51 protein-coding genes and 1 tRNA gene (2 of these 52 cut by a window edge) are annotated in these 56899 nt (G+C 69.5%); 16 read left to right on the plus strand and 36 right to left on the minus strand.

Annotated elements, in window-relative coordinates:
* Window positions 1-247, minus strand: partial view of a hypothetical protein gene (locus tag Pph01_RS13485; protein WP_204073391.1) — the start only. Its footprint begins 374 nt before the window's first position; 247 of the gene's 621 nt are visible here — the first part of the coding sequence; its start codon is at window positions 245-247; its stop codon lies off the left edge, out of view.
* Between the two features lie 146 nt (window positions 248-393).
* On the opposite strand from Pph01_RS13485, the gene Pph01_RS13490 reads away from it, so the two are divergent.
* Window positions 394-588, plus strand: coding sequence for a hypothetical protein (locus Pph01_RS13490; protein WP_204073392.1), 195 nt, complete (start codon window positions 394-396; stop codon window positions 586-588).
* 187 nt (window positions 589-775) lie between these two features.
* Here Pph01_RS13490 and Pph01_RS13495 read toward each other — a convergent pair whose 3' ends face one another.
* The 5 genes from Pph01_RS13495 to Pph01_RS13515 all read right to left on the minus strand — a co-directional run bounded on the left by Pph01_RS13495 (window position 776) and on the right by Pph01_RS13515 (window position 5582).
* A complete protein-coding gene (locus tag Pph01_RS13495) occupies window positions 776-1732 on the minus strand; it encodes a hypothetical protein (RefSeq protein WP_204073393.1) in 957 nt (318 codons plus the stop codon).
* A gap of 408 nt (window positions 1733-2140) precedes the next feature.
* Window positions 2141-2986 carry an ABC transporter permease gene (locus tag Pph01_RS13500; protein ID WP_204073394.1) on the minus strand — a complete coding sequence of 282 codons (846 nt, stop codon included), beginning with the start codon at window positions 2984-2986 and terminating at the stop codon, window positions 2141-2143.
* Window positions 2983-4011: an ATP-binding cassette domain-containing protein gene (locus Pph01_RS13505; RefSeq protein ID WP_204073395.1), complete on the minus strand. Its 1029-nt coding sequence runs from the start codon at window positions 4009-4011 to the stop codon at window positions 2983-2985. Before Pph01_RS13505 ends, Pph01_RS13500 begins: the two co-directional genes overlap by 4 nt.
* A 16-nt stretch (window positions 4012-4027) precedes the next feature.
* A complete protein-coding gene (locus Pph01_RS13510; RefSeq protein WP_204073396.1) occupies window positions 4028-4612 on the minus strand; it encodes an NADPH-dependent FMN reductase in 585 nt (194 codons plus the stop codon).
* Window positions 4613-4718: 106 nt separating this feature from the next.
* On the minus strand, window positions 4719-5582 hold the full coding sequence (locus tag Pph01_RS13515; RefSeq protein ID WP_204073397.1) for an SDR family oxidoreductase: 864 nt from the start codon (window positions 5580-5582) through the stop codon (window positions 4719-4721).
* 115 nt (window positions 5583-5697) lie between these two features.
* Between Pph01_RS13515 and Pph01_RS13520 the strand changes: the two genes are divergently transcribed.
* Entirely contained in the window at window positions 5698-6117 is a 420-nt protein-coding gene (locus tag Pph01_RS13520; protein WP_204073398.1) for a winged helix-turn-helix transcriptional regulator, read from the plus strand.
* A 187-nt stretch (window positions 6118-6304) separates the two neighbouring features.
* A complete protein-coding gene (locus tag Pph01_RS13525) occupies window positions 6305-7264 on the plus strand; it encodes a hypothetical protein (protein ID WP_204073399.1) in 960 nt (319 codons plus the stop codon).
* 21 nt (window positions 7265-7285) lie between these two features.
* On the opposite strand, the gene Pph01_RS13530 is transcribed toward Pph01_RS13525, so the two are convergent.
* The 3 genes from Pph01_RS13530 to Pph01_RS13540 form a co-directional block, all read right to left on the minus strand.
* Window positions 7286-7741, minus strand: a complete 456-nt coding sequence (locus tag Pph01_RS13530; RefSeq protein WP_204073400.1) for a MarR family winged helix-turn-helix transcriptional regulator — start codon at window positions 7739-7741, stop codon at window positions 7286-7288.
* Window positions 7738-8643, minus strand: coding sequence for an N-acyl homoserine lactonase family protein (locus Pph01_RS13535; protein WP_204073401.1), 906 nt, complete (start codon window positions 8641-8643; stop codon window positions 7738-7740). Before Pph01_RS13535 ends, Pph01_RS13530 begins: the two co-directional genes overlap by 4 nt.
* A gap of 148 nt (window positions 8644-8791) precedes the next feature.
* Window positions 8792-8868, minus strand: a tRNA-Lys gene (locus Pph01_RS13540).
* An 85-nt stretch (window positions 8869-8953) separates the two neighbouring features.
* Here Pph01_RS13540 and Pph01_RS13545 point away from each other — a divergent pair.
* Entirely contained in the window at window positions 8954-9802 is an 849-nt protein-coding gene (locus Pph01_RS13545; RefSeq protein ID WP_204073402.1) for an AAA family ATPase, read from the plus strand.
* Window positions 9803-9834: 32 nt separating this feature from the next.
* A complete protein-coding gene (locus Pph01_RS13550) occupies window positions 9835-11214 on the plus strand; it encodes a VWA domain-containing protein (RefSeq protein ID WP_204073403.1) in 1380 nt (459 codons plus the stop codon).
* Between the two features lie 94 nt (window positions 11215-11308).
* On the opposite strand, the gene Pph01_RS13555 is transcribed toward Pph01_RS13550, so the two are convergent.
* On the minus strand, window positions 11309-12079 hold the full coding sequence (locus Pph01_RS13555; protein WP_204073404.1) for a nuclease-related domain-containing protein: 771 nt from the start codon (window positions 12077-12079) through the stop codon (window positions 11309-11311).
* A 180-nt stretch (window positions 12080-12259) separates the two neighbouring features.
* Here Pph01_RS13555 and Pph01_RS13560 point away from each other — a divergent pair, with 180 nt between their 5' ends.
* Window positions 12260-12859, plus strand: a complete 600-nt coding sequence (locus Pph01_RS13560; protein WP_204073405.1) for a TetR/AcrR family transcriptional regulator — start codon at window positions 12260-12262, stop codon at window positions 12857-12859.
* 5 nt (window positions 12860-12864) lie between these two features.
* On the opposite strand, the gene Pph01_RS13565 is transcribed toward Pph01_RS13560, so the two are convergent.
* Genes Pph01_RS13565 through Pph01_RS13585 form a run of 5 tightly spaced genes read right to left on the minus strand, consistent with a single transcriptional unit; the run spans window position 12865 to window position 18007 of the window.
* Window positions 12865-14010 carry an acyl-CoA dehydrogenase family protein gene (locus Pph01_RS13565; RefSeq protein ID WP_239116666.1) on the minus strand — a complete coding sequence of 382 codons (1146 nt, stop codon included), beginning with the start codon at window positions 14008-14010 and terminating at the stop codon, window positions 12865-12867.
* Complete coding sequence (locus Pph01_RS13570; RefSeq protein ID WP_239116667.1) at window positions 14007-15179, minus strand: acyl-CoA dehydrogenase family protein; 1173 nt, start codon at window positions 15177-15179, stop codon at window positions 14007-14009. Before Pph01_RS13570 ends, Pph01_RS13565 begins: the two co-directional genes overlap by 4 nt.
* Window positions 15180-15196: 17 nt before the next feature.
* Entirely contained in the window at window positions 15197-16402 is a 1206-nt protein-coding gene (locus Pph01_RS13575; protein ID WP_204073406.1) for an acyl-CoA dehydrogenase family protein, read from the minus strand.
* Complete coding sequence (locus Pph01_RS13580; RefSeq protein WP_239116668.1) at window positions 16403-17398, minus strand: phosphotransferase family protein; 996 nt, start codon at window positions 17396-17398, stop codon at window positions 16403-16405.
* A 45-nt stretch (window positions 17399-17443) separates the two neighbouring features.
* The gene (locus Pph01_RS13585; protein WP_204073407.1) at window positions 17444-18007 is read right to left on the minus strand and encodes a TetR/AcrR family transcriptional regulator; all 564 of its coding nucleotides are present in this window, start codon (window positions 18005-18007) and stop codon (window positions 17444-17446) included.
* A 77-nt stretch (window positions 18008-18084) separates the two neighbouring features.
* Between Pph01_RS13585 and Pph01_RS13590 the strand changes: the two genes are divergently transcribed.
* Complete coding sequence (locus Pph01_RS13590) at window positions 18085-19209, plus strand: FAD-dependent monooxygenase (RefSeq protein ID WP_204073408.1); 1125 nt, start codon at window positions 18085-18087, stop codon at window positions 19207-19209.
* Window positions 19210-19263: 54 nt separating this feature from the next.
* Here the strand turns inward: Pph01_RS13590 and Pph01_RS13595 are convergent, their stop codons facing one another.
* Entirely contained in the window at window positions 19264-20568 is a 1305-nt protein-coding gene (locus tag Pph01_RS13595; protein ID WP_204073409.1) for a hypothetical protein, read from the minus strand.
* A 523-nt stretch (window positions 20569-21091) separates the two neighbouring features.
* On the opposite strand from Pph01_RS13595, the gene Pph01_RS13600 reads away from it, so the two are divergent.
* Window positions 21092-22300 carry an acyltransferase family protein gene (locus Pph01_RS13600; protein WP_239116669.1) on the plus strand — a complete coding sequence of 403 codons (1209 nt, stop codon included), beginning with the start codon at window positions 21092-21094 and terminating at the stop codon, window positions 22298-22300.
* Here Pph01_RS13600 and Pph01_RS13605 read toward each other — a convergent pair.
* The 6 genes from Pph01_RS13605 to pstC form a co-directional block, all read right to left on the minus strand.
* Window positions 22278-23159 carry a class I SAM-dependent methyltransferase gene (locus Pph01_RS13605; protein ID WP_204073411.1) on the minus strand — a complete coding sequence of 294 codons (882 nt, stop codon included), beginning with the start codon at window positions 23157-23159 and terminating at the stop codon, window positions 22278-22280. The two genes, Pph01_RS13600 and Pph01_RS13605, sit on opposite strands and share 23 nt — an antisense overlap.
* 46 nt (window positions 23160-23205) lie before the next feature.
* On the minus strand, window positions 23206-25581 hold the full coding sequence (locus Pph01_RS13610; RefSeq protein WP_204073412.1) for a polysaccharide deacetylase family protein: 2376 nt from the start codon (window positions 25579-25581) through the stop codon (window positions 23206-23208).
* A gap of 64 nt (window positions 25582-25645) precedes the next feature.
* Entirely contained in the window at window positions 25646-27430 is a 1785-nt protein-coding gene (locus tag Pph01_RS13615; protein WP_204073413.1) for a substrate-binding domain-containing protein, read from the minus strand.
* 15 nt (window positions 27431-27445) lie between these two features.
* On the minus strand, window positions 27446-28267 hold the full coding sequence (locus Pph01_RS13620) for a phosphate ABC transporter ATP-binding protein (protein WP_204073414.1): 822 nt from the start codon (window positions 28265-28267) through the stop codon (window positions 27446-27448).
* Window positions 28264-29460, minus strand: coding sequence for a phosphate ABC transporter permease PstA (gene pstA, locus Pph01_RS13625; RefSeq protein ID WP_204073415.1), 1197 nt, complete (start codon window positions 29458-29460; stop codon window positions 28264-28266). Before pstA ends, Pph01_RS13620 begins: the two co-directional genes overlap by 4 nt.
* Window positions 29457-30479 (minus strand): phosphate ABC transporter permease subunit PstC, encoded by a 1023-nt coding sequence (gene pstC / locus Pph01_RS13630; protein WP_204073416.1) that lies wholly within the window; start codon window positions 30477-30479, stop codon window positions 29457-29459. The genes pstA and pstC overlap by 4 nt, the downstream gene beginning before the upstream one ends.
* Window positions 30480-31040: 561 nt before the next feature.
* On the opposite strand from pstC, the gene Pph01_RS42740 reads away from it, so the two are divergent.
* From Pph01_RS42740 to Pph01_RS13650, 4 genes are read left to right on the plus strand one after another with little or no spacing between them, the layout of a single operon-like run.
* Window positions 31041-33257 (plus strand): hypothetical protein, encoded by a 2217-nt coding sequence (locus Pph01_RS42740; protein ID WP_239116678.1) that lies wholly within the window; start codon window positions 31041-31043, stop codon window positions 33255-33257.
* Window positions 33254-34810, plus strand: coding sequence for a sortase (locus Pph01_RS13640; protein ID WP_204073417.1), 1557 nt, complete (start codon window positions 33254-33256; stop codon window positions 34808-34810). Before Pph01_RS42740 ends, Pph01_RS13640 begins: the two co-directional genes overlap by 4 nt.
* Window positions 34811-34814: 4 nt before the next feature.
* Window positions 34815-36146, plus strand: coding sequence for an MATE family efflux transporter (locus Pph01_RS13645; RefSeq protein ID WP_204073418.1), 1332 nt, complete (start codon window positions 34815-34817; stop codon window positions 36144-36146).
* On the plus strand, window positions 36080-37135 hold the full coding sequence (locus Pph01_RS13650) for a hypothetical protein (RefSeq protein ID WP_204073419.1): 1056 nt from the start codon (window positions 36080-36082) through the stop codon (window positions 37133-37135). Before Pph01_RS13645 ends, Pph01_RS13650 begins: the two co-directional genes overlap by 67 nt.
* A 16-nt stretch (window positions 37136-37151) precedes the next feature.
* On the opposite strand, the gene Pph01_RS13655 is transcribed toward Pph01_RS13650, so the two are convergent.
* On the minus strand, window positions 37152-38030 hold the full coding sequence (locus Pph01_RS13655) for a sulfotransferase family protein (RefSeq protein WP_204073420.1): 879 nt from the start codon (window positions 38028-38030) through the stop codon (window positions 37152-37154).
* Between the two features lie 133 nt (window positions 38031-38163).
* Complete coding sequence (locus tag Pph01_RS13660) at window positions 38164-39348, minus strand: substrate-binding domain-containing protein (protein WP_204073421.1); 1185 nt, start codon at window positions 39346-39348, stop codon at window positions 38164-38166.
* Between the two features lie 297 nt (window positions 39349-39645).
* On the opposite strand from Pph01_RS13660, the gene Pph01_RS13665 reads away from it, so the two are divergent.
* Window positions 39646-40080, plus strand: coding sequence for a cupredoxin domain-containing protein (locus tag Pph01_RS13665; RefSeq protein WP_204073422.1), 435 nt, complete (start codon window positions 39646-39648; stop codon window positions 40078-40080).
* Window positions 40081-40092: 12 nt separating this feature from the next.
* On the opposite strand, the gene Pph01_RS13670 is transcribed toward Pph01_RS13665, so the two are convergent.
* Genes Pph01_RS13670 through Pph01_RS13685 form a run of 4 tightly spaced genes read right to left on the minus strand, consistent with a single transcriptional unit; the run spans window position 40093 to window position 44904 of the window.
* Window positions 40093-40779 carry an SAM-dependent methyltransferase gene (locus Pph01_RS13670; protein ID WP_204073423.1) on the minus strand — a complete coding sequence of 229 codons (687 nt, stop codon included), beginning with the start codon at window positions 40777-40779 and terminating at the stop codon, window positions 40093-40095.
* 17 nt (window positions 40780-40796) lie between these two features.
* Window positions 40797-42041: a glycosyltransferase gene (locus Pph01_RS13675; protein ID WP_204073424.1), complete on the minus strand. Its 1245-nt coding sequence runs from the start codon at window positions 42039-42041 to the stop codon at window positions 40797-40799.
* Window positions 42038-43465 carry an O-antigen ligase family protein gene (locus Pph01_RS13680; RefSeq protein ID WP_204073425.1) on the minus strand — a complete coding sequence of 476 codons (1428 nt, stop codon included), beginning with the start codon at window positions 43463-43465 and terminating at the stop codon, window positions 42038-42040. Before Pph01_RS13680 ends, Pph01_RS13675 begins: the two co-directional genes overlap by 4 nt.
* Window positions 43462-44904 (minus strand): hypothetical protein, encoded by a 1443-nt coding sequence (locus tag Pph01_RS13685; RefSeq protein ID WP_204073426.1) that lies wholly within the window; start codon window positions 44902-44904, stop codon window positions 43462-43464. Before Pph01_RS13685 ends, Pph01_RS13680 begins: the two co-directional genes overlap by 4 nt.
* Before the next feature lie 497 nt (window positions 44905-45401).
* On the opposite strand from Pph01_RS13685, the gene Pph01_RS13690 reads away from it, so the two are divergent.
* Complete coding sequence (locus Pph01_RS13690) at window positions 45402-46598, plus strand: glycosyltransferase family 4 protein (protein ID WP_204073427.1); 1197 nt, start codon at window positions 45402-45404, stop codon at window positions 46596-46598.
* Window positions 46599-46657: 59 nt separating this feature from the next.
* Here Pph01_RS13690 and Pph01_RS13695 read toward each other — a convergent pair whose 3' ends face one another.
* The 5 genes from Pph01_RS13695 to Pph01_RS13715 all read right to left on the minus strand — a co-directional run bounded on the left by Pph01_RS13695 (window position 46658) and on the right by Pph01_RS13715 (window position 50414).
* The gene (locus Pph01_RS13695; protein ID WP_204073485.1) at window positions 46658-46819 is read right to left on the minus strand and encodes a hypothetical protein; all 162 of its coding nucleotides are present in this window, start codon (window positions 46817-46819) and stop codon (window positions 46658-46660) included.
* The gene (locus Pph01_RS13700; protein ID WP_204073428.1) at window positions 46816-47508 is read right to left on the minus strand and encodes a class E sortase; all 693 of its coding nucleotides are present in this window, start codon (window positions 47506-47508) and stop codon (window positions 46816-46818) included. The genes Pph01_RS13695 and Pph01_RS13700 overlap by 4 nt, the downstream gene beginning before the upstream one ends.
* Window positions 47509-47510: 2 nt before the next feature.
* Window positions 47511-48782 (minus strand): HtaA domain-containing protein, encoded by a 1272-nt coding sequence (locus tag Pph01_RS43685; RefSeq protein WP_204073429.1) that lies wholly within the window; start codon window positions 48780-48782, stop codon window positions 47511-47513.
* A 261-nt stretch (window positions 48783-49043) separates the two neighbouring features.
* Window positions 49044-49949, minus strand: a complete 906-nt coding sequence (locus Pph01_RS13710) for a DMT family transporter (protein ID WP_239116671.1) — start codon at window positions 49947-49949, stop codon at window positions 49044-49046.
* Window positions 49950-50054: 105 nt separating this feature from the next.
* Window positions 50055-50414 carry a VOC family protein gene (locus Pph01_RS13715; RefSeq protein ID WP_204073431.1) on the minus strand — a complete coding sequence of 120 codons (360 nt, stop codon included), beginning with the start codon at window positions 50412-50414 and terminating at the stop codon, window positions 50055-50057.
* 137 nt (window positions 50415-50551) lie between these two features.
* Here Pph01_RS13715 and Pph01_RS13720 point away from each other — a divergent pair, with 137 nt between their 5' ends.
* Window positions 50552-52903, plus strand: coding sequence for a preprotein translocase subunit SecA (locus Pph01_RS13720; protein WP_204073432.1), 2352 nt, complete (start codon window positions 50552-50554; stop codon window positions 52901-52903).
* A gap of 70 nt (window positions 52904-52973) precedes the next feature.
* Here the strand turns inward: Pph01_RS13720 and Pph01_RS43690 are convergent, their stop codons facing one another.
* Window positions 52974-53603, minus strand: coding sequence for a hypothetical protein (locus tag Pph01_RS43690; protein ID WP_373315654.1), 630 nt, complete (start codon window positions 53601-53603; stop codon window positions 52974-52976).
* 716 nt (window positions 53604-54319) lie between these two features.
* Here Pph01_RS43690 and Pph01_RS13730 point away from each other — a divergent pair.
* Complete coding sequence (locus Pph01_RS13730) at window positions 54320-55204, plus strand: lytic polysaccharide monooxygenase auxiliary activity family 9 protein (RefSeq protein WP_204073433.1); 885 nt, start codon at window positions 54320-54322, stop codon at window positions 55202-55204.
* A gap of 57 nt (window positions 55205-55261) precedes the next feature.
* On the opposite strand, the gene Pph01_RS13735 is transcribed toward Pph01_RS13730, so the two are convergent.
* Both Pph01_RS13735 and Pph01_RS13740 read right to left on the minus strand, forming a co-directional pair.
* Complete coding sequence (locus Pph01_RS13735) at window positions 55262-56587, minus strand: lanthionine synthetase LanC family protein (protein ID WP_204073434.1); 1326 nt, start codon at window positions 56585-56587, stop codon at window positions 55262-55264.
* Between the two features lie 172 nt (window positions 56588-56759).
* Window positions 56760-56899: the 3' end of a VOC family protein gene (locus Pph01_RS13740; RefSeq protein ID WP_204073435.1), read on the minus strand. The gene runs 256 nt beyond the window's last position; the window shows 140 of its 396 coding nt (coding positions 257-396); the start codon falls outside the window, past its right edge; the stop codon is at window positions 56760-56762.

Genomic DNA, 56899 nt, shown 5'->3' on the forward strand with positions numbered 1-56899 from the left:
GCCCGGCGACGTAGGCCACGGCCGCGGCGGCGGCCTCGAGGCTCGGCTGCCAATTCAGGTCGGTCGGAATCAGACGGATGTACATATCACTCACGGCGCCCAGGATGCCTGATGGCAGGCCTTTGACGGTGACGTAGTCCTCGACCCACCGCTCCATGACCGACGGCACCCGCGCCACCAGCTCGACGCCGTCCAGGGTTATCCGAGGCCCGGACCGCATATCGCTGGCGACACTCGCGAGCCGCATGTCCGCGTCGAAGTACAGCTGTACCGGTAAGCAACGGACCATCTGATGCCTCCCGCCTACTTAACCGGTCGCTAACTTGCGGTGATGCAGACTCCAGCCATCCTCACGGGCTCCAGGCCACGTGACAGTACTGTCTGGGAGCCGTCGTGCTGGTGTCGGACCTGCTAAAACTCGTGGGCAAGCTCCTGCTCGTTTTCATCGGTTTCGTACTGGTCTTTGTGGCCCTTGCCGGCGAGATGGGTTCCGTCGAGCTCGGCATTTGGACGCTACTGCTAGTCGCGGCGCTTGTTTTGACCGTCCTGCAAGACAGCCGGTCCAGGGCAACCCGTAACAGCAGATGAGTCGGCCTGTAGGCCGGATTCTGATTGCAGCATTTCTCTGACCTGCGGTTGGTCTCCGAAACTAGCCCTGAGCTGGGATTTCATGTTCCAGCAGTTGCCAACGTTTCGGAGATCTCTCGCGCTCTGCCGGAACAGAGATGGAACAGGAGGGCCGGTCGCTCGGGATGATTGGAGCTTATTTGCTCGTTCACAGCAGGGGCCGTGCGCGCTTCAAGGAATCTCTGGTGATTTCCTCGATTTCCGCTACTTGAGACTTATAGACATTCAGGGCTGCCGTAAAGTACCGGTCTTGGATATCATGCATCTTCATTGTGTAACCAGTCTTGGCTTGACACTCGGCATCGGCGACCGCCATGGGAATTTCTTTCGCCATAACGACAATATCGGACGTCTTTCCGTCATGTGCATCGGATGCCCGTCCCTGAGCGTCGTAAGGGTCCTTCAACCCGGAATACCCGCTATCTTGCATGCATTTAGACCATGCTTGATTGAGGATTCGGATTCCGGGATCGGCCAAGGCACGCTGTTGCGAATTTTGTGTAATCATGCCAGCCATGGCTGTGCGTTCTCCGAATTTCTCAATGGACCCAAAGATCTTTTTTCGGGACTCCGCTAGACATCCTTTATCCCCGAAGGACACCGTCGATCCGTCAGGCAATAAGACACTAACTTGAGAGTCGGAGGATCCGAAGAACGCTACATCGAATCCTTTTACTTGCTCGGGAGACAATCCGTTCGTCGAGTTATATTTCGCATTTTCACGAGTCTCTTTGTCGACCTGCTCGACTCGCTCTTTGATGCCGTATCCACGCTTCCGAGCCACTTCCACAGACAAGCTAAACCCATCCCCATTGAGGCCAGGGTTTACATCCTGATTCCCAGTCGGCAGCTTGATATAGCGGAAGCCTGAACGGGCCATGCATCGACGAATCGATTCCTCGCCGGCGGCGGCAAGATTTGCTTCTCCGTTGTAAAGGTCATTGATAGCCTGTCGGGCTCCAGGATCTGGATGGATTGGAATCGCCCACTCGTCGCCTTGACCTGAACTCGGGTCATCAGCGGCGGGAGACCCGGAACAACCCGAGAGCACGAGCACGGTTCCGATCAATGAAACGGCTAGCTTACCTGGCACGAAACCTCGCACTGATTGACCTTTTTGTCCGCAGCATTTAATGACGAAAGCTACGACATCTCGACTCGGCCTCCTCAGAACAGCTCAAGAAAGTGGGCCGGATCGGACTGGGCGGACCATGATCGTTTAGGATGGTCCGGTAAGTGCCGCCTGTCAACATAGCTAACTTTGCGGAATTGACGGATCTCGCAGACCCGCACAGTTCGCCCGCGCGGCACAGCAGTTCCCGCGTACCTTCGTCCCACCCGCAGGGGGTAGCGGGCGATCATGGGTGCGATCGATAACCGGGTCGAGTGACCGTGAGTCCCCCGGACGCCGCAGACCGGGCGCGGAAGGCCATGGATGCCTTCTTCGCGCCCGGCCCGGCCGAAAGGTCAAGCGACCCCGGCCGCACTCTCCATAGATGGAGACCGCCTGTGCTCACTTGCGGTTGTACAGGCGCATCGTGAGCGTGCCGAAGACCACGACCAGCACCGCGCTGGAGATCAGCACCAGGGTGACCTCTCCGGTGTCGGTGGCGCCGCCCATCAGCGAGCGCACCGCGCTGACCAGATGCGTGATCGGGTTGACCTCGACGAACACCTGCAGCCAGCCCGGCATGGTCTCCGGGTCGACGAAGACGTTGCTGAGGAAGGTCAGCGGGAACAGCACCAGCATGCTGACGCCCATCACCGACTTCTCGCTGCGCAGCAGCAGGCCGAACATCGTCCAGACCCACGAGAACGCGAACGAGAAGACGATCAGCAGGCCCACTCCCGCCAGCACTCCGGCGGCTCCGCCGTCCGGCCGGAAGCCCAGGACCAGGCCCACCACGAGGATGACCAGGGACGCCACCGTGTACCGGAACATGTCACCGAGGATGTAGCCGACCATCGGCGCGGGCCGCCAGATCGACAGCGACCGGAACCGGTCGAACACGCCCTTCTCGATGTCGGTGTTGACCGCCACTCCGGTGTACATCGTGATCATCACGATGCTCGTCACCATGATTCCAGGCAACAGGTACTGCAGATATTCGGTCGTCGAGCCGGCGAGCGCGCCGCCGAACAGGTACGTGAACATCAGCGTCATGATGATCGGGAACGCTGTCACGTCGAACAGCTGCTCGGGCACATGCTTGATCTTCAACATCGCGCGCCAGCCGAACGTGATCGAGGCCGACAGGGCGCTGGGTCGCCGCGGGCGCGTCCCCGGTGCCATGACGGCGCTGAGCGTCTCGGCGGCGGGGACGTATGTCGTGCTGGTCTCGGTGGTCGTGGCGCTCATGCCGCTGTCTCCTCTGACGTGGCCGGGTTGTCGATGGGGGCGAGGCCGTCGTTCCGGGTGGGCGCGCCCGTCAGCGCGAGGAAGACCTCGTCCAGGCTGGGCTGGCCGAGAGAGAAGTCGTCGACCGTGATGCCGGCCGCTGCCAGCTCCGACAGCGCCCTGGCGGCCCGCTCCGCCGCGGCGTGCTCGATGCCCTCGCCCGCGACGCGCGCGGTCAGGGCCACCGGATCGGCTTCCAGCTGGACGGGCGCGTCCAGCGCCTTGGACAGGACGCGCTCGGCCCCCGGCCGCTGCGACGCGTCGCGCAGCCGTACGTGCACCGAACCCGCGCCGACAGAGGCCTTCAACTGCCCGGGAGTCCCCTCCGCGATGACCTTGCCGTGGTCGATGACCGCGATGCGGCCAGCCAGCCGGTCGGCCTCGTCGAGGTACTGCGTGGTCAGCAGCACCGTCGTGCCCTGGGCGACCACGATGCGGATGATGTCCCAGACCTGGTTGCGGCTGCGCGGGTCGAGTCCCGTGGTGGGCTCGTCCAGGAAGAGCAGTTCGGGCGTGCTGAGGATGCTGGCCGCGATGTCCAGCCGCCGGCGCATACCGCCGGAGTAGTTCTTCACCTGGCGGTCGGCCGCGTCCGTGAGCCCGAACGCCTCAAGGAGTTGTCCCGTCCTGTCCCTGGCGGCCGGCTTCCGGTAGCCCAGGAGCCTGGCGATGAGGATGAGGTTCTCCATCCCCGTCATGTCCTCGTCCACCGAGGCGAACTGCCCGGTCAGGCTCACCCTGCCGCGCACCGCGTCCGGATCGCGCAGGACGTCGTGGCCGAACACCCGCGCCTCACCGCCGTCGGGGCGCAGCAACGTGGCGAGGATGCGCACCGCCGTGGTCTTCCCCGCCCCGTTGGGGCCGAGCACGCCGTACACCGTCCCGGCGGGAACCGTGAGGTCCAAGCCGTCGAGCGCTCGGTTCTTCCCGAAAATCTTGATCAGGCCCGACGTCTCGATCGCCGGGCCGGTTGCACGCTCACTCATGATCTGTCCTCTCCGGTTACGTGACGTACGGCCTGGCGGCGCGCGCGGCCCGCAGCGCGAGGCCCCACCAGACGAGCTGGTCGAGCATGGCCCTGCTCGCCTGGATCTGTTCGTCGGTGCCGCACGGCCTGCCGCTTTCGTCGACACCGCCCCCGAGCAGGTTGAAACCGACGCTGTCCCGCATTGACACGGCGTGCAGCTCGGTGAAGACCGTCCGCAACTGCTCGACCGCGTAGACGCCCTCCGACCTGAAGCCGTAGGACACGAAGCCGACCGGCTTGGCCTGCCACTCGTCGTAGGCGTAGTCGATGGCCTGCTTGAGGGACGCGGGGAAACTGCGGTTGTACTCGGGGGTGACGACCACGAAGGCATCGGCCCTGCCTATCTCCGCGGTGAACCTGCGCATCTGGGGCGTGGCCTCGTGCGGATATCTGGCGGGGAAGGCGAACTCGGCGAGGTCGACGACCTGCGCGCGGAGGTCCGTCCGCTCCCGGATCCGCTCCACGAACCAGCGGCCGATCACGTCGCAGACGCGGCCCTCCCTGGTGCTTCCGATGATCGCCGCCAGGCGCAGCGGGGGCGCGGCCTCCGTGGTCCACATCGGCGTCCCTCCTCGGCCGTCCGTCGTCACCCCACAGGCGCGAGAAACGGCGAGGCGCCCGCTAGATCGGATCTAGCGGGCGCCGTTCGGCGTGGTCGTGCCGATGTCAGGACGCCAACGCGGCCGCGATCGTGTCGGCGATCGGAGTCGTCGGGCGTCCGATGAGCCGCGACAGATCCCCCGGAGTGGCCGCGAGCAGGCCCCGGCTGATGGCGTCGTCCACGTCCACGAGAATGTCGGCGAAGCCCTCGGGGACGCCCACGCCGGTGAGGATCGCCTTGTGCTCGGCGGCGGCCAACGTCGTGTGGACGACCTTCTTGCCCGTCTGCCGTGTCAGCTCCTCGGCGAACTCCTCGAACGTCCACGCGGTGTCGCCGCCCAGCTCGTACGCCTGGTTCAGGTGACCGTCGGCGTGCAAAACGGCCGCCGCGGCCGCGGCGAAGTCGCTGCGCGGGGCGGTGGCGATGCGGCTGCCGGGTGCGACGTTGTTGGCGATGGCGCCCCGCTCCACGATGCCGGCCAGGTCGCCGGTGTACATCTCGGAATACCAGTTGTTGCGCAGGAAGGTGTACGGCAGGCCGGAGTCGAGGATCAGCTGCTCGGTCTCGCGGTGGTCGTCCGCGAGCAGGAAGTCAGCCTTGGGCCCGCCGAACACGCCGACGTATGCCAGTTGTGCCACGCGCGCCGCCTTCGCGGCGTCGATCACCACGGCGTGCTGTGCCGTACGCCTGCCGGCATCGGTGGCCGAGATCAGCAAGACGCGGTCCTCAGCCCGGAACGCCCCCGTGAACGTCTCGGGCCTGTCGTAGTCGGCGAGGTGCAGCCCGACGCCCCTCGCCACCAGGTCGGCGGCCTTCTCCTCGCTGCGGGCGACGGCCGTGATCCCGTTCGCCGGCACTCCGGCGGCGAGCAGGTCCGCGATGACCAGACGGCCGAGCTGACCGGTCGCGCCGGTGACGAAGATGCTCATTCGAATGCTTCTCCCCGATAGGTTCGTGCCATAAGTGCAGGTCCTGCACCCGGGGCTCACCATACGACCGGTACTATCCACGTCATAAGTACCCACCTTCAAGTAAGGTACTGACATGGGCGTAAGAGACGAGCTGAGAACGCACGACACCGCGGCCGTCAGCACGGCCGAGGCGTCGCCGAACGTCAACCGTGCGGAGTGCCCTTCACGGGGAGTCCTCGAGCACGTCACCAGTCGCTGGGGCGTGCTCGTCCTGGCCGCGCTGCTCGAGCGGTCGTACCGCTTCAGCGAACTGCGCCGCGAGATCGGGGGCGTGAGCGAGAAGATGCTCGCGCAGACCCTGCAGACCCTGGAACGCGACGGCTTCCTGCACCGTGACGCCAAGCCTGTCATCCCCCCGCGCGTCGACTACTCGCTTACGCCGATGGGCCGCGAGGTCGCCCAGCAGGTGTGGGTGCTGACCCGGTGGGTCGAGAACCGGCTGGACGACGTCTTCGAGGCACGTGACGCCTACGACGGAGCCCGCGCGTCCTGACCGAACCGCCTGGACCGACGATCCCGGCGCGGACGGCGGCACGGTGCAGGCGGCGGCACGGTGCAGGCGGCGGCATGGCGCAGGCGGCGGCACGGGGACAGCGCCTGAACGAGCACCGTCCTGTTCACGCCCCCGTCGCCGAATTCCCGTCGACTGCGCGATTTCGGATTCGGCATAATGACCGGCCATGTTGATCCAAACCCGCCGGGAAGCGGTCGGAGCATGGCGGCGGCTGGATCGGCGCACCCGCCACGACCTGCTGAACAGCCGGACGCCTCATCCCGATCCGCGGATCGCGGCCATCGCCGCCGCATACGCCGGCGCCTCCTTGGGGCGTGCGGCGGCGCTGAGACGTGCGGTCCTGCCGACGTTGTGGACGACGCTCATCCTGGTGACGGCGACCGTCGCGGCCGTCGTCGTCGAGGTCACCAGCGGCTCGAAAACCGGCTTCACCATCCTGCCCCTGCTGACCGTCGGGGCCATCGTCGTATACGTCTGGCGCCTGATGCGGCGGCAGATCGCGCTCACCCGCATGGAGACCCTTAACTCGCGGAGCCTGCCCGTCGCGGCTCCTCCGCCGATGCCGTCGGGCACGCCCTCCGGTGGGGAACCGCTGGTCGTCGGATACGACTTCAAGGCGTTGCGCGGTTCGTGGGCGCTGTCCGCGGTCCTCATCATCGGCGTGCCGGCGGTGGCCATCGCGATCGGGCGGCCCTACATCTACATTCCCATGACCATCGCCATGGGAGCCATGGCGATCTTCACCATCGTGTCCACCGCGCGGGTGGTGGCCCGGAGGAAGACTCCGGTTCTCGTGCTCGACTCCACTGGGGTCTCCCTCCCGCACCATGACTTCACCGTGCCGTGGCCGCAGATCGCCACGGTGCGCGTGCTCCCCATGCCACGGGGAACTGGGCGGCGCGGAGAGCACCGTGTGATCGTCTTCGTTCCCGTCGACAACCAGCTGATCCTGCAGTCGGCTCCGCCCAAACTCGCCAACAGCATGCGCCGCACCATGGGCTACTACGGCTCTCCGATCGTGGTCATGGACAAGGGGCTGAGCGCCGGCGCCGAAGAGATCGTTCATGCATCCGCGGCTCTCGGAGGCGTCCAGGCCGAACGAACCGGAGCCGCGCCCACACCATGACCTTGGACGGGGACCGGTCGTTCACCGGGTGACGCGGCGGGCCAGAGCCTGGCCCGCCGGCAGGCCGGCGACGACAGACCGGAGGAACCCGATGACCTGCTCGAGGTCGTGGCCTTCGGCCGCGGCGTCAATGGACTGGTAGAGGTCGTCTTCGATCGCGGCGATCCGCCTGGCGAGGCGCAGGCCCTCCTCGGTGAGGGACAACTCGACGTGGCGACGGTCGTGCGCCGACACCCGGCGGTCGACCAGCCCCGCGGACGCGAGGCGGTCGACCAGACGGCTGGGACTGTTGCCGCTCTCGCAGACCAGCAGGTCGCCGAGGCCGTTGAGGGTGAGCGACCGGCGATCCTGGAGGATGCGGAGCACCTCGGCCTGTGAGGGGGTGACCCCGAGCGGCCGCAGGGCCTGGCCGAGCAGCCGGTTGCCCTCACGCTGAGCGGCCAGGACGAGGTAGCGGAACTCTTCGGCGGGTCTCACGCGGCGGTCCCCCGCCTTTCACCGAGCGCCCTGGTCACAGGGGCCAGCCGCGACGCCGCGCCCGGATCGTGGGCGGGAAGGACCAGCAGGCCCGGATTCCGCTCCCGCAGCAGGTTGATCGCCTCGGTGGTCTCGTCCAGTCGCCGCCGCTTCCCGACGCCCGGCACGTGTCCGTCCCGCAGCAGGTCCGCGTCGTAGGTCAGATCCCCGACCATGAGCAGCGGCGGCTGCCCGGTTGCCCGGACCAGCAGCGACAACGATCCGGGGGTGTGACCGGGGGTGGGCAGGAGGAGCAGGCTTCCGTCGCCGAAGAGGTCGTGACCGGTCGTGAAGGGGGCGATCCGAGGATCGTGGACGGGGCCGGGATCGACGTGGCGCCAGCGCAGCCCGGGGAGATCGATGTGGGCGCGCAGGAGTCCCCGCGCCGCCGGCAGGGGCCTGCCGAGGGTCCGCCACTCCTCGCGGCTGACGACGATCTCCGCGCCGGTCAGCTCGCGCAGCCCTCCGATGTGGTCCTGATGCAGGTGGGAGAGCACGGCCACGCGCACGTCGGCGATGTCGTGGCCGGCGGCGGCCAACTGGGCCGTGAGCGTGTCGGCCGACCCGATGTCGAAGCGGGCCAGTCTGTCGTAGAGCATTCCGGTGACGCCGCCGGGAAAGTAGCCGGCGTCGGTCACCGAGGCGCGATCCTGGCCGGTGTCGAACAGCACGAGCCCGCGCTCGTGTTCGATCACATAGACGTTGATCGGCAGCGGAGGGGTCCATCGGCGTGAGGTGGACAGCCACCAGAACATCGGCGTGCGGGTGGCCGCCACATGCTCGGGATGGATGGACACCGTCCCGGTGCTGACCACCGACACCTGCCTGATCGGGCCGGTCGTGCCCTTCGGATCGTTCGTCACGAAAATTAGATTACACGACATATATGTCGTATCAACTATTGGACGGCTTCGTCGCGAGTTGGATCACACGGGACAGGCCCTGTTCATCGGGGCCGGAAACACTTCTGGGCATCCTCGTGATCGACGAGAATGCCCAGGAATCGGATCGTGGTGCGCCGCCAGGGACTCGAACCCCGGACCCGCTGATTAAGAGTCAGCTGCTCTAACCAACTGAGCTAGCGGCGCAGAGCTCTTAAAGATTATCGCAATGCCCAGACCACTCAAAACCGGGCTAGTCTAGAACAACATTCGGTCGACGCTGGGAGTGCAGATGTGGTTCGCCTCGCCTGACGAGGTCCGGGAACGGCTGACGGCCGTGGACTACCTTGCCGACGACGGCATCACGACATCGGTCTTCCTGGCCGGAGCACTCGGAAAGCCATTGCTCACCGAGGGGCCTGCCGGCGTGGGGAAGACCCAGCTCGCCAAGGCCGTCGCCGCGGCCACCGGCGCCCGGTTGATCAGGCTGCAGTGCTACGAGGGCCTCGACGAGGCGCGGGCGCTCTACGAGTGGAACTACAAGAAGCAGCTGCTGCGCATCCAGGCCGATGACGACGCCTGGGACGACATCTTCTCCGAGGAGTTCCTCCTGGAGCGGCCCCTGCTGAAGGCGATCAGGAGCGACGAGCCGACGGTGCTGCTCATCGACGAGACCGACAAGGCCGACGTCGAGGTCGAGGGACTGCTGCTGGAGATCCTCTCCGACTACCAGATCACGATCCCCGAGCTCGGCACGATCGTCGCCGCGCGCAGGCCGTACGTCGTGCTCACCTCGAACGCGACGCGCGAGTTGTCGGAGGCGCTCAAGCGCCGCTGTCTCTACCTCCACCTCGACTACCCCACACCCGAACGCGAGCGCGACATCGTGCTGGCCCAGGTCCCCGGCCTGCCCGCGAGCATCGCCGAGCAGCTGGCCCGTACGGTCGCCGCGCTGCGCGTCCTGGAGCTGAAGAAGTCGCCGTCGATCGCCGAGACGATCGACTGGGCCCGCACGCTGCTCGCGCTCGGCCGTACGGAACTCGACGACGCGGTCATCGGGCAGACGCTCGGCGTGGTGCTCAAGCACAACTCCGACCAGGCCAGGGCCGTCAAGGAGCTCGGCCTGCCGGCCAGGTCCTGAGAACAGGCATGAGAACGGGCATGGGAACGGGCATGACACGCGAGTCGCTGGTCGACCGGCATCTCGGCTTCGTGCAGGCGCTGCGCGAGGCGGGGCTGCCCGTCTCGCTCGCCGAGGGGCTCGACGCCGCCGGCGCCCTCACCCTGATCGACCTGGCCGACCGGAACACACTCCGTGAGGCGTACGCGGCGACGCTGGTCAAGCGGCCGTCCTACCGCCCCGGCTTCGACGTCCTGTTCGACCTGTGGTTCCCGCCCGTGGTCTCCGGCTCGTACGGCACGGGCGCCGGCGAGCGACCGGACGGCGGGATCGACCTGGAGCACGCCGAGATCCCCGACTTGCGCGACCGGCTCGCCGATCTGCTGATGGGCGATCCGGACGACCCCGCGTTCCGGGAGTTCGCCCGGGCGATGGTGGAGCGGTTCGGCCGGGTCCAGGCGTCGGCGGGACGGCAGTCGTGGTTCTCCTTCGCCGTGCTGCGCGCACTGTCTCCGGAGACGCTGACGGCCCGCCTGCTCGACCGGATGCTGGCCGAGCGCGGCGGTCTCCCCGAGAAGATCGCCCGCCAACAGATAAGCCGAAATATCGCCAGATTTCAGGAGGAAGTGGCCACCGACGTCCGGCGGAGGATCGCCGAGGAGTCCGGCATCGAGAAGATCGCCCGTTCGACGGTCAAGCCGCCGATCGACAGGATCGACTTCCTGCGGGTGACGAAGGCCGAGCTCGCGCAGCTCCGCCGCGAGGTCTACCCCCTGGCCCGCCGGCTCGCGACCCGGCTCACGATGAGGAACAGGCTCGGCCGCCGCGGGCGGCTCGACTTCCGGCGGACGGTCAGGGCCTCGTTGTCGACGGGCGGCGTGCCGCTTACGACACGGCTGCGGCCCAAACGCCCGCACAAGCCGGAGCTCGTGGTGTTGTGCGACGCCAGCGACTCCGTCTCCACGTTCTCCCACTTCACGTTGCTGCTCACGTTCGCCCTGCGCGAGCAGTTCACGAAGGTCCGCGCGTTCGCGTTCGTGGACGCGGTCGACGAGATCACCACGATGTTCGCGCCCGGCGCGGACGTCATCGACGCGATCACCCGGATGGCGCAGGACGCCGACATCACCCGGTTCGGCCGCACCGACTACGGCAACGTCTTCGAACGGTTCGCCGAGCGTTACGCGGACGCCGTCGGCCCGAAGACGTCGCTGCTGATCCTCGGCGACGCCCGCTCCAACTACCAGGCGCCCGCGCTGGACACGCTGAAGCGGCTGGCGGGGCGCGCCCGGCACGCCTACTGGCTCAACCCGGAACCCCGGGCGCAGTGGGACACCGGCGACTCGGTCGCCACCGGCTACGGTTCCGTCGTCCCGATGTACGAGTGCAGGAACGTCGCCCAGCTCGCCGAGTTCATCGAGACGCTGGACTGACCTCTCCGCCCGCCCGGATCGAGATCCCCACCTCGATTCCCGGCGTCCGATCGACACCCTTCGCCCGCGTCGATCCTCCAGCGGCACCCGGGGGTCACATCATGCGGCGCAGGATGCGCGCGGCCGTGCGCGACAGCAGCTCGATCTGCTCGGCGGTGAGTTCGGCGGTCGGCTCCGACCGGATCCAGCGCGCCAGCCTGCGCGGGTAGGAGACCGTGAGCCCCTCGCCGGTGAGCGTCCCGCCGCGCGCGTCGATCTTGCCGCCGTGGACGGCGAGCACGGGCGTGATGGCGACCGGGAGGCCGGTCTCGCGGGTCAGCAGTTCCGCCATCGACGAGGCGGCGCCGATCAGCCCCTTGGCCACCGAGGTGCCGAACTTCTCGTCGAAGAACAGGCGCTCGCCGTACTTGGCGATGTGCGTGTCGGGCTCCCACGCCTCGTTGTCCACGATCCACACGCCGCCCGGCCCGATGACCAGGTGGTCGATCGAGGCCTCGCCCGGTACGGCCCGGCCGTTCATGACGCGGTAGCCGTGCCGGGCCAGCCCCCGGCGCAGGAGGCGGCCGGTCCGGACCTCGCCGCGGCGCTTGCCCCGCCACACGGCGGTGCGCTCGTGGGAGCGCCAGGCGATCAGCAGGTCGGTCAGGGCGGCGGCGGCGCCGAGCAGCAGGCCTGCGGCGAAGGGGTTGGCCAGCCCCATCCGGTAGGCGAGGTAGTAGCCGGCGACGAAGCCGGTCACCCCGACGGCGGCGCGGACGCGGAGCCGGTTCTTGCGCCCGGCGAACCAGAAGGTCTCATACAGGTTCTGCGGCGACGCCCCTTTGAACTTCTCGTCCTGAGGCACGTAGATCGAGCCACTGGGCATGGCGAAACTCCCCCACGGTAGGCAGGCGGCTGTCTGAGGGATACCCAAGTGGGGACCCCAGATCTCCTCGGCACAGGAAATTAGCCCATTCCCGCCCCCGAAACCGGGGATTGGCCCCGTCCCCAGCATGTCGACCGACCAGTCGGTACGCTGTGCCGTACAGACAACGAGGAGGACACGATGGCGCGCAGCGCAGTCACCGTGGAGGAGCCGGTCCGCCGGCGCCTGCTCGCCGAGGCCACCCGGCTGTTCGCCGAACGCGGCTTCGAGAGCACATCCGTCCAGGAGATCGTCGCGGCCGCCGGCGTCACCAAGGGCGCCATGTACCACTATTTCGGTTCAAAAGATGACCTCCTGCACGAGATCTACGGCCGAGTCCTCCGCCTGCAGATGGAGCGCCTGACCCGCTTCGCCGACGCCGAGGGCCCGGTGGCCGAACGGCTGCACGCCACCGCGATGGACGTGGTCGTCACCACGGTCGAGAACCTCGACGACTCCAAGATCTTCTTCCGGTCGATGCACCAGCTCGCCCCCGAGACGTACAAGACCGTCCGCGCCGAGCGCCGCCGCTACCACGAGCGCTTCCGCGACCTCGTGATGGAGGGCCAGCGCGCCGGGGTGTTCCGCGAGGACATCCCGGCCGAGATGGTGGTCGACTTCTTCTTCGGCTCCGTCCACCACCTCGGCACCTGGTACAGCCCTGACGGCCCGCTCTCCGGCCAGGAGGTCGGCAGGCACTTCGCCGACCTCCTGCTGAGCTCCCTCACACCTGGCCGGTAAGCCGGTCAGCTGACCGGACCGGGCAGGTCGGCCAGCGTGGCGAGAGCGTCGCGATGGTCGCCAGGAGTGCCCAGAGCGATCTCGTCGGCCTTCGCCCGCTTGAGATAGAGGTGCGCGGGATGCTCCCAGGTCATCCCGATGCCACCGTGCAGCTGGATGCACTCCTCCGCGGCGTGCACGGCCACCGTCCCGCAGTGCGCCTGGGCGACCCCGACCGCGACCGCGACCCCCGCGTCCTCACCGGCGCCCAGCAGGGCGGCGGCGTTGCGGGCGGCGGCCCTGGCGCCGACCACCTCCAGCCACAGGTCGGCCAGCCGGTGCTTGATCGCCTGGAACGAGCCGACCGGCCGGGCGAACTGCTTGCGCTCCTTGACGTAGGCCACCGTCGTCGACAGGCACCACTCGGCCACTCCGAGTTGCTCCGACGCCAGCAGGCCCGCCGCCAGCAGCAGGGCGTCCGCGACACCGGCCACGCTCCCCACGGGCCGCGCCCGCGCTTCGGAGAACGACACCGTCGCGATGGGCCGGGTCAGGTCGAGCGACGCCACGGTCTTGATCCTCGCCGCCGACGCGTCCACCGCGTACAGCGCCGGGTCGCCCCCCTCTGCCGACACCGGGACGATCAGGACGTCGGCGACCTCCGCGCCGATCACCCCGGTCACCCTGCCGGTGAGCGTGCCGTCCGCGCCGAGCGTCACCGCCGGGTGCGGGGGCGTGTACGGCGAGGCCGCGAACGAGACCGCGAGCGCGGCGGTCACCTCTCCCGAGGCCAGCCGTCCGAGCAGCTCCCGTGCGGCCTCGTCTCGCGCGCCGAGCAGCGCCCGCGTCGCGAGGACGGCGCTGCTCAGGTACGGCACGGGCGCCACCGCGCGGCCCAGCTCCTCCAGGACGACGGCGGCCTCGCGGGCCGAGGCGCCGGCGCCGCCCAGGTCCTCGGGGATCAGCAGCCCGGCCGCGCCGATGTCGCGCCCGAGCGCCTTCCACAACTCCATGTCGTACGGCACGGCGCCGGTCGTCGCCGCGGACTCCACGTGGGCCAGCACCGCCGAAGGGGAACTCCTGTCCGTGAGCAGGCTGCGGACGGCCGCCCGCAACTCCTCCTCCACCTCGGTGTAGAGCAGCGTCATCGGACTCTGTGCTTCCTCGCTCATCGAGGGAGGTCCTTCCAGGCGACGTCCTTGTCGACGCGGGGCTCGGACGGGAGCCCGAGGACGCGTTCGGCGATGATGTTGCGGAGGATCTCCGACGTGCCGCCCTCGATGGAGTTGCCCTTGGCCCGCAGGTAGCGGTAGCCGGAGCCGCGGCCGAGGAAGTCGACGCCGTCGGAGCGGCGGAAGGTCCAGTCGTCGTAGGCCAGGCCGTCCTCACGCAGCAACTCGACCTCCAGCCCGGTCAGCTCCTGGTTGAGCCGCGCGAAGGCCAGCTTCATCCCCGACCCCTCGGGCCCGGGGTGCCCGGCGGCGAGTTGCTCACGCAGCCGGGTCGCGGTGAGCCGCATGACCTCCGCGTCGACCCAGAGCGAGAGCAGCCGCTGGTGCAGGGCGTGGGTGCGCAGTTCGGGGCGCTCGCGCCACGTCTCGCCGAGCAGGCCGATCATCGTCCGCCGGGTGGGCGTCCCGCCGATCGCCACCCGCTCGTTCATGAGCGTGGTCTGCGCGACCCGCCAGCCGTCGCCGACCTCGCCGAGCCGGAGCGAGTCCGGCAGCCGGACGCCGGTGAGGAAGACCTCGTTGAACTCGGCCTCACCGGTGATCTGGCGTAGCGGCCGCACCTCGACGCCGGGGGCCTCCATGTCGCACACGAAGTAGCTGAGCCCGCGGTGCTTCGGCACGTCCGGGTCGGTGCGCGCGACGAGGATCGCCCAGCGCGCGTGGTGGGCGCCCGACGTCCAGACCTTCTGCCCGTCGACGACCCACTCGTCGCCCTCCCCTACCGCCCGGGTGGCGAGCGTCGCGAGGTCGGATCCGGCGCCGGGCTCGCTGAAGAGCTGGCACCAGACCTCCTCCCCCGTCCACAGCGGCCGGAGGAACCGCCTGCGCTGCTCGTCGGTGCCGAAGGCGAGGATCGTCGGGGCGGCCATGCCGAGGCCGATCGCGATCAGGCCCGGGTTGTTGTCCGGCGTGCCCCTGAACCTGCGCTCGACGACGGCCTGAAGACCGCGCGCCGCCCCGAGCCCGCCGAGCCCTTCGGGGAAGTGCACCCAGGCCAGACCGGCGTCGAACCGTGCGCGCAGGAAGTCGAGCCGCCCCATTTCCTCTGGATCGTGCTCGGCCAGAAACGCCTGAGCGCGCTCGTCGACCGCCGCCTCATCCCATGCCACGAGACATCCCTTCCCAGTCAGTCCATGTACTTCTTGAGCTCGCGGTAGGCCAGCGACCGCTTGTGCACCTCGTCGGGGCCGTCGGCGAACCGAAGGCTCCGCACGCCCGCCCACGCGCCGGCGAGCGGGAAGTCCTGGCTCAGGCCGCCCGCGCCGTGCACCTGGATGGCCTTGTCGAGGATCCACTCGACGGCCGCGGGGGTGGCGATCTTGATGGCCTGGATCTCGGTGTGGGCGCCGCGGTTGCCGACGGTGTCCATGAGCCAGGCCGTCTTGAGCACCAGCAGCCGGAGCTGTTCGATCCGGACGCGGGACTCGGCGATCCAGTCCTGGACCACGCCCTGCTGGGCGATCGTCTTGCCGAACGTGGTGCGCGACAGGGCCCGCCTGCACATGAGCTCGACCGCGCGCTCCGCCGCGCCGATCAGGCGCATGCAGTGGTGGATGCGGCCCGGCCCGAGGCGCGCCTGGGCGATGGCGAAGCCACCGCCCTCCTCGCCGATCAGGTGGTCGGCGGGCACCCGGACGTCCTCGAAGACGACCTCGGCGTGGCCGCCGTGCGTGGCGTCGTCGTAGCCGAAGACCTTCATGCCCCGCTTGATCGTCAGGCCCGGGGTGCCGCGCGGCACGAGGATCATGCTCTGCTGGCGGTGCGACGGGGCCTCGGGGTCGGTCTTCCCCATAACGATGAGGATCTTGCAGTTCGGGTTCATCGCGCCGGTGATGAACCACTTGCGGCCGTTGACGACGTACTCGTCGCCGTCCCTGACGATGGACGTCGAGATGTTCGTCGCGTCGGAGGAGGCCACATCGGGCTCGGTCATGGCGAACGCCGAACGGATCTCCCCGTTCAGCAGCGGCTCCAGGTATTCCTTGCGCTGCCACTCGCTGCCGAACTGCGCGAGCAGCTCCATGTTGCCGGTGTCGGGCGCGGCGCAGTTGGTCGCGGTCGCGGCGATCGACGGGGACCTGCCCATGATCTCGGCCAGCGGCGCGTACTGCAGGTTGGTCAGCCCCGCGCCCTCGGCCCCCGGCAGGAAGAGGTTCCACAGGCCGCGCTTGCGCGCCTCCGCCTTCAGGTCCTCGATCAGGGGCGGCGGGCTCCAGCCGCTGACGGCCGCCTGTTCCTCATAGGCGTGCTCGGCCGGAATCACGCACTCGTCCATGAACGTCAGGAGCCTGGCTCGCAGCTCGGCCGTGGTGTCGTCGAACCCGAAATTCATCTAGACCTCCTCGAGACCGCGGGCGACGAGCGGGGCGACCTGCTCGCCGACCTCGGCGAACCCCTCCCCGACCGTGAGCCCCTGGGTGAAGCGGAAGTGGATGCCCTCGGCGATCACCGCGAGCTTGAAGCAGGCGAGGCCGATGTACCAGCCCAGACGGGAGATGTCGCGACCGGACGCCTCCGCGTAGTGGGCGGCCAGCTCGTCCGCGGGGGGCGACTCGCCTTCGTTCTCGCTGTCGAGCTGGTTGAAGTCGCCGTACAGGAGGAAGAGGGCCAGATCGGTGAGAGGGTCGCCGAGCGTGGACATCTCCCAGTCGAGGACGGCCATGATGCGGTCGTCCGCGACGAGCGTGTTGCCGAGCTTGAAGTCGCCGTGCACGATCGCGGGCTCGCCGGAGCGCGGCACCGACTTCGACAGCCGCGCGAACAGGTCGTCGATGCCCTCGACCTCGCGGCTGCGGGAGGCGTCGAGCTGCCTCTTCCACCGGCTCACCTGCCGCTCGAGGAAGCCCTCCGGCCTGCCGAAGTCGCCGAGGCCGACGCCGTCGGGGCCGATCGAGTGGAGCGCCGCGAGCACGTCGACGAGCTGGTGCGCCAGCGCCGGGTTGATCGGAGGCTGGCCGCCCTCGACGTACTCCATGACGTAGAACGGAGCGCCGATGACTTCGGCGTCCTGGCACAGATGGAAGGTCCTCGGCACCGGGACGGGCGTGTCCTGGAGCGCGCTCATGACGCGGTACTCCCGGCTCATGTCGTGCGCGGTGGCCAGGACGTGCCCGAGAGGCGGCCTGCGCACGACGAACCTCGTGTCCGCGTCCCCGACGACGTAGGTGAGGTTGGACTTCCCGCCGGTGATCAGCTCTGCGGAGAGCGGGCCCCGGGCGAGCCCCGCCGCACGCAGGTGATCCGCGAGCCGGTCCAGGTCCAGGCCGGGCGGACCGGCGTTCACCCCGAGGGCGTCCTGTCCTGCGGCGTTCTCCTCGGCATCGTTCACCTCAGCAGCGTACCGACCAGCCGGTATGGCTGTCGAACCCCCTCGTCACGGAAGGCGGCCCCGCAGGAAGTCGGCAAAGGCGGCGTGGAGGTCGTCCAGCGACGGAGCCCGGCCCGCTCCCACCACGGCATAGAAGAGGATCCCCTCGGCGAAGGCGACGAGTTCGTGGCCGTGCCGTACGGGATCGGCGGAGCCCGCGGCCGCGAGGAGTGCGACGGCCGGCTCGCGAAACCGGCGCCCCAGTTCGTCGTAGACCGCGCGGAGCTCCTGCCTGCGTGTCGCCTCGAGTGCGAGTTCGTAGCGCGCGAGCGTGCCGCGCCTGCCGACGGTGAGGGCCTGATGGGTCGCACGGGCGATGAGACCGGCCAGGTCGCCGGCCGTGTCGGGCGTCCCGGTGAGCCCAGCGGAGAACATGGCCTCCTCCCTCTCCGCGAGCCGGGCGATGGTCAGCTCCAGCAGGGCGGAGCGTGTCCGGGCGTGGTTCGACGTGGAGCCCTGCGGCAGGCCCGCGGCCTCGTCGACAGCCCGATGGGTCAGCCCGCGCATGCCGCGCTCCGCCAGGATCCCGATGGCCGCATCCGCGATGAGCTCGGCACGATGACTGATCACGGTCGCATACTACGCCTGTAGTGACAGTTCACTACAGGCGTAGTACGTTGACTACAGATGTAGTGACAGGAGGCGTCATGACGCGCGCAGTGGTGATCGGTGGCGGTATCGGCGGCCTGACGGCGGCGGTGGCCCTGGAGCGCGCAGGGTGGACGGTGACCGTCTTCGAGCAGGCGCCGTCGATCGCGCCGGTGGGATCGGGGCTGGCCATCGCGCCGAACGCGCTGAAGGCCCTCGACACGATCGGTGTCGGCGACGAGGTGCGCAAGCTCTCCGCCGTCCAGGGCGAGGCGGGCATACGGCGGCCGGACGGCCGCTGGCTCTCCCGGACGAGCGCGGAGGAGGCGTGGGCACGCTACGGCGACCCCATCGTGCTCCTGCTGCGCTCGGCCCTGGTCGACCTCCTCACCGTACGGCTCTCGCCCGGCTCACTCCACGTGAACACCCGCGTGGAGTCGATCGATCCGAAGAGCGGCCGGGTCACGACGAGCGCGGGAGTCGTGGACGCCGACCTGGTCGTGGCGGCCGACGGCATCAGGTCCTCGACGCGGAAGGCCCTGTTCCCCGGCCATCCTGAGCCCGTGTACGCGGGCGTCACGAGCTGGCGCCTCGTCGTCCGCTCGAGCGAGCCCGTGCGGGCCGCGGAGACGTGGGGCCGTGGGCTGGTGTTCGGCGTCATGCCGTTGACCGACGACCAGGTGTACTGCTACGCCACGGCGGTCGCGGCGCCCGGCGAGCGCGCCGCCGACGAGAAGGCCGAGCTGACACGGTTGTTCGGCGGCTGGCACCGGCCGATCCCCGGACTGCTCGCCGACACGGATCCCGCAGTGGTGCTGCGGCACGACCTCTACTCCATGGACACACCCCTTCCCGCCTTCCACCGAGGGATGGCGGCGCTGCTCGGCGACGCCGCGCACGCGATGACGCCCCACCTGGGCCAGGGTGCGTGCCAGGCCATCGAGGACGCCGTGGTCCTCGGCCATCACGCGACGCGTGGCGGGCTCGCCGCCTACACGGCCGACCGGCTGGCGCGCACGACGCGGATCGTCCGGAGGTCGAGAGCCGTCGGCCGTCTCACCAGGTGGAGCAACCCGCTGGCGGTGCCCGTCCGCGACACGGTGATGCTCCTCGCGGGCAGACTCGGCCCCAACGTCGCCTTCCGCCAGTTCGACGACGTCTTCGGGTGGCGCCCTCCCGCGTGACCCGGGGGCACGACGGCGTGGACGGCGCCCCCGCATCAACGGCGCCGCGAGTTCTCAGCGCCAGGGGGCCAGGGCCGGGCGGGGGTCGGCGCAACGGTCGTCGGGCTCGCCCACTCCCCAGGTCAGCCATGAGGCCTCGCGCAACGTGCACGTGTCGAAGACCCACTCGTGCACGCCGAATCCGGGATCGAGGTTGCTCCGGTGGACGAGGACGGCGTCGCAACTCACCATGAACGGGTTCCGGCCGTCGTTCGGCTCCCTGGCGTCGCCGCAATATCCGACGACCGTCTCCAGCCACCGCCGGTAGTCTCTCCCGTTCTCCCTTCCTGCTACGGCGGGCGCCACACGCCCGGCAGGCATGTACGGGGCCGGGTCCTGACTTCCCGACAGGTTGGAGAACTTCATCGGGTCGACCTCGTTGAAGCGGAAGACACCAGGATGACTATCGACGTATGAGTCGATGACCGGATATTTGGCCCAATCCTGGCGACTGAACGACACATCCTGCTGGTCGAACGTGTGCGGCGACATGTTCGTGACCCCGATGGCCAGTTTCGAATCGTCCGCGATGTCCCCGCTGCTGAAGATCGCCTCGATCGCCTTCGTCGTGCGCCCCAGGCTGGCGTAGTCGTCGCTCTCCCGCGTGACGTCGAGCATGCCGATCAACGGCGTACGCGGGAACTGCGACGACATCAGCGTGTAGGTGTCCCTCCACGCCGCCGCCTGCCGCAGCGGATCGGGAGCGAGCTCCGGGCAGGGAGTCCTCCAGTCGAAGTCGGGAGCGCCGAGGTAACCGTCGGCGTCGCGGTCACCGGCGTACCGGCCGGCATAGCCGGTGAACCGCGGGTACCACATCTCCGGATATCGCGGCGTTCCCGCGCCCCCGAGGTAGATGCCGCCGAAGCCCGGAACCTCGTCGAACCTCGCCGCGACGCGTGCGGTCGCGTTGTCGAACATGTCACCCGCCAGCGTGTCCCACGGCGTGAAACCGAATGCCTTGCCGTCGGCGTCCTGGTAGCGCACGACGCGCTCACCGAAGCCGTCCGGCGAGTCCCGGACGTACCACACGGGTGTCGAGGTCTCGCCGAGTTCGATGACGACGATCACGCGCAGGGGCGAAAGGCGGCCGGGCGCGGCGTGCCCGGCCACGTAGTCCAGCGCCTGCTGGATTCGCGAGACATCCAGATCCTGAGGGCCCGTGGGCTGGAGTTGTCTCCACGCGAGGACGACGGCGATGCCCTGCACCCAATTCGGTACATACCCATCCTCTTCGATATAGGAGTATGCGCCGGCCAGGCGCGAGTCGGACCAGCCGCCACTTACATAGACGCCTTTCGACAGATATTTCACCTTACGCACCGGAGGATTGTGCGGAGTGAATCTCACCTGGCCCGCGTACCGGCCTTCCTCGTCGTACATGTTCATCGCATACGGGACGCCGTCGGAAATCTTCCGCGTATCGACACGATGGCGGAGCCGGCCGTCCGCACAGGACGGAGTGATCCACTCAGGCGAGTCCGGAGACGTGGCATCGGTCAGCGACAATCGGCCCGGGCATCCGTTCGCCAGGAGCGTAATGATGCCGGAAACCTCGCCATACTCTCCAAAACTCGACAGAAACCGCAGATCCGATGCCGCCGCGGAACGAGGGGGCGCCCAGAAAACAATCGACGGGATGAGCATGAGAATTCCGACAAGCCGAGTCAGTGATCGTTTCACCGGGCCCAGAGTGAAGATCGAAGCAGTCTTTTTCACCTTTTCCCGGTAAACAATTGCTTAAGTCTGGGAAGCGCCGGACACGGACGTACCCGGGGTTCTCCCACAGCGAGGCGCCACCGTCGGCTTCACGGAGTTCCGCGAACGTTCCGTGAGCGCTCGTCGAATGCTCACCCTGCGCGGATACGCTCACCTTTCCCCAGTCAAGATCGAAGACCGACGGAACAGGCGGTGTGGCGTGGACCAGGCCACGGGTACGCATGAGCCGGGCGCCCGAGAGACGCAGAATGGGCGACTAGCGGCACGACTTGACTCTTTAACCGGATTACGATGGTTCGCGGCATTCGCCGTTTTCGGATTCCATCTCTACCATTCTCCGGTCAGGACCACCGACACGGCCTTCGAGACCGGCCTGCGGATCCTGTTCGGACCGGGGTCGGTCGGCGTGCCCTTCTTCTTCGTCCTTTCCGGGCTGGTCCTCACCTGGTCGGCCCGCCCCGGAGACGGACCCGTCGCCTTCTGGCGGCGCAGGGCCGCACGGATCGTGCCCAACCATGTCGTGACCTGGATCGCGGTGCTCGTCGTGCTGGCCGTGGCCGGCCGGCCGCCCGCGCCGGGCCCCGCGCTCAGCGGGCTCTTCCTGACGCAGGCGTGGATCCCGATCGAGGCCTACCACTTCGGCGGGAACGCCCCGGCGTGGTCGCTCTCGTGCGAGGTGGCCTTCTACGCCGCCTTCCCCGTGCTGCTGCCGTTGCTCCGCAGAGTTCCCGGCGATCGGCTGTGGGTGCTCGCCGCGGCCCTGGTGGGCGGAACGTGGCTCGTCCCGCTCCTCTCGCTGCCCATGTCGAGCGTGGTGGGCCTGTGGTTCGTCTGGGTCTTCCCCGGCACGCAGGTCCTCCAGTTCGCGCTGGGGACAACCCTCGCCCTGATGATCCGGGAAGGCCGGTGGCGCGGGCCGGGCGTGCTGGTGTCCTCGGCCCTGCTGCTGGCGGCGTACCTGACGCAGCCGTTCGTCTGGGAGCAGTGGCAGCGGGTCGCGTGGATGACGGGCCCACTGGCGCTGCTGATCGCCGCAGTCGCCTCCGCCGACGCCGTGGGACGGCCGTCGTGGCTCAAGTCGCCGGTCCTGATATTGCTGGGCGAGGTGTCGTTCGCCTTCTACCTGGTCCATCAGCCCGTGATCAGATTCGGAGCTCACCTGCTCGTCGGTGAGCGTTCCCCGCTTCCCACGTTGATCATGGCGGCGGTGGCCATGCTCGGGGTGTCGATCGTGCTGGCGTGGCTGCTCTACCGCCTGGTCGAGCGGCCCCTGGAACGACGGCTGCGCGGGCGGGCGAGGACCGCCCCGGCGGTCAGCGCACCGCCACCAGCGTGAAGGTCAGCAGCGCCAGATCCCCGGCGTCCATGGCCGCGTAGGGGGAGGCCAGGCCGCGGCGCGCCCACTCGACATAGTGGTCCGGCGCCACCAGGTGGGGCACTATCCGCGCCGTCCACCCCGTGGCGGCCGCGGCGGCGAGGAAGTCGGCGGCCCTGAGCCGGTTCGGAATCCCGGGGAAGCTCATGGCGCGGTACACCCACCGCCGGTAGCGCAGCATGTTGAGCGGGTCACGCCGCCGGACGCCGCGCATGTGGATCATCCCGTCGATGTGGTGGCACATCATGCCTCCAGGCGCGACGAGATCGGCCAGGCGGGCGAAGGTCGTCCGGACGTCGTCGAAATGCTCGAGGGCCGCGTTGCTGACCACCAGGTCGAACGGCCCCTCCACTTCCGCCATTTCGGGATATGTGGTGATGTGGTAGCCGATCTGCTCGAGGTCGACCTGAGTGCCGAGGCGGCCGCCGAGCGCCTCGTAGAACGCCGGGTTCGTGTCGGACGCCAGCGCGAAGAGATCCGCGGCGGCGTAGGACTTCGCGCCGCGTGCGAGGAGCACGGCCCCCGTTCCCAGGTCGGGGCCGGGGCCGAGTTCCAGGATCCGGCGGCCGGCGAAATCGAGCTCGCAGTCCTTGGCCCACCGGTCGGCCACGCCGATCACGTAGTCCACGCTGCGTTCCACCTCGTCGGCGGAGAACGCCCGCGGCGTCCGGTATCCGCGTATCCGATGTCTCGCCGCGTTGGCCAGGCCCATCCCCAGCCCGGCCGCCCACCAGAGCAGCTGGGAACTGCCCGCGGCCTCGTAGGTGACCGGACCGGGACCCGCCGCGCCGCCGGGAACGTCTGCGTCTGAAGTCGTCATCGGATTCCTGAGGTGTCGTGGATCACAGCGTGGATCACAGAGCTGATCACAGAGCGGGGCCGAGGGCGCCGCGGCCCCACGCCTGGGCGACTGCCACGGGATCGGTGACGGTCGCCTGGCCGCGCGCGGCGCCGAGCGCCGTGAGGAAGTCGTTCAGGCAGTACGATTCGGCGCTTCCCGTCCAATGTGTGCGCCAGTCGGACCCGGTGCAGTCCCACGACTCCCCCTGGCCCGGGTTCACGATGTGGGTCCCGCGCACGAATCTGTACGCCTGCAGCGACCGCCAGGTCCCGGTGTATCCCCTGAGGAAGTCGGCCAGCCGGTCGGGCGAGGCGTAGGAGTAGTCGTTCACCCCGTTGGGGCTGGGCACCCACCGACTGCAGGGCAGGGTCTGGTCGGCGCACTTCCCGCCCGGGATGCTCCATGTGCTCTGGAAGTACGGCGCGGCCAGTCCACCGGGGGTGCCGGGCGGGCTGTTGACACCGGTTCCGTACTTCCGGCCGAAGGCGAAACAGGAGGACACGACGTCCTGCTGGATCTGCGTGCTCTGCTTGTCGTTGGGGTAGATGAACAACCCCCACGCCCGGGTGTGGCCATGGGCCGCGAGCGGGGTGAGCGAGCCGCACGACTCCGCGCGCTGGTCGGCGGGACTCAGCACGGTCATGTCGCGGTACGACATGCTGTGGCTCACGAAGGTCCAGCCGTACTGGTCGCGCAGGTCGGCGAGATCGGCCCAGTTCGCGTAGTCGACGAGCTCCGACAGGCACAGCCGGCCCTGCTCCAGGGTCCGGTCGACCACGACCGTGCCGGTGGCGGGGAACCCTCGTGCCTTGAACAGCCGGGCGAGCTCGTCCAGCGGCACCGCGCCCCGCAGAGTGCGGCACAGCCCGTCCGTGGCCGCCCACTGGGAGCGGGACATCAGCAGCGTGACGTACCTGCCGTCCGTTCCGGGGTCGTGGTCGAAGGACTGCCAGCGGCTGACCTCCTTGCCCGCCGTGTCCACGATCCTCACGCCCAGGACGTAGTGGCCGGCGCCCGGCGCGTGCCAGTCGTACGACCACGTCTCCCCCGTCACCGTGGCCGGGAACCACTTCGTGGCTCCCCAGGTCCCGTTCGCCTGCCACCACTTGCCGGTGTCCCTGTCCTGGACCCCGACGAGGACGTTCGCGACGGCGACGTCGTCGGCGGCGGTGCCGCGCATGCGGATGTCCGGCGAGGCGAAGGCCTGCCCCCCGGCCGGTTCGGTGACCGTTCCCGTCGGCGGGCTCACGTCGGGCGCCGGCGCGGAGACGGTGAAGGGGACCCAGGGATGCGCGGCGTCGGGGCGACCGGACACGTCGGTGGAAAGCACCGCCAGGCCGTAGCTTCCGGGAGCGGGCGGCGCCCAGGTGAAGGACCACCCGGCCTCGGTGAACGACATCTGGCCCGTCGCCGACACCGTCCAGGATTTGCCGACCGCGGGTCCGGTGAGCGTCGCGGGGCGGTCCTGGTAGTCGCCCCAGGTGCCGTCGTTGCGCCACCAGAGCTTGCTGACCCGGTCCATGACGGCCACGCGCACGGACGCGGCACCGCGGTTGTCGGTGACGGAGCCCGTCCAGGTGATCGGGTGCCGGGCCGGATAGGAGGCCTGCCCGGCGGAGACCGTCACGACCGGCGGGGTCGCGTCGGTGAACAGCGGCACCGACGCCGAGACGGCGGTGACTCCCTGGGCGTCCCGGGTCCGCACCGCCACCCAGTAGTCCCCCTCACGCGGGGGCGTCCAGTCGTATCTCCACGTGACCCCCGTGGCCCCGGGCGAGTCGATCGTCACCGGCAACATCTCGAACGCGCCCCAGGTCCCGTCCGCGTGCCAGAAGTTGCCGGTGGCCCTCTCGAAGATGGTCAGGGCGGCCCAGGTCACTCCGCCGGACGCCTGCCCGACGCCCCGCATCGTCATCGTGGTGCCCACCCTGACGATGGCGCCGGCAGCCGGTTCGGTCACCACGCCCGCCGGAGAGCTCGGCGTCGCCGGCAGGTCGGCGACGGTGAACCGCCGGTACGGCAACGTGGTGTCGATGGAGCCGTCGGCCGCCGTCGCCTTGGCCTGGACGAGGTAGTCACCGGGCTCGGGGTTCGGCCAGGTGAAACTCCACGAGCCGGATCCGTCGAGCTCGGCGTCGTGGCCCTCGTAGTCGCCCCAGGTGCCGTCGGAGTGCCACCAGAGCTTGCCGACCCGGTCGGAGACCGCGACCACCATCCGCGTCGCGCCGCTCATCGTGCCGCTGAACGTGATCGGCGCCCTGGTGTAGAGGGCGCCGTCCGCTGACGGCTCCGCGATCACACCCGCCGGGGCCGCGGCCGCGGGGGCCGCGGCGACCACGACCAGGCCGCCGCTCAGCATGGCGAACGCGACCACGCGGGCGAGAAGTCTCCGAAGTCTCATCGTGCTCTTTCCATCGTTCTCGCCGGGAGGACACGCCGTCACGCGCCCTGGCGGGGACCGCCGCTCACTCGGTGGGCCGGCCGCCCATCCGGATGAGCCGGCGCAGACCGCCGAGGATCAGTGGGGCGAAGACGATCGCCAGCACGGCCAGTGCCAGCCCGAACAGGCCCCAGGGCGGGCCTGCCGATGAGGCCACCGTGTCCAGTTCCTTGGCGGCTCCGGCCGCGAGGTTCGGGTCGATGCTGCCGTTGCCCCCCGTGACGGGTATGGGCTGGCCGTTCTCGTCCACGGTCATCGGGACGCCGTCGGGCCCGATCGTGGTCCCCGGAGTGGTCGACCCCGGTGTGGTCGGTCCGTTGCTCGGGTCGCCTCCGTTGTGGTTCGGCGTGTTTCCGCCGTTGCCGTTGCCGCCCCCACCGTTGCCGCCGCCACCGCCGCCGTTGCCGCCCCCACCGTTACCGCCGCCACCGCCGCCGTTGCCGCCCCCACCGTTGCCGCCCCCGCCGCCGCCGTTGCCGCCCCCACCGCCACCGCCACCGCCGCCGTTCGAGGGCGGGGGGTCCTTGATGGACGACTCACCGGAGTCGGCGCATTTCTTCCCATTGGGGAGCGTCAGGTCCTTGTAGTACTGCCCCCAGGTGTCCGGGCTGCTGGGAATCGTGGGATGGCCCGGCACCTGGTCGAGCACGTCGAAGCCCTGCTGGATGAGGTTTCCCGGCAACGGGGAGTAGCCGATCTCGTCGACGCTCTTCTGTCCGTCGGTGATGGAGTAGAGCACGAACTGGGAGAGGGTCTCCCCCTTGGCCCGATCGAACCCGTCGGTGGGCACGATGACGTAGTTGTAGCTGGAGATCGGGTAGGCGTTGGGGTCAGGGTGCGTGTGGACCTTGTCGAGCTTGTACGTCCCGTCGGGGTTGCGCTGGGCCGCGGTGAGGGCGATGGCCTGGTTGCACGCCGTCGGCAACGTGTAGCTGCCGTTGGAGTTCTTGATCCTCGCCACAGGTACGTCGATCTGCAGGGCGTAGGCGTACTCCGCGTACCCGATCCAGCCCCAGCTGGCGTTGCCGTTCGCCACCTGGATCGCCACTCGGTCGGAGCCGTCGACGAGGTCGATGTCCGGCCGCTGCGGCCACACGTCCGTCGGGCCGCAGGCTCTGTCGGTGCACTTGACCGACTTCTCGGTGGAGCATCCGTTCGGGTTGCCGGCGACACCCTCCATGTACGCCTTCCACCGGTCCGGGTCCATCTGGTTCAGGTAGTCCGTGAAGACGGCCGTCGTGCCCGATCCACCGGTGCGGGCCACGGGCCGGACCCGGACGTGCGGCAGCCGGTTCGCGAGGCTGGGATTCTCGGCCTTGACCGCCGGGTCGTCCCAGTACATCACCGGCTGGCTCGTGTCGGCGCACGAGAACATGTTCTGGGTGAACAACCGCACGAGGAGCTGGCCCGAGAGCTGGATGTCCCTGATGGGCCTGCCCGCGTTGTCCCGGACGTTGAACATGATCGACGTCCCGCCGGCGACCAGCGGCATGTAGGTGAACTTGAATGACGGATCCTGCTCGACGCCCAGACCGCCGGGGAAGTTGTAGGAGACGTCGCTCGACGCGAAGTCGACCAGACGTGAGGCGAACTCCTGCCGCCCCTGGGTCGAACCCTTGGGCGCGAAGTTGACGCTCAGTCCCTTCAGTCGCGCGACGTCGGACATCCACTGCTGGATCGCTACGTACGCGAATGTCGAACCGGAGCCGTTCACTGTCGTGGCGGCCCATGCGGGCGAGGCGGAGACCGGGGCCAGTATGACCAGCAGCAGCGCCACGATCACATGGGCGGTCCGGCGGACGATTCGCATACCTGTGCTCCTGGCTCAGCCGAACCGGCCGTTGACGTAGTCGGCCGTCCTCGGGTCGTGGGGATCGGAGAAGATCTGCTCGGTGGGGCCCTGCTCGACGACCCTGCCGGGTTCGTCCTCGGCCGCGAGGAAGAAGGCGCAGTGCTGGGAGACCCGCTGCGCCTGCTGCATGTTGTGGGTGACGATGACGATCGTCACCTGGTCCTTCAGCTCGAGGATGGTCTCCTCGATCCGCCGGGTCGAGGTGGGGTCGAGGGCCGAGCACGGCTCGTCCATCAAGAGCACGTCGGGGCTGACCGCCAGCGACCGCGCGATGCACAGACGCTGCTGCTGACCGCCGGACAGGCCGCCCGCCGGGGCGCCGAGCCGGTTGCGCACCTCGTTCCACAGGCCGGCCCTGCGCAGGCTCGTCTCGATGAGCTCGTCGCGGTCGCGGACCTTCCGCCCGGTCAGGCGCAGGCCGGCCGCGACGTTGTCCGCGATGGTCATCGCGGGGAACGGGTTCGGCTTCTGGAAGACCATGCCGATACGGCGGCGCACCTCGGTCAGGCGCAGGCCCGCGCCGTAGATGTCGTGTCCGTCGAGCAGGACGGAGCCGGCGAGCGTGGCGATCGGCACGAGTTCGTGCATCCGGTTGAGCGTCCGCAGGAACGTCGACTTGCCGCATCCTGAGGGCCCGATGAGCGCGGTGACGACCCCCGCGTCCATCTTGATGTCGACCCCCTCGAGCACCTTGCGAGCGCCGAACCAGCAACTCACCTGGACGCCTTCGAGGACGCCGCCGACGGCGGGCGCCGCCTCCGCGGCGGCGGACTGATCGACCTCTGGCACGGTCATGAAGGGTTTCCTCCATCGGATGTGGTCCTGGATGCGCGGCGGCGGGGGACGCGGAGTCGGCGCCGCCCCGGGCTCGCCGATCCGACGATCCGGGCGAGCACGAACAGCAGCAGGACGACGGCCAGCAGGACGAGCGCGCCCGCCCACGCTCTGTCGACCTGGTTCTCCTGAGAGCTCCTGATCTGGGTGAAGACGAACAGCGGCAGGTTGTCCTGATGGCCGGAGAACGGGTTGACGTTCATCACCGTCGTGCCGCCCGTGGTCATGAGCACGGGGGCCGTCTCGCCGACGACCCGCGCCATGCCGAGGATCACGGCGGTGGACAGCCCGGCCCTGGCCGTGGGGAGCACGACCATGAGCACGCTCCGCCAGTACGGCGCGCCCAGCGCGAGCGCGGCCTCACGCAGCCCTCCGGGCACCACGTGCAGCACCTGCTCCGCGGCGATGGTGACCGTCGGGAGCATCAGGATGGCCAGCGCGAGGCTGCCCACGATGCCCGACTGCAACCAGATGTGCGGCTTGATCACGATGGAGAAGATGAACAGGCCCGCGACGATCGACGGCAGCGCGGTCATCGCGTCGGCGACGAGCCGGACGGGACGCGCCAGGGGACCCTGGATCTCGCTCAGGTAGACGGCTGTCAGCAGGCCGAGCGGCACCGCGATCGCCGTGGCGAGGGCCAGCTGTTCCAGAGTCCCGATGATCGAGTGCAGCGCACCTCCCTCGGTCGCCTTCGACAGCGGCCCGACGATCTGCATGGTCTCGGTGAAGAAGTTCGGGCGCAGGACCTCGGCGCCCCGCTTCACGACATAGCCGACCACGAACACGATCGGCGCGAAGGCGAACAGCGCCCCCGTCGCGATGAGGACCGTGACCAGCCTGTCCTTGGCCGCCGTGGCGCCCTGCCCGTCCCTGATCACGAACCAGTAGATCGGCAGGAACAGCACGTAGGCCAGCAGGACGTACGCGATGGGCATCACCCGGAACGGCAGCAGCCGCCCGAAGATCATCCAGGTGAGCGCGGCAGAGGCTCCCAGCGCACCGGCGATCTCCGCGAGGTCGGTCCACCGCCATGCCCTCGGCCGCCGCCGGGGCGGCACCTTCCCACGCGGGCCCGCGGCCGGCGCGGAAGCGGGCTGCCGCCCTTCCGGCGCGCGCGGATTCGGGAGGACCTTGGTCTCCGGCATGGTCATGCGCGCGCTCCGGCCGGTTTCCTGTTGACCACGAGGGCCGCCAGAAGGTTGATGGCGAAGGTGACGAGGAAGAGGGCGAGACCGGCGGCCATGAGGGCGCTGAGTCCCAACTCCTGGGCGTCCCGGAACTCGATGGCGATGCCGCTGGCCACCGTGATGCCGCCGTTCTCGAGGATGCGGGGCTTGATCTCGAAGGCGATGGACAGGATGAGCGTCGCGGCGAGCGTCTCTCCGAGCGCACGGCCGAGCCCCAGCATCGAGCCGCCGACGATGCCGCTGCGGCCGAAGGGGAGGATGACCGAGGAGATCATCCCCCAGCGGGTGCCGCCGAGGGCCAGCGCCCCCTCGCACTCGTGCCGCGGGGCCTGGGCGAGCACCTCGCGGATGATCGACGTGGTGATCGGGATGGCCATGCACGCGATGATCAGGCCGGCGTTGAACAGGGACCCGCCCGTGGCCGAGGCCTCCGCCAGCGGCAACCAGCCGTGGAACTGGGCCACCGCCCAGTCCTCGAGGGGCGCGAGCAGCGGCACGAGGAAGAACAGGCCCCAGATCGCGAAGATCAGGCTGGGGATGGCCGCCATCAGGTCGACGAGGGACGTGAGGCTCCTGCGAACGGCCCTCGGCGCGTACTCGTTGATGAACAGCGCCGTGCACACCGCGATCGGCACGGTGATCAGCATGGCCACGGCCGCGCTGACGAACGTGCCGAACATCATCGCGGCGACGCCGAACTTCGGCGGTTCGCCGTCGGGGCCCCAGGTCAGCGTGGTGAGGAAGGACAATCCCGACGTCTTGAGCGCCGGCCACGCCCCGTTCAGAAGGAACAGTCCGATCAGAGTGATCAGCACCAGCGTCGTCCCGGCACCCGCAGCCACGAAAGCGCGGTAGAAGCGGTCGGCGTCGGTGAGGCGGGCTTCGAGCTTGCGTGGCTCCTCGGCGCGCGGCCCGGCCTCGGGCACGTCACTCGTGACCGACCCCTCGGGGCCAGTTGTCCGCACGTTCGTTCCCCTCGTCATCGGGTGGAGTTTCGTCAGCGGGTTCCCACGGCGTCGGTCTGTCCCGAGCTTTTCCGAGGTCCGCGGTAAGTGTCGGGCGAGGCCAATGGCTGACGCGCGAATGGCGCGTTAACGGCCGCGGACGGATACCCGACAGCTTCCCCTCGGCATTCGGGTCCAATTTCACCTCATTTCCAGTGCGCGAATCGTGGATGAACGCAGTAGGACGACGCCTCGACGAATAACGGCGGCCCTTGTCCGGGGGGAGTTCGTGGCGCTTCCCTGTATTCGGGCTACGCGCGCGAGTACGCCGGGTCCTGGTTCAGGAAATTTGGGAGTGCGGACGTGTGGCGAGGTAAGCGTGTGGGCCTGCTGGCGATCGCGGTCGCCGCTGCGTCAGCCGCGCTGGCAGTCGGCCCGGTGCCCCGGCAGCCCGCGGTGGGCGCGGCGGAGGACACGCCGGCGGTCGAGGTGTGGTCCGCGGCGAACGACACGAGACTCGACGGGGACGTCAGTCAGAAATTGGGTGCGAACCAGTCGGTGACAGTCCGTTGGAAAGGCTTTACACCGAACTCTTCCATCGTGCTCACTGAATGCCTCAACCCGACCAGGGCCGGGAATCCTTTTAACAACCCCTTCGGGTACACGGACTGGCACCCCTTCGACTGGTGTGCTCCCCAGACCCGGCAGACGGGCACCACGAAATCGGACGGCACCGGTTCCGCGACCTTCGCGGTCAAACAGGGCACGATGGCGCGCTCCACCATCTATTACAACTCCGGCTCGACGACGACGAATCTGCCCTTCACGTGCACCGCTGGGGGAGCCTGCATCATCATCGCCAGCGAGTGCGAATGGCAGCAGCCTCTGGTGTACGAGACCACCACCTTCCCGAAGACGCTGAACCCGTGGACCACGCCGCCTCCGGGCATCGATGAGCCGGCTCGCGCGGCGGCCAGCCAGGACCTGACCTTCAGCCCCGGTCCCGACGGACAGCCGATCACGCAGGAGGTCCCCGCGCTCACGTCGCCGCCGTTCCCGACGGAGAAGCCGCCGCCAGTGCTGGAACCCGTCACGGGAACCCAGGTGGGCGCCCCGATCCACGGCGCCGGGTCCTCCAACGTCGCCACGGCGTTCGAGTCCTGGCTGACCGGCGTGCGCAGCCAATCGCAGGCCGCCGACGTCAGCTTCTCCAGGACGACCTCGATTCAGGGTGCGAGCACCCTCAAGTCGGGGTTCCAGTCGGAGTTCACCCGGGGTGCGGACTTCTCCGTCACCGGCGTCCCGTACGACCCGGCCGCCGTGGGCGGCGCCGTGGCCTACGCGCCCATCTCGCTCACGGGTCTCGCCATCGCGAACGAGGTCGAGGTCGCGGGCCGCTCGATCCGCCAGTCACGGATGAGCCCGCTCACCCTCGCCTGGATGCTGGGCCAGTCGTCGGCGCCGAACACCGGCCCCCTGGCCTACCTCAACGACTACACCCAGAACTGGGGCGCGCTCGGCGCCAAGAGCCTGTTCGCCCTGGACAACCACGGGTGCGAGCTGCCTCCGCGGGCGGTGGTGCCGATCTTCCGCCTCGGCCAGTCGGCCCAGAACCAGGTCCTGTCGGCATGGCTCGGAGCGACTCTCCCGCCGGGCCTGTTCGAGCGCGAGTTCGCCAACAGCGAGCCGGGCGGGCTCGCGCTGCTGGCGACCCAGGCCGGGGCCCGAGGCACCCAGAGCGGCACCGAGACCGCGCGACAGATCGCGACCCAGTTCGGCGACCTCACCAAGCTCGGGAACGACGGCAACCCCGACCCGAGCACGATGGGGCTGCGCGACTCCAAGGCGGGCCTGGGGTATGTCGACATCACCGAGGTCGACGCTCTCGGCGAACGCGACTTCCCCCTCGGGGTCTCCGCGCTGAAGAACGCCGCGGGCCGGTACGTCGCGCCCACCAAGGACTCGATACTCGCCGCCTTCCAGACGATGAAGAAGAACGCGGACGGCACCTACACGGCCGTGTTCGACAACCAGACCAAGCCGGACGCCTATCCCCTGCCGATGATCCACTACCTTGCTGTGCCGAAGGCGGACTCGGAGGGCAAGAACCCGCTCCCCCTGGAGAAGCGCCAGGCCCTGTCGCTCTTCATCAAGTACGCCGTGAGCGACGCGGCGCAGGCGCGCATCGCCGAGCTCGGCGGCGCCCCGCTTCCCCAGGCTCTCCGCGATCAGTCGATCCAGGTCGCCGACATGCTGCTCGTCACACCGAGCCCCGACCCGTCGGAACCCCCCGGTGACGATGGTGGCGATGGTGGCGGTGGCGGTGGCGGCGGTGGCGGTGGCGGCGGTGGCGGCGGCGGCGGTGGCGGCGGCGGCGGTGGCGGCGGCGGCGGCGGCGGCGGCATGAAGCACACGCCGAAACCCGTCGTCACGATCACGACTACGCACCAGCCCGGCAACGGCAACGGCGGAGGCAACGGCGGAGGCTCCGGATCGGGCAACAACCCCACCACTTCCGCCAGCCCGAGCCAGTCGCCCACCCCCACTCCGCAGCCGACGCCGACGCCGTCCGTTACGGTCCCGGAGACGAACCCGACGCCCCTCGCCAACGAGGGATCGGTGCGCGGCGGCACGATCCCCGCTCCGGCGTGGGTGGTGGGGACCACGCTCCTCCTCATCATCGGAGCGATCGCCCTCTCGCTGGGCGGCTCGTGGCGTGGTTACCTCTTCTGGCGCCTGCGCTCCCGTCGGTCCCCGGCGGCGGCGGGACCCGCTCCCACCGGTTCCGGTAAGACCGGGTCGGACGCCGGCGCATGACTCCTTCGGACACCGCGGCCGCGGCAGGAGACTCCGGGCAGGAGACGGTCTCCGCCGCCCTGGAGCTGGCGCAGCAGGCCGTCAAACGACTGGAGGAGTCGGTCGCCCGGGTGGCCGGCGCCAGGGGCGGGGCCGAGCACGCCAGCGCGCTCGTCCTGGCCGGATCGGCGTCGGTGCTGCTCGGTCAGGTCGAGCTCACCGTCGCAGGAGGCGACACGGCGGCCCGCGGCGCCGCCGCCGCCCTGCGCTCTCGTTACGACGACGCCCTTCTCCGGCTGGGAGCGGTTCCGCCTCCGATGCCGGCCTCGCCTGTCGCGGGATGGGCGCAGATCGGACCGACCCAGTGGGTTCCGGTGAACACACCGCAGCCCGGTGCCATGCCCCCTCATGCCGCGCCCCCCTACGCAATGCCCCCCTACCCCCTGCCACCCGGCGCCCTGCCGCCGGGCACCGTCCCCGGCCACCCGGCGCCGCCGGCCCATGCCGTACCGCCCGGTTATCCGGTGCCACCGGGCCATCCGCTGCCGCCGGGCTTCGCCCTGCCTCCCGGGTATCCCCCGCCGCCCGGCTATCCGGGCCCCGGGCCGCACCCGATCTACCTCGTGCCGCCGGCCGGAATGCCGGTCGGCGTGGGATTCCCCGGCTATCCGCCCAGGCGGAGGACGCTGAGAGAGGTCGTCGCCGGCCTTCCTTCCGAGGTCCGTGTGCTTGGAAGGCTAGCCGTCAACGCCCTCACCGTCATGGGGGCCCTGCTCGTCGCCTTCTCGCTCTACGCGTCGTGGTTCGGCCATCTGGCGTACGAGCGCAATCAGCGGATCATGGTCGACCGCCTCAACGAGGACTTCAAGGTCGCCGCCGCGATCGCCGCCGCCCCCGTCGCCGGAGACAAGGATCTCGCGGCGCTGCCGCCGCGCGGCGAACCGGTCGCGCTGCTGGAGATCCCCAAGATCAGCGTGCGCGAGGCCGTGGTCCAGGGCACGGGAACGGCGGAGCTGAGGGAGGCCGTCGGACACTACCGGCCGTCGCCCATGCCGGGTCAGATCGGCAACGCCATCCTCGCCGGTCACCGGAACCTGTACGGCGCGCCGCTGGCTCGCATCGCGTCGCTCAAGCCCGGCGACAAGGTGATCGCCACCACGCAGGAGGGCCGCTTCTCCTACACGGTCGAAAGGACGCTGCGTGCCAAGACCGGCGAGCAGGACTTCCTCTCCCAGGCGACGATCGTCAACCGGCTCACGCTTCTGACCACCTCGGACACGGGCACCGGCGGCAGGCTCGCCGTGATCGCCCGGCTCGACGGACAGCCCGCGTCCCTGAAGACGCTCGACGACAACCGGCTCAAGGTGGACGAGCTCGGCCTCGGGCGTGATCCCTCGGCGTGGTGGCCGGTCCTCGGCTGGGGCGCGGCCTTCCTCGTCCTGCTCACCGGGACGTTCCTGCTGTACAACAGGTGGCGCAGGATCTCGACGTACCTGATCACCACACCGGCGCTGCTGGCTCTGGGGCTGGTCTGGTTCGAAGCGCTCGCGCGCCTGATCCCGTCGACGTTCTGAACCTGTGGAGACCCCGATCCGCCGCAGCAGGCTCGCCTTCACGCCGAAGACCGCATGGGGGCTGGCCGACCAGGCTCTGGCCAGCGCGACCAGCATCGCCCTCACCGTCGTGGTCGCCCGCGTGGTCGACATCGTCGCGCTGGGCGCGTTCGCGATCGCCAACACCCTGTACATGATCGTCCTGAGCTTCTCCCGCACGGTGGTGTCCGAGCCGCTGCTGGTGCGGTTCAGTCACGTGAGCGAGGCGGAGCACCGGCGCGGCACCCGCCAGTCGACGGGGCTCGCGCTGCTGATCGGGGTGGGCGGAGGGGTCCTCCTGCTGGCCGCCCGGCCGCTGTACGGAGGACCCGTCGCCGAGGCGGTGGTCCCGCTGGCGATCTTCCTGCCCGGGCTGCTGCTCAAGGACGCCTGGCGATTCGCCTTCATCGCCGCGGACCGCCCCGGGCAGGCGATCGTCAACGACCTCGTCTGGGCGGCGGGACAGGTCGCCGGGGTCGGCTGGGTCGTCGCCTCCGGCCGTCCCACGCTGTCCGGACTGGTCACGGCTTGGGCCGCTTCGGCCGCTGTCGCGGCCCTCATGGGATCGGCGCAGGCCAGGCTGCTGCCCGCCCCCCTCACAGCGGCGGGCTGGATCGTGAGTCACCGCGACCTGCTGCCGGCCTACCTGGTCGAGTTCCTCGCGAGGATCGGGGGCCGCAACCTGGCCCTGCTCGCCATCGGCGGGGTGACCGGTCTGCCCGCCCTTGGGGCGATCCGTGCTGCCGAGGTCGTGTACGGCCCGCTCAACGTCGTCCTCCAGGCCGGCAACCTGGTCGCCATACCCCAGGCGGTGGGCGCCCTGAAACGATCGGCCACCACGCTCAGGGCGACGGTCACCGCCCAGTCGGCGGGCCTGACCGTGATGGCGGCCTGCTACGCCGCACTGACTCTGGCCCTTCCCGACAGTCTCGGGAGGGCGCTGCTCGGTGGGTCCTGGGACCAGGCCAGGGCCGTGCTGCTGCCGACGGCCCTGATCTATACGGGCGTCGCCGCCATGACGGGCGCGGTCGTGGGGCTGCGCGCCCTCGGCGACAACCGCCGCAGCCCGGTGGTGCGCCTGCTGCTCGTCCCGCTCACCATCGGCTGCGGCGTGGCCGGTGGTCAGCTCTACGGGGCGGTCGGCGCCGTGACGGGCCTGGGCCTGGCCAACCTCGCCGGTGCGGCGCTCTGGATCTGGCAATTCCGCAGTGCGCTCCGCCCTCCAACCGATCAATCTCCCGAGGAGACACGATGGAACTCGTCGAATACGGGCGATGGCATCGCGGGATCATCCTTCCGCTCGCCGCCATCCCGCTGATCGCCGCGATCGGAGGCGCCGCCTGGGCGGTCGCCCAACCGCCCACCTACCGGCACGTCGTCGAGTTGCAGGTGGCCTCGCCCACGGACACGACGGGCGCCGCCATGACCGAGCAGAGCGTCGCCACCTTCCGGACCCTCGTCACCTCGTCCGCGGTCATCGCGACCGTGGCCAAGAAGGCGGACGTCGATCCCGACACGCTGATGAGCGGCCTGTCCACCGAGCGCCCCGACACCGACAACGAGCGCGGAACCGTGGTGCAGGTGATCTACGTCGGGGAGGACGCCCGGCAGGCGGCGGTGATCACGCGGGCGACGGCGCTCGCGGCCGTGGACGATCTGATGCGGCCCTACGTCGCGCAGGCCGAGTCGGAGGTGAAGGGGGCGAAGAAGGCCGCCGGCGACTCGGCGAAGGCCCTGGCCAAGGCCGTCGCCAAGAGCGGTCTGGCGCCCGATCGCTATACGGTGCTCTACGCCGAGATCACCCGGCTGCAGTCCGAGCTCGCCGCTCCCACGGGAGACCGCGATCGCGGCGACATCCTGAAGGCCATCGACGACCGGCAGAAGCAGCTTGCGCGGCTCACCCCGGACCTCGTGCCGTTCATGTCCGTCCAGAACGAGGCCGACCAGGCCAACCGCTACCTGGTCCAGGTCCAGCAGAATCTGCACGACGCGCAGGCGCGCCTGACACAGTCCGAAGCGTCCATCACACCCGTCACGCCCGAAGGGGTGGCCCAGGGCAAGACGTCGCTCGTCGTCCGGGCCGTCGCGATGGCGGGCGGGGTCGGCGCGCTGCTCGCCGTCGTCATCCTGTTGCTCAGGGAACTCCTCCGCCAGCGCCGGCCGGCCACCCACCTGGGTCCCCCGCGGGTCTCCGCCACGCTGGTCGCGCCCTCCCGCACCCCGCCGATCCCGGTGACCCCGCAGGACGTGCGGGTGATCGAGCGCGGCGACCACAACGGCACCACCGACCAGCGCCAGCTTCACTGACGCCCTGCCGTACGGCTCAGCCCTCGTAGCCCAGCCGACGCAGCTGGTCGGCGAGGCTGCGATCGAGCAGGGCGACCTGATCGGGAGCGAGGTCACGGCGGAAGGCGTCGGCTCTGCCCCCGGAGAAGGAGTATCGGGCGAAGCCGCGCTCGAAACCCGGTGTCCAGGCGAGGCCGAGGAACTCGAGGATCACCTCGAAGTGCTTGCGCGGGCTCGCGACGACGTCCTCGTAGCGGATCTCGAGCCACGCGTCGTCCGGCAGCGCCTCACGGGCCGTGGCGTAGGCGTCGATCAGGTGCTTCCATGCGATCCCCGCGAGGTGGGCCTGGGAGCGCCCGGCGGCGTGCCACTCCTTCTCGTACGGCTCGGGCAGCGGCCCGAAGTGCCAGCCCGCCGGGCCGAGGTGGCCGCGCCACCAGGGCATCTGCAGCCACGAGTTCGCCACCGCGCGGCCGTCACGCACGATGTGGACGTAGCGGGCCTGCGGGAAGACCTCGCTGAGGAAACCCGTGCGCGGCCAGCCGGTGAGCTTGTGGACGTAGGCGGGGGCGCCCTCGTCGGCGGCCCGGCGCTCGAAGAAGGCCCTGGTGCGCTCGGCGAGCCAGGGAGTCACGTCGCCGGCGAGCAGATCGCGGAACGGGTCCACGAGCAGGGGTGAGACCTCGCGCGCGAGCGCGGTGTAGGCCTCGGACGGCGCGTAGCGCAGGCGCCCCTTGGTGGTCAGTCGCGGCGGCACCCTGCGGTAGATGGCGCCGCTGCGCCGGCGGATCCAACGCGGGCAGCGCGCGTACCGGTCGTCGACGTTGGAGACGAACCCCACGTCGGGATGCCGGGCCACCACCTCGTGAACGAGGGTCGAGCCGCAACGTCCGGTGCCGACGATGAAACCGAGCACGAGGCTCTCCTTCGATGGAACGTGCGCCGGACCCCGACCGGCCTGTGGCGGCCAGGGGTCCGCCGATACGGCGGAACCGGGCCGGGCTCACGAGAGCCCGGCCCGGAACTGATGTCGCGACCCGCCCCCTACGTCAGTTGACGTCGAAGGTGGTGCACTTGTTGCCGGTCGGGTTGACCTTCACGAAGCCGTTCGCGGTGATCGCCTGGTCGATGGCGACACCCCAGTTACGGTCGACGTTGGCGTTCTCGATGCCCGGGTTGGGGTCGCCGACCGGCTTGCTGTGGAGGGCGTTGGGCTTGCACAGCCAGCCGGCGGGGCCGACGTAGCCGGCGATCCACGGCGGGCCGTTGCGGCGGACGACGTTGAACAGCGTCCGGTTGAACTGGTAGGTGCCGTTCTGGATGGTGGTGGCGGTCGGCGCGATGCCGCCCACGCTGATGAGCGCGGTGTCGGTGCTGCTGCAGTTCGCCTCACCGGTGACGTACTTGCCGTACGACAGGGCCCAGATCGAGCGGCCGCGGTCGGCCTGGGACAGGTTGTTGATCGGAACACAGTTGTTCTCGAACAGCACCTGGCCGCCGGTGGCGGTGACACAGGTGTTCGGGTCGCCGCCGAGGAACGACTGCCACGCCGAGTAGGTGCCGGAGCTGGTCTGGATGCCGTTGACGATGATCGCAGCGTTACCGCCGCCGAACTCGCTCCAGTTGCGGTTGCAGCCGCCGGGGCCCGTACCCAGGAAGATCTCCTTCAGCTGGGCGAGGGTCAGGTTGGCGACACCGTCGGAGGCGCCACCCTTCCACCGCGGGACGGCGACGGCGTCCTTGGCCCAGCCGACGTAGGTCAGCGGGTCCTGGGCGTTCTTGCACTCGTTGGGGATGCTGGCGGGCGCCGAGGAGGACCGCGCGTAGCTGTAGAAGATGGTGCCGGTCAGGCCGTCGTTCTCCTGGCACAGCATGCGCAGGCCCGCACCCGAGCCCTGCGGGAAGTGCTCGACCGCCATCTCGTGGTCGTAGTTCTCAGTGGTGACGGTCGTGGCGGTGTCGGCCAGGCAGGTCCACTGCGGGGTCGCCGGCGGCACGGTGAGGTTGCAACCGGGCGACTGGTTGAACAGCTTGTCCAGGTCCTGCATGGCGAAATAGGTCGTGTCCGACCCGGCGCCGGTCATGGTGAAGTTGAATTTGCCGTCGGAGAACGGGGGCAGCGCCGAGGCGGGGAGGGCGAACGCGCAGATCGCGGCGATCAGCGTGAGCACCGCGGCTACGCGCTTGCCCGTACGGCCAAGACGCGGCTTCTTCTGGTGGATTTCGCCGGACATGAATCCTCAATCCTGTTGGACAGCGAATTGGTACTGCGAAAAAACACCCCCGCGAAAACAGGAGACCTTCCTCGCGAGGGCCGGGAGAGTACGTCGCGACACCTCGAGGATCATCATCGGGACCCGGCCCGCAGCCAACTAACCCCACATGTCCGCCATGAGAACGTACGGCGATAAATATGGGTATCGATGGAGTTGCAACACCGTTCCATTACTTTCCGGTTCGTTTACCGGAAAAGCACTTCACGGATGGGCGGACGGCATTTCCCGACCGGATAGTGCCGTCCCATGAGACGAATGCTGATCACAATGACGGTGGCGATGAGCGGCATTCTCGCTGTGACCGGATGCGCGGTCGGCGAGGTGGACCAGGCGCCCACTCAGCAGCGGACCCGCGCGGTGACCTCTTCCCCGCTGCCCGCGGCGCCGTCCGACGAGATGGCCGCCGGAAGCCTGGTCAGCATCACCGGCGAGGGCCCGGTGCCCCGGCAGCTCATCGCGGGCACCGGGGAGACGATCTCGTGGCGCAACGACACCGCCAAGACCATCTCCGTCAGGCTCATCGACGGCAGCAAGCCCTCGGGCGACATCCCGCCGGGCGGTGCCTACACCCACATCTTCGACACGGCCGGGTCGTACGCCTACCGGATCGGGAAGTCGGACGATCCGGCAGGCGTCGTGGAGATCATGCCCCAGAGCGACCAGGTGCCGGTGCCGGTCTCGACTCCGTGACGCCTGGCCGGCTCAGTCCGTACGGCAGGCGATGAGCGACTTGGTGAATCCGGCGAAACGCTCGGCGAGCAGCGTGGAGTCCGGAAAGTAGTGTCTCATCTGCGTACGGCTCAGCAGTTCGATCTCCAGCACCATGGGCAGCGCCTCCGCCCGGGTCCGCGGCCGTGTCCCCCACGACAGCGGCCACCTGGTGGCGAAGGCGGTCTGCAGCGGAAGCGGCAGGAACTGGAACATCGGGAACACCCAGTGCGGCTCGATCGGGAAGTAGAGGTAGGGGACCTGCACCCAGTGCCGGTCCGACAGCCGGTGGACGGAGTCGGCGAACCTCCTGCGCATCTCGTGCCCGCCGACATGCTCCATCACCGAGTTGGAGAAGACCAGGTCGAACCGGCGATCCCTCAGGTGACCGGGCAGGTCGCAGGCGTCGCCCAGTTCCACCGTCACCCAGTCGGGAACCTCGTCCACCGGCGGCTCGAAATTGATCAGGTGGACGTGCTTCGGCCGTTTGGGGGCGCGGGTCCACGTGCGCACGGTGCCGCCGAGGTCGATGACCTCCATCCGCTCCAGATCCGGGAAACGCTCCAGCAACATCCCCATCCGCCGCGTCCTGAGACGGGTGTTCAGCGAGCCGGGCCGGCCGATGAGGACCTCCCGCATCCGTCTTCCCAGGTCAGGGCGAGTTTCGTCGGCCACTGCCATGTCCACTCCCTTGGATGTCATGTCGTCTGGGTCTCCCTGACGCGGCGGGCCTCGGCATAGATCTCCCCGACCGCCCTCAGGTGGCTCTCCGGTGAGTACCGGGAGTTCGCCATCGCGCGTGCCGACTTGCCCATCGCCAGGCTCCGCTCCGGGTCGCGCAGCAGCGCGAGCGCCGCCGACGCCAGTTCCATGGGCTCGTCAGGCGGGATCAGCCGCCCGGTCGCGCCGTCGATGACCAGCTCGGAGACCCCGCCGAGTGAGGTGCCGATCACCGGCACTCCGCACGAGTAGGCCTCGAGGATCGTCATCGGCTGGTTCTCGTACCAGCGGGAGGGGACCAGCAGCGCCGTGGCGGAGACCAGGAGGTCGAGGACCTCCTGCCGCGATATCCGGCCCAGGAACCGCACCCGGCCGGGCGCGACCTGCTCGGCCAGCCGTTCCAGGTTCGCCCGCTCCGGTCCGTCGCCGGCGACGACGAGCCGCGAGTCGGCGCCGAGCAACCCCATCGCGCGGATCGCCGTGTCCACGCCCTTGGTCTCGTGCAGCCGTCCCACGCAGACCAGGGGGCCGCCCGGCTTCGACTTCGGCGTCACCCCGCTGGGGCCGGCGAAGTTGCTCAGCACGCGCAACCGGTCCGGGTAGATCCCGGCCCGGGTCAGCTGCCCGGACAGGAACTTGCTCGGGCTGATGAAGACGTTCACCGCGTCGTAGGCGCCGTACCGGCGGTGCAGCCAGGTCTCGGCCGCGAGCATCGCGCTCGCCCCGAGCGAGTCGTCCTTGCACCTGCGCCGCACCGCCTCACGCAGGTCGCCGTCCACACATGCCGTACAGACCTTGCCGTGGTCGAGGAAACTGTAGGTCGGGCAGGCCAGCTTGTAGTCATGCAGCGTCATGACCACGGGGACGCCCGCGTCCCGCAGCGCGGCCACCACGGAGGGTGAGAGCTGGTGGTAGACGTTGTGCAGGTGGGCGACGTCGGGTGCGAACTCCTCGATGACCCGGGCCATCCCGCGTCTGGCGCTCGTCGACCACAACATCCGGCCGGCTCCCCTGGCCATCGCGATCGGGTTCTTCGGCATCGGGTTCATCTCCAGATGCCGCGGGAAGTGCCCCTCGTACTCCGAGGTGATGTTGTCCGGATGGCGCATCGCGAAGAAGGCGACCTCCTTGCCCGCCTTCACCTGCATCTCAGCGAGGTCCAGCATGTACGCCTCCGCCCCACCCCGCCGGTAGAGGAACTTGTTGACGTGCAGGACCTTCACTCTGTCTCCCTCCCGGGCGCCCCTATGCGAAGGGCCAGCCCGGCGAACACCGCCTGGTACCACATGACCGCGACGGCGGTCATCGTGTTGTCGGTCAGCGACGACACCGCGAGGGCGGCCACGCAGGCGACGCCACCCACCGCGATCCCCCGGTCCAGGTTCACCGCGGGCGCCCCGTGCCGGGGGCTCGTGGCTCGCACCGCGCGCCGCGCGGACAGGAACAACGCGGTCAGCAGGCCGACGTACGCCAGCAGGCCGACGACCCCCGACTCGACGAGCGCCCGCACGTAGTCGTTGTGCATCTCCTTGTAGAGGAGAAGGCGGGTGGTCCCGAGGCCGGTTCCGGTGACCGGATTCCCCGGCAGGAGTCCGAGTGCCTCGCCCCAGTGGTCGATGCGCCACACGAGGGAGTTGGCCTCACGGCCTCCCGCCGTGTACGACTGCGACAGGTCGGAGAACCGGTTCAGCACCGACGGGACCGCCACGAGCACACCCACGACGACGACGCCGAGCGCGTAGAGGACACGGCGGTCCTGGAGCAGCCCCACGACGACCACACCGACGAGCGCGGAGATCCACGCGCCACGCGAACCGGTCGCGAGCAGAGCGGCGCCGAGGCCGGCGACCAGCACGAAGAGCGCGATCCTGGCCCGCCCGGGCACATGCCACAACAAGGCCACACCCATCGTCAGGAGCGTGTAGCAGAAGTCGCCGAGCGAGTTGGGATGCCAGAAGGTGCCGACGGGCCGTAGCAGGCCGTCGAGATCCACCAGTCCGTTGCCGGTGACGACCTGATAGATCGTCACCAGAATCGGGATCACCGCGGAGGCAAACACCGCGACGAGAATCGGGACGGTACGGCTCCGGTCGTCGGACACGAGCCGTTCGACCACCAGGATCATGATGATGAAGGCGCCGATGCGCAACACTTCGCCCGCGCTCACCGCGGGGGCCCGGGAACCGAGCAGGCTGAGCAGCGAGGCTCCGAAGAAGGCCGCGACCGCGAGGGGCAACGCGGGGTGCGGCCTGGCCGCGGCCGGCCTGCGTCCCTGCACGATGAGCCAGACCAGGCCCGCGCCGATGAACAGCGCGCCCAGCATCGAGGAGGGGTCGAACAGGCTGGACGCCGACCGGGCGCCGCCGTCGTCGACCGTGTCGCCGACGGCGGCGAGCTTGGTCGCGTCCAGGCTCGCCCGGATCGCCAGGACGATGATCAGGAACAGGGTGAACCGCGTGATGGCCACGACGACCAGCGCGAAGGCCATCGCCAGCGCGATCGGCAGGACCACGGCCGTACGGGACGCCCCGGAGGCGAAACTGATCCCGCTGTAGATGGCCAGCCCGATCGCGGGGACGCTGACGAGGACCAGTCCTCTTTCGAGGGAAATGCGGACACGGCTGCCCGAAGCGGTGTGCGGGATCACGCCGCCTCCAGCCATCCGAGGCCGGCCGAGGCCGGGACCGAGACGATGAGGGGATCGGCGCCCACGTCGAGCGTCCCGCTCGTCCAGTCCCGCGACCGGCCGTCGGGCAACGTCGTGACGGTGATCGAGGACGCGCCCGCCGGTCTGGGCAGCGATATCGGGCTCCCGCCGGCGCTCCAGAGCACCAGCGTCGTCGTGGCCCCCTGGCCGGCGATGCCACCGTTCAGGCCCTGGCGCGTCACCGGACGCCAGGTCCCCGTCGCGAAGTGCTTCCTGAATTCCTCGAGGACGGTCTTGGCGGGGCGGGCCGCGCCGTCGTCGCCGAACAACCCCCGCCAGTGCTCGGTCGCGACGACCGCGCTGTCAGGGCTGTAATCGAGCGGCAGGTAGACGAGGCGATCGACTCCGCGGGCGAGGAGCACGGCGAGCAGTTTGGCGGTCTCGACCCCGTGGCGCACGGGATCGTAGTCCGCGCCCGGCCAGTAGAAGCCCAGTTCCCATGCCTCGATGGGCATGCCGGCCGGCACTCTGCCGCGGATGTAGTCGATCACGTCGGCCGCCGCCGCCCAGCCCGCGTAGTAATGCAACTGGAAGATGTCGAAGACCCCGGCCTGGTCGAGCTCCAGGTTCGCGGCGTGTGCGGCGAGGGCGCGCTGGGCCCGTGGCAGCGCGAAGGCCGCGCGCAACTCGTCGGCGGTGGTCGCCGGCGGAAACCCGCCGTCCCCACGCCCCGCGTAGAAGTCCCGGTAGAAGGTGAGAGCCTGATCGGCCCGGCCCGCGTCGAGGAGGGCCTTCGAGACCGCGATCCCGTAACTCGCGCTTGTCAGCCCCACGTCGAGGACTCGGGCCTGCACGTCCGCCTGCCGTACGGCCTGCGCCCCGGCACGGCCCACCTCCCGGTAGGCGAGAGGGTCGACACCCCACATGTTGTTGGCGTCGATCTCGTTCTCTATGCCGTAGAGGTGCACGCCCAGGGGCGCGTACCTGGCCACGAGGTCACGGACGAAGGACTGGTAGGCCGCCGTGTCCACGGGCGGGAAGGAGACGGCCATCCTCGGGCGCCGGGCCGTCGGCTGTCCGCTCGCCCAGCAGGCGCCGACGCGGATACGCAGCATCACGCGGTAGCCGTAGGAGAGCAGGTCGGTCACGACGCGGTCGTCGAGCCACCAGTTCCGCTCCCCCTGCCGCGGCTCGACCGCACACCAGACGATCTCGTGGAAGGTCGCGCCGCCGCCGTACTCCTCGATCACCGGGTCGTCAGCGGTCGGCGGATGGCGATAGCCGTCCCACTTCAGGCCGAACGGCTGCTCGGGGAGAACCTTGGCAGGCGCCTTCGTGGGGGCGGAGGCGGCGGAACCGATCCGTCCAGGATCGGCGACACAGCCGGCGCCACATAAGACGGCCAGGATCACGAATAAGGCCGTAGCCCCCCGGATCACGCTCGCTCCCTCCTGACAGACAGCCTTTTATAGCGCCATATGTCAGGTTTTAGCAGTCTCAATTAGGCGAACCGCCGGATACCTGGAGGCAACTGACAGGCGACGAAAAGTTTCCTGCCTCCCTAGAGAACAAGGTATGCCACACAAAAGCGACAAAAAGCATTAACAGGGACAGTTCGCCTTGACTTTTCGCGCGTTAAGTGCATGTTGCGCCGACACGCATCCCTGGGCCCCGCATACCCAGCTCACGGCCGATGCGAGCAGGCGTCTTTATAGCCGCTTTATGACATGTTGATCTACTAAAAGCGGTCTCACATATGAACGTCGAGTAAATGGCCGGGAGCTCTCTCCAGCGGTGCGCATCGGAGCGGTCGAAGGAGCTAACCGATGGTGAAGAGCACGGAAATACCCCAATTCCCCCTTTTCGTGCCCTGTCGCATTCCCTAGCGTCCAGGCCAGAGACGCCTTACTCGTTTCCTTATATGAGGGGTTCGGGCATGCCCGTCGCCGACACGTCAGGGTCCATCGCATATTCCCCAGTCGCCGCCGATCACCGGCCGCTCCGCATCGCCATGATCGGCCAGCGTGGTCTGCCGGCCACGTTCGGCGGTGTCGAGCATCACGTCGCCCACCTGGGCCGGCGGCTCGCCGCCCGGGGCCACCAGGTCACCGTCTACTGCCGCGACAACTATGTGCCCGAGCGCCGAGACGCCCTGGACGGCATGCGGCTGCGCCATATGCCCACGGTGGGCACCAAGCATCTCGACGCGCTCGCCCACAGCCTGGTCTCGACGATGGCCGCCGTGGGAGCGGGACACGACATCGTCCACTACCACGCGCTCGGCCCGGGCCTGTGCGCCCCGCTCCCCCGCTATCTCTCCGGGGCCCGGGTCGTGCAGACCATCCACGGGCGCGACGACCGCCGCCAGAAATGGGGCGGCACCGCCAAGGCCGTCCTACGCAGCGCGCGATGGCTGAGCGAGCGCGTCCCCGACGCGGTGATCGGCGTCTCTCGTGAGATAAGCGAGGAGTACGTGGCCGCTCGCGACCGCCTCACCGTCTACATCGCGAACGGGGTCGAGCGACCGGCGCCCACGATCTCTCCCCGTCCCGTGCTGGATCGCGGACTGCGCCCTGGACGGTACGTGCTGTTCGTGGGACGGCTCGTGCCCGAGAAGGCCGTAGATGTCCTCATCAAGGCGTTCAGCGGCGTGCCCGGCGACATCCGGCTCGCGATCACGGGCGGATCGTCGTTCACCGACGACTACGTCTCGAACCTGCACGACCTCGCGGCGGCCGACCCCCGGGTCCACATGCTCGGTTACGTCTACGGTGAGGAGCTGGCCTCCCTCTACCGCCACGCGGCCGTCTACGTGCAACCCTCATACCTGGAGGGACTGCCGCTCGCGCTCCTGGAAGCGGCGTCGTACGGCCTGCCGACGATCGCCAGCTCCCTCGGCTGTCACCGCGAGGTCATCGCGGAGGAGGGACCAGGTGGCCGGCTGTTCGACCAGGGCGACGAGCGCCACCTCCGCGAGGTGCTGACGCAGGTCCTGGCGAATCTCGACCATGAGGCGGAGCACGGGCGGATTCGAGGCGAGGACGTGCTCAGGCGCTATTCCTGGGACGTGGCCGCGGACATGACCGAGGCGCTCTACCACCGGGTGCTCGCCGGCTCGCGACGGGACCGGTGACCGCTCCGGTCCCATCCTCTCCTGTCCTCGGACGGCTCGCCGGGCCGGTCACGGGCCGGTCACGGGCCGACGGTGACCTCGTCGAGCCCCAGAACGGCCTCGGCCATCGGGAACACGGCGAACCACAACACGGCGAGCACGACGACCACGAGAAGCACCGCGGTCGCCAGCTTGCCCAGGAACCTCCCGGGCAGCCTCGCCCAGATCCACGGGTAGATCACGGTGCCTCCTTCAGCTCCGCCGGACGGCCCTGCGATCTCGCCTGCGTGCGATCGAGCTCCGCGAAGACCACCAGCCGCTGCCAGTTCTGCAGCTTCGGGTTACAGGTGGTCAGCGTCAGCATCGCCGTCCGTGGCCGCCCGCCCGGGTGGAAGGGATCGGGATCGATGACCTCGACCTGCGTGGGCAACACCTTGCGCCGGCCCACCACCCGATAGACGTACCAGCCCGTCTTGGTCTCCGCCACGATGGCGTCTCCGTCACGCAGCCGGTCGATGTCCCAGAACACCGAGGGGATCCGGTGTCCCGCGATCGCCATGTTGCCGACCTGACCGGGCCTTGCCGTACCGGGGTAGTGGCCTGGCCCCTTGCGCAGGTCGTCGGTGGTGACGCCCTCCATGACCGCCCACTTGCGATTCAGCTTCGGGATGTGAACGCGCGCGATCGGCTGCCCCGCCACCGGTGCGGCGGAGCCGGGTTCCTGCCACTGCCGGTCGAGCACGGTGTCCACCTGGTCCTGCGCCGCCTCGATGCGCCACGACCTGCCGTAGAACTCGTAGGCGGCGAAGAGACAGACGATCAGGCCCAGGGTGATCAGGATCTCGCCGACGCCACGGACGACCGGTCGCCAGGACGGCTCCCAGAACTCGTCGTCCACCACGCCGGTCGTAGCGGGCCGGTCGATGAGCACGATCAGAAGTCGTCCGCGACGTAGCCGCCGCGACGGGCGATTCTCAGGGTGAACACCCCGCCCACGATGAGGGCGACGCCCGCCATCGTGAGAGGAACGATGGAATCGTCACCGGTCTTGGCGAGCGTGTTGGAGCCGGAGGCCGCGACGGTGGTGTACGTCGTGGAGGGCCCGCCGTCGGTGGGGGTCTCCGACGGGCTCTCCGACGGGCTCGCGGACGGCGAGGCGCAGGGGGACTCCGAGGGAGTGGCGGACGGGCTCTCACTCGGTGTGGTGCTCGGCGTGGCGCTCGAGCTCGGTGTGGTGCTCGGAGTCGCGCTCTCACTCGGTGAGGTACTCGGAGTCGCGCTCTCACTCGGTGAGGTACTCGGCGTGGCGCTCGAGCTCGGTGAGGTACTCGGAGTCGCGCTCTCACTCGGTGAGGTACTCGGAGTCGCGCTCTCCGACGGAGTCGTGCTGCTCGACGGAGTCGCGCTGCTCGACGCGCTCGGCGACGGGCACGGCGACGTCGATGGCGACGTCGATGGCGAAGCCGACGGCGACCCGCTGGAGCTCGCCGACGCGCTCGGGGTGGGGCTCTCCGCGGCCAGCGCGAGGGCCAGCTCACGCTGGGCGGCGGGATCGGCGTGCTCGCTGACGGTGATGTCGAGCGAGACGGGCTTGAGCGAACCCGAGGTGACGAGCGGCACCAGAGCCTTCGCCGCCTCCTCTGTCAATGTCGCCGTCATTCCGGTCCAGCTCACCGACCGCGACCCGACCTGCGGCCGGGGCGGGCCCAGTCTCGCCACATCGGTCACGGCGTCGGACGTGCCCGTCGGCTCCAGGGTTCGGGCGCCGGAAGCCGCTGCGGCGACGGTCGCTTGGAGCACGGACCTCTCGCCGTCGACGAGAATCCGCGGGGCGGCGACGGACACGGTCCGATGCGCGACAGTGAGGGTCACGGAGCCCGTATAGGTCACCACCGCGCGCCCGGTGGCGGGATCGAACGCGCCGCCCTCCGCGGTAAAGCGCACAGCGCCGTCGGAGAGCCTTGCCGCGCCGCCGGCGACCTCGATCTTCGCCTTGTCGGCGGCGGACCCGTCTCCCGGCTGACTGAGCACGTCGCTCACCGCCCAAGTGAGTGTGCCGCCCGTCACCGTTCTGGCTGTGGGAATGTCCGACGCGCTCGCGGCCATGGCTCCCAGCGTGGCCATGGCTCCGAAGGCGAGTTGCGCGACAGCGAGCACGGTCAGGTTGCGTGCGCGTCGTCGCCGGCTTGCACGTACACCATTCATAACCAACCACCACAGATAGGACGGACCCAGGGCCTGAAGCCCGGCAAACCCCGGCCGCCCATCGGTCGGCCTCTCAGACTTAGCGGGAGTACTGATCGCGATTTGCCGGGCAGCCGCAGGCTCGCCTGCGATGGTTAATCTCGAGGGCTGGAACGGTGGCCGCCCGATGTTGCCGCTGTGAAGCGTGGCCACCGAGGTGAACGGCGCATTCTTCCAGGAGAACGACAGGTGTCTCCGGGAAGACCGGAGACACGGAATCGGTCAATCAGCACGAACCACCGGACGGAGCCGGGTCGCCTCGACCGCGCCGGGCCCTGCTTCGGGGATCGCTCCTGTGGCCGCTTCCGGAACGGCCTGGGTGTGATCGGGCGCCATCCGGCCCAGGGTTATGGTCCCTGCTATGAGGACGGTGGCCGCCGCCAGGGCGGGGATCACGTTCTCCGCCCCCGTCGGGAGCGACTCACCGAGCAGCACGGCTCCGGCCGTCACCGAGGTGATGGGGTCCACCACCTGGACCCCGGCGTAGGCGATGCCGAAGTAGCCCACGGCGTACGACTTCTGCAGCAGCACCACGGCGCAGACCAGCAGCACCGGGATCGCGAGGGTGAACCAGGTGAGCAGCCGGGTGAGGTCGCCGCCGAGCCCGCCGCCCACGACCCGGACGAACGTGGACACCGTCGCGGTGACCGAACCGGCGCCGATCGCCATCAGCAGCGCCTTGAAGGGGCCGCGCAGCCAGCGTGCGATCAGGAACGTGACCGCGACGATCGCCCCGACGGTCGCGATCAGCCCGATGGCGGCCCGGTTCGACAACACCGGCGTCACGTTGTGAGCCGGGACGAGCAACATCAGGCCGAGCAGCCCCGCCGCGACCGCGACCGAGCCGATGATCTCGGCCCGGTGCGGCCGCCTGCCGTGGAGCCACGCCGCGAGCGGGACGGCGAACACGAGCGTCGCCACGCTCACCGGCTGCACGACGACGAGCGGCGCGATGCTGAGTGCGAGCGCGTGGAGGGACGCGCCCGTGAAGCCGATGACGCCGCCGATCCACCAGCGCGGCCGCCTCACCAGCTTGAGCGTGGCGCCCGCGCTGACCGCCTCGCGCTGCTGGATCGCGGCGCCGAGGGCGTAGCCCAAGGCTCCGATGAGGGCGATCGAGATTCCCATCAAGATCATGGGCGCCGGCCGGGGAGTCGCGAGTCGAGGGTCACCACGCAAGCTTAGGGACAAAGGTCACTGTCCCGGCCGCCTGATCACTCGACCCGCATGAAGTCATGACCTTTCCGGACAGACGCAAAACAGATGGCCCTCGGGGTCCGCGAGGACGATCCACCCGTCGCCGGGCTGGAACTCGGGCTTGCTCGCGCCCAGTTCGAGGTACTCCTGGACGGCCTTGGCCACGTCCGGCACCCGAAAGTCGAGGTGGAACTGCTTGTCGGGCCCCGGCCACGAGGCCGGCTTCCGGTCGGGCACGCGCTGGAAGTAGACGGAGGTGTTGCCGTCGCCGATTCCGGCGTACTCGTCCTCCGCGTACTGCACCTCGAACCCGGTGATCTTGGCGTAGAACTCGGCCAGCTTCTTGGGCTCGGCGCAGTCGACGGTGACGGCGATGAGTTTCGCGATGGTTGTCATGCGCGCCATACTTCCGGCCATACCTGTCAACCTCTGACAGTAATGCCGGGGTGCCCGGTCAGGTTGTGAGACCGGGATAGTGGCACCATGAACCGGGCAGACGGAACCAGTCCGGCAGGTGAGTCGTTGGAGCGAGCATGGCCTCGGTAGCTGACTTCGTCAGGCGTTTTCTCGACAGGCCGGGAAGCATCGACCTGACGCCGTTCCAGCGGACGGTCGAGCAGGCCGGGAAACTCGAGGCCGAGGTGCGCGAGCGCGCCGAGCTCCGTCCGGGCGAGGTGGGCACGCCGGAGTTCTGCGCCGTCATGCGCGAGGCCGCCCGCCGCGCGCTCGGCGAGCGGCCCTTCGACGTCCAGCTCGTCGGCATGCTGGCCATGCTGGAGGGCCATGTCGTGCAGATGGCCACCGGCGAGGGCAAGACGCTGGCCGGCGCCCTGAGCGCCGCCGGATTCGCACTCCAGGGCAAGCGCGTCCACGCCGTGTCGGTCAACGACTACCTCGCGCGCCGCGACGCCGAGTGGATGCGGCCCCTGTTCGAGATCCTGGGCCTCACCGTCGGCTGGATCTCCGAGACCTCGACGCCCGAGGAGCGCCGGGACGCCTACGCGAAGGACGTCACCTACGCCGCGGTGAGCGAGCTCGGCTTCGACGTGCTCCGCGACCGCCTGGTGACCGATCCCGCCGCGCTGATCGTCCCGGCGCCGCAGGTCGCGCTGGTCGACGAGGCCGACTCCGTGCTCGTCGACGAGGCCCGGGTGCCGCTGGTGCTGGCCGGCGCCGCCGATCCCGGTACGGCGGTCCCGGAGATGGCCGCGCTGGTCCGGCGGCTGTCCCGCGGCTACCACTACAAGATCGACCAGGAGGGCCGGAGCGTCTTCCTCACCACCAAGGGGACCGACACGGTCGAGAAGGCCCTCGGCGTCGATCTCTACGAGGATCCGAGCGTGGTGACCGAGGTCAACCTGGCCCTGCACGCGCACGCGCTGCTCACCCGTGACGTCGACTACATCGTGCGGGACGGGCGCGTCCACCTGATCAACCAGTCGCGCGGGCGCGTCGCGCTCCTGCAGCGGTGGCCTGACGGGCTCCAGGCGGCGGTGGAGGCCAAGGAGAAGCTCCCCGCGTCGGAGACCGGGGAGATCCTCGACTCGCTGACCATTCAGGGCCTGCTGCGCCGCTATCCGCAGATCTGCGGCATGACCGGTACGGCCGTCGCCGTCGGCGAGCAACTCCGCGAGTTCTACGACCTCAAGGTCGCCGTGATCCCGCCCAACAAGCCGTGCATCCGGGTGGACGAGCCCGACCGGATCTTCGCCACGGCGGACAGCCGCCAGGAGGCGCTGCTGGACGAGATCGCCGCCCAGCACGCCACCGGCCGTCCCATCCTGATCGGCACGCTCGACGTCGCGGAGTCCGAGCGCCTCGACGAGGCGCTCCGTGCCCGGGGCCTGCGGCCGGTGGTGCTCAACGCCAAGAACGACGCCGAAGAGGCGGCGATCATCGCCAGGGCCGGCGCACGCGGCACGATCACGGTCTCCACCCAGATGGCAGGTCGCGGCACCGACATCAGGCTCGGCGGCCGGCCGGCAGCTGACGACGAGACCGATGGGGGCTCCGCCGAGCAGCCGAAGGAGCACTCCCCCGAGGATTCCGCAGAGCGTTCTTCGGAGCACTCTTCGGAGGGGTCTTCGGAGCGGGAGGTGGCGGAGCTCGGGGGGCTCTACGTCATCGGCACCGGGCGGCACGACAGCAGCAGGCTTGACGACCAGCTCCGCGGCCGGGCCGGGCGGCAGGGCGACCCCGGCGGCTCGGTCTTCTTCGTCAGCGGCGAGGACGAGTTGCTCACGGCGTACGCGGCCGAGGAGTCCCTCCCCGCCGGCGACCCCGACGGGGTCGTACGGCAGAAGCGGGCGGCGGAGCTCGTCGGGCACGCCCAGCGGGTGGCGGAGGGCGTCAATCTGGAGATCCACCGCAACACCTGGCGCTACACCCGGCTCATGGAGGAGCAGCGGACGCACATCCTCGAACTGCGTGACCGGGTCCTCAACGGCGACACCGCGGCGGAGGCGCTGCGTGAGGCGTTCCCCGACCGCTTCCGCGAGCTGAGCGAGGCCGTCGGCACCGAGGTCGTCGAGCAGGCCTGCCGGCAGATCGTGCTGTTCCATCTGGACAGGTGCTGGACCGAGCATCTCGGTTATCTGTCGGACCTCCGCGAGGGCATCCACCTGCGGGCGCTCGGGCGGCTCAACCCGCTCGACGAGTTCAACCGCGAGGCGGCGCCCGCCTACCGCAGCCTGCTCGACGAGGTCGAGCAGCGGGCGAAGGAGACGTTCGAGACGGCCGACGTCACCGGCGACCTGGCCGACCAGGGACTCAAGCGGCCCACCGCGACGTGGACGTACCTGGTCCAGGACAACCCGTTCGGCTCCGACTGGGACCGCGTCCTGCAGCGCGTGGCGGGGGCACTGAAGCGCCGGCGCAAGAAGTAGGCGGGCGCTCCCGCCCTCACGGCCTGCGAAGCGCGTTCACGTACGGCTAGCGGGGGGCGGCGACGCGCGTTCACGTACGGCGAGCGGCGCGGCGAAGCGCACTCCTGCCCGCCGCCGCCGCGACCGCGCAGACGATGAGAGCGGCCGAGATCTCGGGACAGGGGACGACGGGCTCGGAGTAGGGCCCCGAGGCCGACACCGCGCTGAAGCCAGGAGCGGCCGAGGCGCCGTCGTCGGCCGAGGCCGCCGGGGAGACGGAGCCCGCCGGGGAAGCCTGGGAATCCGGGGAAGCTCCGGCGGGCGGGGACGCCGGTGAGACCGCGGCGGCGGGGGAGGCCGCGGCGGACGGGCAGACGATCACCGGCCCGTTGGGCGAGTCGTCGTGGACGCCGTAGGCCCCGGTCGAGAAGGGCCGCGGGGTGGCCTTCTTACCCAGGCCCGAGCCCCACTCGGTGACGACGTAGGTGACCGAGATGTGGCCTGCTCCGCCGTTGCCCTCGACGGTCAAGGAGGAGCCGTCCCATGTGCCGCCGGTCAGGTAGGCGAAGGTCTTGCCGTCGAGGTCGATCATCACGCCGTTGTCCGACGGGATGCCGGGCCCACGGTCACCGATGAAGAACTCCGCCTTCTTGCCCTGGTAGACGACATAGCCCTTGGTCCCCAGGGGCCAGCTCGGGCTGGCCGCGAGGCCTTTCTGCATCGGCTTCCCCGAGGCGGGGCTGCCGGTGTCTCCGTTGACGCCCGATCCGTCGTCCCAGAAGTAGGAGGCGGTCGTGGTGCCCTTGATCAGCGGCTGCTCGGTGCAGCCGGACGGGGTCTGTACGGGGCTCTGGGGAGGCTGTGCCGCGATGCTGGAAATGGGGGATCTCCTGACTGGTCACGGTTGAGTAATCGGACATTAAGCCAAGAACAACTCAAACCCCAAGCTGTCGCCACGAAATTTTACTTTTGCCCTATACAGTCACAAACACCTCAAAGTGACCGCCCATAGCGGGAAACCCGCAGGTCAGCGGGACATCAGGGCGCACATGCGAGAACCACTCAGGGCGCCCCGGCGCACGGAAGGCCCGTCATGAGGCCGCACACGCCCGCGAGCCCGAGGGACGCCCGACCGCGAACCTGACACGCGGACGGTCACGAGCCCCGAGGCGCCCACCGCCGTTCCGTGCATGATCACGAACGGCGTTCGCCCAGGTCAGGGTGGGAATCTACGAATCTACGCATGATCCCGCCCGGAGGGTGGGCAGGCCGGCCGCCCTGATCGCGAAGGTGTGCATGATCACGCGGAAACGGGGGCGTTGACCGGTGACTTTTCCAGGAGTAACTTCGATCAAACTCTTAGGAAACTTAACTAAGAGTTAAATCAGAGCAGACGCCGTGAACTGCATGAACACCCCCCACCGAAGGAGATGCCTGATGAGCAGGAAGCGAACTGCCGCGATCGTGGCCGCCCTCGGCAGCATCCCGTTGCTGGCCGTTCCCGCGGCCCTCGCCCACGGCACCATGCAGAACCCCGTCAGCCGCGCCTACGCGTGTTTCCTGGAGGGCCCCGAAAGCCCGCAGTCGGCGGCGTGCAAGGCGGCCGTCGCGGCCGGAGGCACCCAGGCCCTCTACGACTGGAACGAGATCAACCTCGCGAACGCGGCAGGCCAGAGCCGTTCGATCATCCCGGACGGCAAGCTGTGCAGCGCCGGCCGCGACAAGTACAAGGGATTCGACCTGCCGCGGACCGACTGGCCCGCCACCAGCCTCAACCCCGGCTCGTTCACCTTCACCTACCGCGCGACCGCGCCGCACCGCGGGACCTTCGAGCTCTACCTGACCAAGGCCGGCTACAACCCCGCCCAGCCGCTGAAGTGGTCGGATCTGGACGCCACCCCGTTTCTCCGGGTGACCGACCCGCCGCTGACCAACGGCGCCTACGTGATGACCGGCACGATCCCCTCCGGCAGGACCGGCCGCCACCTGATCTACTCGATCTGGCAGCGCTCGGACAGCCCCGAGGCGTTCTACACCTGTTCCGACGTCACCTTCGGCGGCGGAGGCAACCCCACCCCGACGCCCACCCCGACCCCCACGCCTACTCGGACTCCGACCCCGACGCCCACGCCGACCCCGACACCCACGCCCACGCCCACGCAGACCCCGCCCGGTTCCACCCCTGCGTGGAAGACCGGAACCGCCTACGCGGTCGGAGCGAAGGTCACCTACGGCGGGTCCACCTACCAGTGCCTGCAGGCCCACACGTCCCTGGCCGGGTGGGAGCCGCCCAACGTCCCCGCCCTGTGGAAGAAGATCTGACCCACCTCGTACGGCCCGCCCGGCGCTCGCCGGCGGGCCGTACCCGCAGGGGGACGGTCAGGAGCCGTCGCCCAACATCCGCGCCGGCACCGGGATCGCGGGGAAGGGGTTGTCGGGCAGCAGGATCATGCGCCGCGGCGCCGCCGCGAGATCGGCGGCGTCGAGATGGAGCAGCGCCGACCCGATCCCCGCCGCCCCCACCATGTAGCCGGTGTCCGCCGTGACCTCCCACGGGCGCAGCCGCCGGTAGGCCTGGTACCAGCGGTAACCGGTCTGGTCGTGGGCCGTCGCCCGGCCGATGAGGTCCTGCCCGACCGACCGGGCGTGCTGCAGGTACGTCTCGTTCCCCGTGGCGGCCCACAGGCCGATGAAGAACTCCAGGAGCCCCGCGCTGCCGCAACACTGGCACGCCACGTTCCAGTAGCCGGAGGTGTGCCGTCGCGGCACTCCGCTCTGGACGACGCCGTGCGCGAGCCGCTCGACCCAGTCGAGGTCGCCCGGGTCGCCGGTGACCCGGTACAGCTCGTAGAACATCCGGGCGACTCCCGCCGAGCCCGAGCAGAACCCCAGGTAGTGCAGGCTGCGCCCCTGCGGCACGTGGTGCGGCACCATGGCGCACTTGTCGGTCACCACGCTGACCGTACGGACGAAGTCGGCCCCCCTCCGCGCGGCCGCCAGGAACCGCTCGTCCCCGGTCACGCCGTACAGGCGGGCGAGCAGGAAGGCGGTGCCGGCCGTGCCGGAGAGGAAGCCGGGGGTGACCGCGTCGACGGGCAGGTCGGCGCAGGAGCCGTCGCCGAACCGGTGCCCGGGCACGGCGAGCGAGGCGATGCGCTCCCCCGCCTCGACGGCCACCTCCTCATAGACCGGGACGCCGAGGATCCCGGCGGCGTGCAGCAGCGCGAGCACGATGCCGCCGTCGCCCCGCTGGGCGGGGTCGCCGGTCCACCCGATGCCGTCGCCCAGCGGGCGCACGCTGCGGACGAGCTGGTCGGCCGCCGCCCGGGCGGCCTCGCCGATCCGCTCGTCGTCGGTCGCCCAGCCCACCTCGGCCATGGCGAAGACGGTCCCGGCCAGGCCGTGATAGAAGGTCAGGTCGGGCTGGTCGGGCCACGTCGCGGCGAGGTACCGGGCCCCGGCCCTCGCGTCGTCGAGATAGGCCTCGTGCCCGGTGGCCGCGGCCAGTTCCAGGAAGAACAGGACGATCCCGGCCGCGCCGGAATAGAGGGACGACGGATGACCGGCCTTCGCCGATCGGCCCTGCGGGTCGGGATTGGCGACCCAGTGGCGGCCGAGCCCGTCGTCGGCTGCCGCGGACCGGACCCAGCGCGCGGCCATCACGGCGGCGGTGGTCGGCGTCTCAGCACATGCCCACGAGCTCATAGCTCATTATCCCATATTGTTGGTAGGTAATAGGGTTACATTCGGGTGCGGATCCCTCACCGTTCTGGCGGTCCGATCGGCATTATCCAGGTGTCCTGCGCGGATCGGCTCGACCGGCACCACGGCTACGGCACCACGCGTGTGGGCATGATTTCGCGGACCGGAAAGATTTTCAATCGATCACCCGGTGGTCCCGTCGCAGCGGGTGATCCGACGGTATCTCCACGATGACGACGGGCGTCCCGTCGGGGTCCTCGATCCACATCTCCACCAGCCCCCACGGCTCCGTCACCGGTTCGCGGGAGATCGTGA

The sequence above is a fragment of the Planotetraspora phitsanulokensis genome (assembly GCF_016863295.1).
In the GTDB taxonomy this organism is placed as follows: Bacteria; Actinomycetota; Actinomycetes; order Streptosporangiales; family Streptosporangiaceae; genus Planotetraspora; species Planotetraspora phitsanulokensis.

What these genes read in the sequence shown, in the direction of transcription:
- Pph01_RS13500 (WP_204073394.1), bottom strand. Translation starts at nt 2,986, where the DNA reads ATGAGCGCCACGACCACCGAGACCAGCACGACATACGTCCCCGCCGCC.
- Pph01_RS13505 (WP_204073395.1), bottom strand. Translation starts at nt 4,011, where the DNA reads ATGAGTGAGCGTGCAACCGGCCCGGCGATCGAGACGTCGGGCCTGATC.
- Pph01_RS13510 (WP_204073396.1), bottom strand. Translation starts at nt 4,612, where the DNA reads ATGTGGACCACGGAGGCCGCGCCCCCGCTGCGCCTGGCGGCGATCATC.
- Pph01_RS13515 (WP_204073397.1), bottom strand. Translation starts at nt 5,582, where the DNA reads ATGAGCATCTTCGTCACCGGCGCGACCGGTCAGCTCGGCCGTCTGGTC.
- Pph01_RS13520 (WP_204073398.1), top strand. Translation starts at nt 5,698, where the DNA reads ATGGGCGTAAGAGACGAGCTGAGAACGCACGACACCGCGGCCGTCAGC.
- Pph01_RS13525 (WP_204073399.1), top strand. Translation starts at nt 6,305, where the DNA reads ATGTTGATCCAAACCCGCCGGGAAGCGGTCGGAGCATGGCGGCGGCTG.
- Pph01_RS13545 (WP_204073402.1), top strand. Translation starts at nt 8,954, where the DNA reads ATGTGGTTCGCCTCGCCTGACGAGGTCCGGGAACGGCTGACGGCCGTG.
- Pph01_RS13550 (WP_204073403.1), top strand. Translation starts at nt 9,835, where the DNA reads ATGACACGCGAGTCGCTGGTCGACCGGCATCTCGGCTTCGTGCAGGCG.
- Pph01_RS13555 (WP_204073404.1), bottom strand. Translation starts at nt 12,079, where the DNA reads ATGCCCAGTGGCTCGATCTACGTGCCTCAGGACGAGAAGTTCAAAGGG.
- Pph01_RS13560 (WP_204073405.1), top strand. Translation starts at nt 12,260, where the DNA reads ATGGCGCGCAGCGCAGTCACCGTGGAGGAGCCGGTCCGCCGGCGCCTG.
- Pph01_RS13565 (WP_239116666.1), bottom strand. Translation starts at nt 14,010, where the DNA reads ATGAGCGAGGAAGCACAGAGTCCGATGACGCTGCTCTACACCGAGGTG.
- Pph01_RS13575 (WP_204073406.1), bottom strand. Translation starts at nt 16,402, where the DNA reads ATGAATTTCGGGTTCGACGACACCACGGCCGAGCTGCGAGCCAGGCTC.
- Pph01_RS13590 (WP_204073408.1), top strand. Translation starts at nt 18,085, where the DNA reads ATGACGCGCGCAGTGGTGATCGGTGGCGGTATCGGCGGCCTGACGGCG.
- Pph01_RS13600 (WP_239116669.1), top strand. Translation starts at nt 21,092, where the DNA reads ATGCTCACCCTGCGCGGATACGCTCACCTTTCCCCAGTCAAGATCGAA.
- Pph01_RS13605 (WP_204073411.1), bottom strand. Translation starts at nt 23,159, where the DNA reads ATGACGACTTCAGACGCAGACGTTCCCGGCGGCGCGGCGGGTCCCGGT.
- Pph01_RS13610 (WP_204073412.1), bottom strand. Translation starts at nt 25,581, where the DNA reads ATGAGACTTCGGAGACTTCTCGCCCGCGTGGTCGCGTTCGCCATGCTG.
- Pph01_RS13615 (WP_204073413.1), bottom strand. Translation starts at nt 27,430, where the DNA reads ATGCGAATCGTCCGCCGGACCGCCCATGTGATCGTGGCGCTGCTGCTG.
- Pph01_RS13620 (WP_204073414.1), bottom strand. Translation starts at nt 28,267, where the DNA reads ATGACCGTGCCAGAGGTCGATCAGTCCGCCGCCGCGGAGGCGGCGCCC.
- pstA (WP_204073415.1), bottom strand. Translation starts at nt 29,460, where the DNA reads ATGACCATGCCGGAGACCAAGGTCCTCCCGAATCCGCGCGCGCCGGAA.
- pstC (WP_204073416.1), bottom strand. Translation starts at nt 30,479, where the DNA reads ATGACGAGGGGAACGAACGTGCGGACAACTGGCCCCGAGGGGTCGGTC.
- Pph01_RS13640 (WP_204073417.1), top strand. Translation starts at nt 33,254, where the DNA reads ATGACTCCTTCGGACACCGCGGCCGCGGCAGGAGACTCCGGGCAGGAG.
- Pph01_RS13650 (WP_204073419.1), top strand. Translation starts at nt 36,080, where the DNA reads ATGGAACTCGTCGAATACGGGCGATGGCATCGCGGGATCATCCTTCCG.
- Pph01_RS13660 (WP_204073421.1), bottom strand. Translation starts at nt 39,348, where the DNA reads ATGTCCGGCGAAATCCACCAGAAGAAGCCGCGTCTTGGCCGTACGGGC.
- Pph01_RS13665 (WP_204073422.1), top strand. Translation starts at nt 39,646, where the DNA reads ATGCTGATCACAATGACGGTGGCGATGAGCGGCATTCTCGCTGTGACC.
- Pph01_RS13670 (WP_204073423.1), bottom strand. Translation starts at nt 40,779, where the DNA reads ATGGCAGTGGCCGACGAAACTCGCCCTGACCTGGGAAGACGGATGCGG.
- Pph01_RS13690 (WP_204073427.1), top strand. Translation starts at nt 45,402, where the DNA reads ATGCCCGTCGCCGACACGTCAGGGTCCATCGCATATTCCCCAGTCGCC.
- Pph01_RS43685 (WP_204073429.1), bottom strand. Translation starts at nt 48,782, where the DNA reads ATGAATGGTGTACGTGCAAGCCGGCGACGACGCGCACGCAACCTGACC.
- Pph01_RS13710 (WP_239116671.1), bottom strand. Translation starts at nt 49,949, where the DNA reads ATGGGAATCTCGATCGCCCTCATCGGAGCCTTGGGCTACGCCCTCGGC.
- Pph01_RS13715 (WP_204073431.1), bottom strand. Translation starts at nt 50,414, where the DNA reads ATGACAACCATCGCGAAACTCATCGCCGTCACCGTCGACTGCGCCGAG.
- Pph01_RS13720 (WP_204073432.1), top strand. Translation starts at nt 50,552, where the DNA reads ATGGCCTCGGTAGCTGACTTCGTCAGGCGTTTTCTCGACAGGCCGGGA.
- Pph01_RS43690 (WP_373315654.1), bottom strand. Translation starts at nt 53,603, where the DNA reads ATGCAGAAAGGCCTCGCGGCCAGCCCGAGCTGGCCCCTGGGGACCAAG.
- Pph01_RS13730 (WP_204073433.1), top strand. Translation starts at nt 54,320, where the DNA reads ATGAGCAGGAAGCGAACTGCCGCGATCGTGGCCGCCCTCGGCAGCATC.
- Pph01_RS13735 (WP_204073434.1), bottom strand. Translation starts at nt 56,587, where the DNA reads ATGAGCTCGTGGGCATGTGCTGAGACGCCGACCACCGCCGCCGTGATG.